This window comes from Streptomyces sp. NPDC087310 (assembly GCF_044744405.1).
Taxonomy (GTDB): domain Bacteria; phylum Actinomycetota; class Actinomycetes; order Streptomycetales; family Streptomycetaceae; genus Streptomyces.
The window spans coordinates 170,480-225,549 of the sequence record NZ_JBIUYF010000003.1 but is presented as its reverse complement, the minus strand read 5'-3'; the positions used below and the strand labels follow the sequence as shown (position 1 = coordinate 225,549).

The 55,070-nt window shown below is 70.4% G+C and carries 52 protein-coding genes, 2 tRNA genes and 3 pseudogenes (2 of these 57 running past the window's edge); 27 read left to right on the top strand and 30 right to left on the bottom strand.

From position 1 onward, the window contains the following. Positions 1-1,249, top strand: the 3' portion of a protein-coding gene (locus ACIO3P_RS11560; protein WP_329828295.1) for a long-chain fatty acid--CoA ligase. Its footprint begins 434 nt before the window's first position; only the last 1,249 of its 1,683 coding nucleotides appear in the window; its start codon lies beyond the left edge, outside the window; its stop codon occupies positions 1,247-1,249. Positions 1,250-1,295: 46 nt separating this feature from the next. Here the strand turns inward: ACIO3P_RS11560 and ACIO3P_RS11555 are convergent, their stop codons facing one another. Then, positions 1,296-5,498, bottom strand: a complete 4,203-nt coding sequence (locus tag ACIO3P_RS11555; RefSeq protein WP_401849032.1) for a PAS domain-containing protein — start codon at positions 5,496-5,498, stop codon at positions 1,296-1,298. A 230-nt stretch (positions 5,499-5,728) separates the two neighbouring features. Further along, positions 5,729-6,202 (bottom strand): SSI family serine proteinase inhibitor, encoded by a 474-nt coding sequence (locus tag ACIO3P_RS11550; protein WP_401849030.1) that lies wholly within the window; start codon positions 6,200-6,202, stop codon positions 5,729-5,731. Positions 6,203-6,413: 211 nt separating this feature from the next. On the opposite strand from ACIO3P_RS11550, the gene ACIO3P_RS11545 reads away from it, so the two are divergent. Both ACIO3P_RS11545 and ACIO3P_RS11540 read left to right on the top strand, forming a co-directional pair. Next, a tRNA-Ser gene (locus ACIO3P_RS11545) sits at positions 6,414-6,504 on the top strand. Positions 6,505-6,675: 171 nt separating this feature from the next. Continuing rightward, positions 6,676-6,748, top strand: a tRNA-Arg gene (locus ACIO3P_RS11540). 71 nt (positions 6,749-6,819) lie between these two features. On the opposite strand, the gene ACIO3P_RS11535 is transcribed toward ACIO3P_RS11540, so the two are convergent. Continuing rightward, entirely contained in the window at positions 6,820-7,608 is a 789-nt protein-coding gene (locus tag ACIO3P_RS11535) for a GntR family transcriptional regulator (protein WP_401849029.1), read from the bottom strand. Positions 7,609-7,725: 117 nt separating this feature from the next. On the opposite strand from ACIO3P_RS11535, the gene ACIO3P_RS11530 reads away from it, so the two are divergent. From ACIO3P_RS11530 to ACIO3P_RS11515, 4 genes are read left to right on the top strand one after another with little or no spacing between them, the layout of a single operon-like run. Further along, entirely contained in the window at positions 7,726-8,133 is a 408-nt protein-coding gene (locus tag ACIO3P_RS11530; protein ID WP_387342067.1) for an NUDIX hydrolase, read from the top strand. A gap of 46 nt (positions 8,134-8,179) precedes the next feature. After that, positions 8,180-8,605 carry an ATP-binding protein gene (locus ACIO3P_RS11525; RefSeq protein ID WP_401849027.1) on the top strand — a complete coding sequence of 142 codons (426 nt, stop codon included), beginning with the start codon at positions 8,180-8,182 and terminating at the stop codon, positions 8,603-8,605. Then, positions 8,602-8,940, top strand: a complete 339-nt coding sequence (locus ACIO3P_RS11520; RefSeq protein WP_401849026.1) for a hypothetical protein — start codon at positions 8,602-8,604, stop codon at positions 8,938-8,940. The genes ACIO3P_RS11525 and ACIO3P_RS11520 overlap by 4 nt, the downstream gene beginning before the upstream one ends. After that, the gene (locus ACIO3P_RS11515; RefSeq protein ID WP_401849024.1) at positions 8,937-9,326 is read left to right on the top strand and encodes a hypothetical protein; all 390 of its coding nucleotides are present in this window, start codon (positions 8,937-8,939) and stop codon (positions 9,324-9,326) included. The genes ACIO3P_RS11520 and ACIO3P_RS11515 overlap by 4 nt, the downstream gene beginning before the upstream one ends. Before the next feature lie 225 nt (positions 9,327-9,551). Here ACIO3P_RS11515 and ACIO3P_RS11510 read toward each other — a convergent pair whose 3' ends face one another. The 8 genes and pseudogenes from ACIO3P_RS11510 to ACIO3P_RS11475 form a co-directional block, all read right to left on the bottom strand. Continuing rightward, positions 9,552-10,199, bottom strand: a complete 648-nt coding sequence (locus tag ACIO3P_RS11510; protein ID WP_401849022.1) for an MAE_28990/MAE_18760 family HEPN-like nuclease — start codon at positions 10,197-10,199, stop codon at positions 9,552-9,554. Positions 10,200-10,201: 2 nt separating this feature from the next. Then, positions 10,202-11,314: a DUF262 domain-containing protein gene (locus ACIO3P_RS11505; RefSeq protein WP_401849019.1), complete on the bottom strand. Its 1,113-nt coding sequence runs from the start codon at positions 11,312-11,314 to the stop codon at positions 10,202-10,204. 209 nt (positions 11,315-11,523) lie between these two features. After that, positions 11,524-12,048: pseudogene (locus tag ACIO3P_RS11500) on the bottom strand (GNAT family N-acetyltransferase); the annotation flags it as partial. A gap of 205 nt (positions 12,049-12,253) precedes the next feature. Then, positions 12,254-12,523, bottom strand: a complete 270-nt coding sequence (locus ACIO3P_RS11495) for a hypothetical protein (protein WP_401849017.1) — start codon at positions 12,521-12,523, stop codon at positions 12,254-12,256. A gap of 329 nt (positions 12,524-12,852) precedes the next feature. After that, entirely contained in the window at positions 12,853-13,386 is a 534-nt protein-coding gene (locus ACIO3P_RS11490) for an NUDIX hydrolase (RefSeq protein WP_401849016.1), read from the bottom strand. 104 nt (positions 13,387-13,490) lie between these two features. After that, positions 13,491-13,931: a transposase gene (locus ACIO3P_RS11485; RefSeq protein ID WP_401849014.1), complete on the bottom strand. Its 441-nt coding sequence runs from the start codon at positions 13,929-13,931 to the stop codon at positions 13,491-13,493. Between the two features lie 110 nt (positions 13,932-14,041). Then, positions 14,042-14,524 (bottom strand): helix-turn-helix domain-containing protein, encoded by a 483-nt coding sequence (locus tag ACIO3P_RS11480; RefSeq protein WP_401849013.1) that lies wholly within the window; start codon positions 14,522-14,524, stop codon positions 14,042-14,044. 345 nt (positions 14,525-14,869) lie between these two features. Next, positions 14,870-15,862 carry an aldo/keto reductase gene (locus ACIO3P_RS11475; protein ID WP_401849012.1) on the bottom strand — a complete coding sequence of 331 codons (993 nt, stop codon included), beginning with the start codon at positions 15,860-15,862 and terminating at the stop codon, positions 14,870-14,872. Positions 15,863-15,984: 122 nt separating this feature from the next. Here ACIO3P_RS11475 and ACIO3P_RS11470 point away from each other — a divergent pair, with 122 nt between their 5' ends. Both ACIO3P_RS11470 and ACIO3P_RS11465 read left to right on the top strand, forming a co-directional pair. Next, entirely contained in the window at positions 15,985-16,614 is a 630-nt protein-coding gene (locus ACIO3P_RS11470; protein ID WP_401849011.1) for a TetR family transcriptional regulator, read from the top strand. Between the two features lie 369 nt (positions 16,615-16,983). Continuing rightward, positions 16,984-17,472 carry an NUDIX domain-containing protein gene (locus ACIO3P_RS11465; RefSeq protein ID WP_401849010.1) on the top strand — a complete coding sequence of 163 codons (489 nt, stop codon included), beginning with the start codon at positions 16,984-16,986 and terminating at the stop codon, positions 17,470-17,472. On the opposite strand, the gene ACIO3P_RS11460 is transcribed toward ACIO3P_RS11465, so the two are convergent. After that, positions 17,438-18,289, bottom strand: coding sequence for a helix-turn-helix domain-containing protein (locus ACIO3P_RS11460; protein ID WP_401849008.1), 852 nt, complete (start codon positions 18,287-18,289; stop codon positions 17,438-17,440). The genes ACIO3P_RS11465 and ACIO3P_RS11460 overlap by 35 nt on opposite strands. Before the next feature lie 12 nt (positions 18,290-18,301). After that, positions 18,302-19,054 carry a DUF6879 family protein gene (locus ACIO3P_RS11455; protein WP_401849006.1) on the bottom strand — a complete coding sequence of 251 codons (753 nt, stop codon included), beginning with the start codon at positions 19,052-19,054 and terminating at the stop codon, positions 18,302-18,304. Positions 19,055-19,583: 529 nt separating this feature from the next. Between ACIO3P_RS11455 and ACIO3P_RS11450 the strand changes: the two genes are divergently transcribed. Together ACIO3P_RS11450 and ACIO3P_RS11445 are read left to right on the top strand one after the other, a co-directional pair. Then, the gene (locus ACIO3P_RS11450) at positions 19,584-20,084 is read left to right on the top strand and encodes a hypothetical protein (protein ID WP_401849005.1); all 501 of its coding nucleotides are present in this window, start codon (positions 19,584-19,586) and stop codon (positions 20,082-20,084) included. Between the two features lie 72 nt (positions 20,085-20,156). Continuing rightward, positions 20,157-20,813 (top strand): class I SAM-dependent methyltransferase, encoded by a 657-nt coding sequence (locus ACIO3P_RS11445; RefSeq protein ID WP_401849003.1) that lies wholly within the window; start codon positions 20,157-20,159, stop codon positions 20,811-20,813. Between the two features lie 674 nt (positions 20,814-21,487). Here ACIO3P_RS11445 and ACIO3P_RS11440 read toward each other — a convergent pair. Next, the gene (locus ACIO3P_RS11440) at positions 21,488-21,976 is read right to left on the bottom strand and encodes a hypothetical protein (RefSeq protein ID WP_401793742.1); all 489 of its coding nucleotides are present in this window, start codon (positions 21,974-21,976) and stop codon (positions 21,488-21,490) included. Between the two features lie 371 nt (positions 21,977-22,347). Further along, positions 22,348-22,800 (bottom strand): hypothetical protein, encoded by a 453-nt coding sequence (locus tag ACIO3P_RS11435; protein WP_401849001.1) that lies wholly within the window; start codon positions 22,798-22,800, stop codon positions 22,348-22,350. A gap of 86 nt (positions 22,801-22,886) precedes the next feature. On the opposite strand from ACIO3P_RS11435, the gene ACIO3P_RS11430 reads away from it, so the two are divergent. The 8 genes from ACIO3P_RS11430 (at position 22,887) to ACIO3P_RS11395 (ending at position 33,512) form a co-directional block, all read left to right on the top strand. Then, positions 22,887-23,801 carry a DUF2797 domain-containing protein gene (locus ACIO3P_RS11430; protein WP_401848999.1) on the top strand — a complete coding sequence of 305 codons (915 nt, stop codon included), beginning with the start codon at positions 22,887-22,889 and terminating at the stop codon, positions 23,799-23,801. After that, positions 23,788-24,789: an amidohydrolase family protein gene (locus ACIO3P_RS11425; RefSeq protein ID WP_401848998.1), complete on the top strand. Its 1,002-nt coding sequence runs from the start codon at positions 23,788-23,790 to the stop codon at positions 24,787-24,789. The genes ACIO3P_RS11430 and ACIO3P_RS11425 overlap by 14 nt, the downstream gene beginning before the upstream one ends. 78 nt (positions 24,790-24,867) lie before the next feature. Continuing rightward, positions 24,868-25,623 (top strand): response regulator transcription factor, encoded by a 756-nt coding sequence (locus ACIO3P_RS11420; protein ID WP_329828310.1) that lies wholly within the window; start codon positions 24,868-24,870, stop codon positions 25,621-25,623. Continuing rightward, complete coding sequence (locus tag ACIO3P_RS11415; RefSeq protein WP_329828311.1) at positions 25,620-27,230, top strand: HAMP domain-containing sensor histidine kinase; 1,611 nt, start codon at positions 25,620-25,622, stop codon at positions 27,228-27,230. The genes ACIO3P_RS11420 and ACIO3P_RS11415 overlap by 4 nt, the downstream gene beginning before the upstream one ends. A gap of 75 nt (positions 27,231-27,305) precedes the next feature. Then, a complete protein-coding gene (locus ACIO3P_RS11410) occupies positions 27,306-28,709 on the top strand; it encodes a glycosyltransferase (RefSeq protein ID WP_401848996.1) in 1,404 nt (467 codons plus the stop codon). After that, positions 28,706-30,928 (top strand): glycosyltransferase family 39 protein, encoded by a 2,223-nt coding sequence (locus ACIO3P_RS11405; protein ID WP_401848995.1) that lies wholly within the window; start codon positions 28,706-28,708, stop codon positions 30,926-30,928. The genes ACIO3P_RS11410 and ACIO3P_RS11405 overlap by 4 nt, the downstream gene beginning before the upstream one ends. Positions 30,929-31,057: 129 nt before the next feature. Further along, positions 31,058-32,611 (top strand): MFS transporter, encoded by a 1,554-nt coding sequence (locus ACIO3P_RS11400; RefSeq protein ID WP_401848993.1) that lies wholly within the window; start codon positions 31,058-31,060, stop codon positions 32,609-32,611. A 25-nt stretch (positions 32,612-32,636) separates the two neighbouring features. Continuing rightward, positions 32,637-33,512, top strand: a complete 876-nt coding sequence (locus ACIO3P_RS11395) for a TetR/AcrR family transcriptional regulator (protein ID WP_401848991.1) — start codon at positions 32,637-32,639, stop codon at positions 33,510-33,512. 98 nt (positions 33,513-33,610) lie between these two features. Here ACIO3P_RS11395 and ACIO3P_RS11390 read toward each other — a convergent pair whose 3' ends face one another. From ACIO3P_RS11390 to ACIO3P_RS11375, 4 genes are all read right to left on the bottom strand, one after another. Further along, complete coding sequence (locus ACIO3P_RS11390) at positions 33,611-34,075, bottom strand: PPOX class F420-dependent oxidoreductase (RefSeq protein WP_114626809.1); 465 nt, start codon at positions 34,073-34,075, stop codon at positions 33,611-33,613. Between the two features lie 63 nt (positions 34,076-34,138). Continuing rightward, the gene (locus ACIO3P_RS11385; protein WP_401848990.1) at positions 34,139-34,966 is read right to left on the bottom strand and encodes a YceI family protein; all 828 of its coding nucleotides are present in this window, start codon (positions 34,964-34,966) and stop codon (positions 34,139-34,141) included. A gap of 108 nt (positions 34,967-35,074) precedes the next feature. Next, a complete protein-coding gene (locus ACIO3P_RS11380) occupies positions 35,075-37,612 on the bottom strand; it encodes an MFS transporter (protein WP_329828317.1) in 2,538 nt (845 codons plus the stop codon). Positions 37,613-37,625: 13 nt separating this feature from the next. Continuing rightward, a complete protein-coding gene (locus ACIO3P_RS11375; protein WP_401848989.1) occupies positions 37,626-38,162 on the bottom strand; it encodes a MarR family winged helix-turn-helix transcriptional regulator in 537 nt (178 codons plus the stop codon). Positions 38,163-38,473: 311 nt separating this feature from the next. Here ACIO3P_RS11375 and ACIO3P_RS11370 point away from each other — a divergent pair, with 311 nt between their 5' ends. Then, positions 38,474-38,683: a hypothetical protein gene (locus tag ACIO3P_RS11370; protein ID WP_329828319.1), complete on the top strand. Its 210-nt coding sequence runs from the start codon at positions 38,474-38,476 to the stop codon at positions 38,681-38,683. 248 nt (positions 38,684-38,931) lie between these two features. Here ACIO3P_RS11370 and ACIO3P_RS11365 read toward each other — a convergent pair whose 3' ends face one another. The 7 genes from ACIO3P_RS11365 to ACIO3P_RS11335 all read right to left on the bottom strand — a co-directional run bounded on the left by ACIO3P_RS11365 (position 38,932) and on the right by ACIO3P_RS11335 (position 45,278). After that, positions 38,932-39,813 (bottom strand): RNA polymerase sigma factor SigF, encoded by an 882-nt coding sequence (locus ACIO3P_RS11365; protein WP_329828320.1) that lies wholly within the window; start codon positions 39,811-39,813, stop codon positions 38,932-38,934. Positions 39,814-40,046: 233 nt separating this feature from the next. Continuing rightward, complete coding sequence (locus ACIO3P_RS11360) at positions 40,047-40,895, bottom strand: RNA polymerase sigma factor SigF (protein ID WP_329828321.1); 849 nt, start codon at positions 40,893-40,895, stop codon at positions 40,047-40,049. Positions 40,896-41,071: 176 nt separating this feature from the next. Beyond that, positions 41,072-41,365, bottom strand: a complete 294-nt coding sequence (locus ACIO3P_RS11355; protein ID WP_329828322.1) for a Dabb family protein — start codon at positions 41,363-41,365, stop codon at positions 41,072-41,074. Between the two features lie 43 nt (positions 41,366-41,408). Further along, complete coding sequence (locus ACIO3P_RS11350) at positions 41,409-41,573, bottom strand: hypothetical protein (RefSeq protein ID WP_329828324.1); 165 nt, start codon at positions 41,571-41,573, stop codon at positions 41,409-41,411. Positions 41,574-41,992: 419 nt separating this feature from the next. Continuing rightward, on the bottom strand, positions 41,993-43,195 hold the full coding sequence (locus tag ACIO3P_RS11345; protein ID WP_401848987.1) for a serine hydrolase domain-containing protein: 1,203 nt from the start codon (positions 43,193-43,195) through the stop codon (positions 41,993-41,995). Positions 43,196-43,381: 186 nt separating this feature from the next. After that, positions 43,382-44,026, bottom strand: a complete 645-nt coding sequence (locus ACIO3P_RS11340) for a response regulator (RefSeq protein ID WP_401793778.1) — start codon at positions 44,024-44,026, stop codon at positions 43,382-43,384. A gap of 4 nt (positions 44,027-44,030) precedes the next feature. Beyond that, positions 44,031-45,278 carry a sensor histidine kinase gene (locus ACIO3P_RS11335; RefSeq protein WP_401848985.1) on the bottom strand — a complete coding sequence of 416 codons (1,248 nt, stop codon included), beginning with the start codon at positions 45,276-45,278 and terminating at the stop codon, positions 44,031-44,033. A gap of 160 nt (positions 45,279-45,438) precedes the next feature. Between ACIO3P_RS11335 and ACIO3P_RS11330 the strand changes: the two genes are divergently transcribed. From ACIO3P_RS11330 to ACIO3P_RS11320, 3 genes are all read left to right on the top strand, one after another. Next, positions 45,439-46,284, top strand: coding sequence for an ABC transporter ATP-binding protein (locus tag ACIO3P_RS11330; protein WP_401848983.1), 846 nt, complete (start codon positions 45,439-45,441; stop codon positions 46,282-46,284). Further along, on the top strand, positions 46,281-48,917 hold the full coding sequence (locus ACIO3P_RS11325; protein WP_401848981.1) for an FtsX-like permease family protein: 2,637 nt from the start codon (positions 46,281-46,283) through the stop codon (positions 48,915-48,917). The genes ACIO3P_RS11330 and ACIO3P_RS11325 overlap by 4 nt, the downstream gene beginning before the upstream one ends. Positions 48,918-49,093: 176 nt before the next feature. After that, positions 49,094-49,738 carry a hypothetical protein gene (locus ACIO3P_RS11320; RefSeq protein WP_401848980.1) on the top strand — a complete coding sequence of 215 codons (645 nt, stop codon included), beginning with the start codon at positions 49,094-49,096 and terminating at the stop codon, positions 49,736-49,738. A 137-nt stretch (positions 49,739-49,875) separates the two neighbouring features. On the opposite strand, the gene ACIO3P_RS11315 is transcribed toward ACIO3P_RS11320, so the two are convergent. Both ACIO3P_RS11315 and ACIO3P_RS11310 read right to left on the bottom strand, forming a co-directional pair. Further along, complete coding sequence (locus tag ACIO3P_RS11315) at positions 49,876-50,013, bottom strand: hypothetical protein (RefSeq protein ID WP_329828331.1); 138 nt, start codon at positions 50,011-50,013, stop codon at positions 49,876-49,878. A gap of 84 nt (positions 50,014-50,097) precedes the next feature. Then, positions 50,098-50,181, bottom strand: a pseudogene (locus ACIO3P_RS11310) (hypothetical protein); the annotation flags it as partial. Between the two features lie 137 nt (positions 50,182-50,318). On the opposite strand from ACIO3P_RS11310, the pseudogene ACIO3P_RS11305 reads away from it, so the two are divergent. Then, positions 50,319-50,720: pseudogene (locus ACIO3P_RS11305) on the top strand (DJ-1/PfpI family protein); the annotation flags it as partial. A gap of 107 nt (positions 50,721-50,827) precedes the next feature. On the opposite strand, the gene ACIO3P_RS11300 reads toward ACIO3P_RS11305, so the two are convergent. After that, on the bottom strand, positions 50,828-51,442 hold the full coding sequence (locus ACIO3P_RS11300) for a helix-turn-helix domain-containing protein (protein WP_329828332.1): 615 nt from the start codon (positions 51,440-51,442) through the stop codon (positions 50,828-50,830). A 158-nt stretch (positions 51,443-51,600) separates the two neighbouring features. Between ACIO3P_RS11300 and ACIO3P_RS11295 the strand changes: the two genes are divergently transcribed. Then, positions 51,601-52,419 carry an SDR family oxidoreductase gene (locus tag ACIO3P_RS11295; protein WP_401848978.1) on the top strand — a complete coding sequence of 273 codons (819 nt, stop codon included), beginning with the start codon at positions 51,601-51,603 and terminating at the stop codon, positions 52,417-52,419. 140 nt (positions 52,420-52,559) lie between these two features. Then, positions 52,560-53,516: an SDR family NAD(P)-dependent oxidoreductase gene (locus ACIO3P_RS11290; RefSeq protein WP_401848977.1), complete on the top strand. Its 957-nt coding sequence runs from the start codon at positions 52,560-52,562 to the stop codon at positions 53,514-53,516. Between the two features lie 35 nt (positions 53,517-53,551). Here the strand turns inward: ACIO3P_RS11290 and ACIO3P_RS11285 are convergent, their stop codons facing one another. After that, positions 53,552-54,409 carry a LysR family transcriptional regulator gene (locus tag ACIO3P_RS11285; RefSeq protein WP_329828336.1) on the bottom strand — a complete coding sequence of 286 codons (858 nt, stop codon included), beginning with the start codon at positions 54,407-54,409 and terminating at the stop codon, positions 53,552-53,554. Between the two features lie 95 nt (positions 54,410-54,504). Here ACIO3P_RS11285 and ACIO3P_RS11280 point away from each other — a divergent pair, with 95 nt between their 5' ends. After that, positions 54,505-55,070, top strand: partial view of an SDR family oxidoreductase gene (locus ACIO3P_RS11280; protein WP_401848976.1) — the 5' portion only. 166 nt of this gene lie beyond the right edge of the window; only the first 566 of its 732 coding nucleotides appear in the window; its start codon is at positions 54,505-54,507; the stop codon falls past the right edge of the window.

Sequence of the window (55,070 nt, the reverse complement as noted above, 5' to 3'; positions counted from 1 at the left end):
CGACCGCACCGCGCTGGACGAGGCCGTGGCGGCGCGCACGGCGACCGGGGCGCCCGTACAGGTGCACGCGTACGAGGAGCTGATCGCCGGCCGTCCCACCGCCTTCGAGGCGTTCGACTGGCCCGAGCTGGACGAACGGTCCGCCGCGGCCATGTGCTACACCTCGGGCACCACCGGCGACCCCAAGGGCGTCGCCTTCTCCCACCGCTCCATCTACCTGCACTCGATGCAGGTCAACATGGCCGAGTCGATGGGGCTGACGGACAAGGACACCACGCTGATCGTGGTGCCCCAGTTCCATGTGAACGCCTGGGGACTGCCGCACGCGACGTTCATGACCGGCGTCAACATGCTGATGCCCGACCGTTTCCTCCAGCCCGCCCCGCTCGCCGAGATGATCGAGCGCGAACGGCCCACCCACGCCGCCGCCGTCCCCACCATCTGGCAGGGACTGCTCGCCGAGGTCGCCGACCGCCCCCGCGACCTGACCTCGATGGCCCGCGTCACCATCGGCGGCTCCGCCTGTCCGCCGGCCCTGATGGAGGCGTACGACAAGCTCGGCGTACGGCTCTGCCAGGCATGGGGCATGACGGAGACCTCACCCCTCGGCACGATGTCCAACCCGCCCGCGGGCCTCACCGCCGAGGAGGAGTGGCCGTACCGCATCACGCAGGGCCGCTTCCCGGCCGGTGTGGAGGCACGGATCGCCGGGCCAGGCGGCGGCTTCCTGCCCTGGGACGGTGAGTCGGCCGGTGAGCTGGAGGTCCGCGGACCGTGGGTCGCGGGGGCGTACTACGGGGGCGCGGGCGGCGAGCCGGTCACGCCGGCGGACAAGTTCAGCGAGGACGGCTGGCTGCGGACCGGCGACGTCGGCGTCATCAGCCCCGACGGCTATCTCACCCTCACCGACCGCGCGAAGGACGTCATCAAGTCGGGCGGCGAGTGGATCTCCAGCGTGGAGCTGGAGAACGCGCTGATGGCGCACCCGGACGTGGCGGAGGCGGCGGTCGTCGCCGTACCGGACGAGAAGTGGGGCGAGCGGCCGCTCGCGACGGTCGTCCTCAAGGAGGGCGCGAGCGCGGACTACGCGGAGCTGAAGGAGTTCCTCGCCGGGAGGATCGCGAAGTGGCAGGTGCCGGAGCGGTGGTCGGTGGTGGACGCGGTGCCGAAGACGAGCGTCGGCAAGTTCGACAAGAAGGTGATCCGCAAGCAGTACGCGGACGGCGAGCTGGACGTGACGAGCGTGTAGGCGGCTGTACGTACGCCGCCCGCGGCCTGTGACGACCGGGCGGAGATCAGTTGGTGCCGATCTTGGCGAGGAGGTCGACGATCCGGTCCTGCACCTCGGCGCTCGTGGAGCGCTCGGCGAGGAACAGCACGGTCTCGCCGGAGCTGAGCCGCGGCAGCTCCGCCTCGTCGATGCCGGCCGAGGTGTATATGACCAGCGGGGTCCGGTTCAACTGGCCGTTCGCGCGCAGCCAGTCGATGATCCCCGCGCGCCGACGCCGTACCTGCATCAGGTCCATGACCACCAGGTTCGGCCGCGTCTGGGCGGCGAGATTGACGGCGTCGTTGTCGTTCGCGGCCCGCGCGACCTGGAGGCCACGCCGCTCCAGCGTCTCCGTCAGCGCGAGCGCGATCTCCTCGTGCTCCTCGATCACCAGCACGCGCGAGGGGTGCTGCTCGCTGTCGCGCGGCGCCAGGGCCTTGAGGAGTACGGCGGGGTCGGCACCGTACGCTGCCTCCCTGGTCGCCTGGCCGAGGCCCGCCGTCACCAGCACGGGGACCTCGGCGGCGACCGCGGCCTGGCGCAGCGACTGGAGCGCCGTACGGGTGATGGGGCCGGTCAGCGGGTCGACGAACAGGGCGGCGGGGAACGCGGCGATCTGGGCGGCGACCTCCTCGCGCGAGTGCACGACGACGGGCCGGTAGCCGCGGTCGCTCAGCGCCTGCTGCGTCAGGACGTCCGGCGCGGGCCAGACCAGCAGCCGGCGCGGGTTGTCGAGGGGCTCCGGGGGCAGTTCGTCGTCGACGGGCTGCGGCTGGGGGCGGTTGGCGACCTCGACCGCGCCACCGGGTCCGTCCAGCGGCTCGGGGCCCTCGGCGCCCTCGTCGGGCGCCCCTATGGCGTACGAGCGGCCCGCGGCCGGGGCGGTCGGGAGGCGAAGGCCGCCGCCCTGGGTGTGGTTCTGGACCTGCGCCTGGGCCTGTGGCTGGGGTTGCGGCTGGGGGGAGGCGGCCGTCGTCAGGTCGGGGTGCTCGGTACCGGCGGGCGGGGTGCCCAGCTTGCGGCGCCGCCCGGAGGGTGAGGGCGCCGCCGACTGCCCCTGCGGTTGCTGGCCCTGCTGCTGTTGCCCCTGCTGGGGGAGTTGCTGGGGAAGTTGCTGAGTGAAGGGCACGCCCTGGCCGAGCGTGCGCACGCTGAACGCCCGGCCCTGGGTGGAGTCCGGCGGCACCGGCGCCTCCTCCGGCAGGGGCTGCGCGGGCGGCAGCGGCTGATGCGCGCCACGCCGGGGGTGCGGTACGGAGGACTCGGCGGACGGCTCCGAGGCGGCGACCGACGCGGTGGGCGACGTCGGGGGCGTGGGAGCGGGCGCCGGAGCGGGCTGGGCTGCGACGGGCGCCGGTTCGGGGGCCTCCGGCGCGGCTTCGGGCGCGGGCTCCTCGGGCCAGCCCGGCGGCGGGGACATGAACCCGAAGCCGGAAGTCGTCGGCATCCCCTGCCCGTTGGTCGCCCCGTCTGCCGTACGCCCCGCACTCTGCCGGGGGAAGGCGCTGACCGGAGCGGCCGGTACGGGGCTGCCCCAGCCGTTCGGATCGGGCGCCACGGCCGCCTCGGCGGGGGCGGCGGGCATGGCGGCGGGACCCGGCTGTGCGCGGCGCCGTCCCGCGGCGGGCAGGGGGTGCGGCTGGGGCGGCGTGTGGTCCTCGTCCGGAACCGTACGTACGGCGTCGTGGCGGCCCGGCGCCGCGGCGTCAGGGACGGGCGACGGAACCCTGCGGTCCGCTTCGGCGGGCGGCAGCGCGAACGCGCTGCGGGGGCCCTCCGCCTCGGCGGGGGGCGGGACGCGGCGGTCCTGCGCGGGCGCGAGCGCCCGGCGCGCACGGCGCCCGGCGGGCTGCTGCGGCGCGGGGCCGGCGGCGGGAGAAGCGGCGGCGGGAGAGGCGGCCTGAGGCGTGGCCTGAGGCGCCTGAGCGGCAGTCTCGGGGGCCGAAGGCCCGGACGGCAGCGCGGGAAGCGCCCGCTGCCCGGTGTTCCGGGCACGGCGCCCGGTGCCCGGCTCGACCGGTACGCCCTGCGGCGGCACGGCCTGGCCGAGCGCCGCACGCCCGGTCGGATGCGCCCCCTCGGAAGCGGTCACGACCGCCCCCTCCGAGGGAGCTGGCGCGCCGCTCGTCAGCGCGACGGCGGAACCGGGCCCGGTCGCGCTCGCGCTCGCGTGAGCCGCGTCCTCGGCGGGACTGGGCCGCCCGCGCCGCCGCCCCGTACCCCCTCCGGCACCCTCGACGCCGCCCCCACTCGTGCCACCCGCGACACCGACCCCATGGGTCCCCTCGGTCGCTTCGGCCCCATGGGTCCCCTCGGTCCCGCCGGCCCCGGACGCGATCGCGCGCGCCCTGCGCCGTCCCGTGGGCTCCTGCTCGCCCGTGTCCTCCGTCGCCGGGGACTCCAGGAACGCGTCCGTCGTCGCCCGGCGCGCGCGCCGCCTGCCGCCGCCCGAGGTCCCAGGGCCCTGGCCGGGCTCCGGATGCGGCGAAGGCGCCTGGTGCTGCGGCTCGTCCCCACCGGGGTTCGCGGTGGGCGGCGGAACCGCCCCCGAGCCCTCCCCCAGCGGCAGCTCCAGCACGAACGCGCTGCCGTTCATCCCGGGCACCTCGTGCGTCTGCAGAACGCCGCTGTGCGCCCGTACGATCCCGCGCACGATCGGCTCGTGCACCGGGTCGCCCCCGGCGAACGGCCCGCGCACCTCGATCCGTACGACGTCACCGCGCTGCGCGGCGGCCACCACGATGGTCGAGTCGACGTAACCGCCGCCCGGCATCGGCTTCGTACGGCCCGTCGAGTCGACCCCGGCCACATCCGCGACGAGATGCGCCAGCGCCGTCGCCAGCCGGACGCCGTCCACCTCGGCCTCGATCGGCGGGGCGTGCACCGCGAACTGCGCCCGGCCGGGACCGATCAGCTCCACCGCGCCCTCGACACCGGCCGCCACGACCCCGTCGAGCAGGGTCTTCGACTTGGTGAGCTGTTCCGTACCGGCGTCGAGCCGCTGATAGCCGAGGACGTTGTCGACGAGCGTCGTCATCCGGGCGTACCCGGCGGCGAGGTGGTGCAGGATCTGGTTGGCCTCGGGCCAGAGGTGGCCCGCCGGGTCGGCGGCGAGGGTGGTCAGTTCGCCCCGCAGCTCCTCCAGCGGCCCGCGCAGCGCCTCGCCGAGCACGGCGGTGAGCTGGGTGTGCCGGCCCGCGACATCGCCGTACCGCTCCGTCAGCCCCTCGATCTCGGCCGCGTACCGGTCACTGCGGTCGGCCAGCTCCGCCGCGTGCCGCTCCTCGGCGGCGGCCAGTTCGGCGGTGAGCCGGTCGGTCGTCTCCGTCAGTTCGGCGGTGAGCCGCTCGTCGGTCTCGGCCACCTCCGCGGTACGCCGCTCCTCGGCGGCGGCCAGCTCGGCGGCGTGCTGCTCGGTGAGTTCGTCGTACGGGCGCCGGTCGGTGAAGGTCATCACGGCGCCGACGAGCTGATCGCCGTCCCGCACCGGAGCGGTCGTCAGATCGACCGGCACCTTCTTGCCGCCCTTCGCCCACAGCACCTGCCCGCGCACCCGGTGCTTGCGGCCGGAACGGAGCGTGTCCGCGAGCGGGGACTCCTCGTACGCGAACGGCTCGCCGTCCGCGCGCGAGTGCAGGATCAGCGGGTGCAGCTCCTGGCCGCCGAGATCGCTGGCGCGGTGGCCGAGGATCTGCGCGGCGGCGGGGTTGACGAGCACGACCCGCCCGTCGGTGTCCGTACCGACGACGCCCTCGGAGGCGGCCCGCAGGATCATCTCCGTCTGCCGCTGCGAGCGCGCCAGCTCGGCCTCGGTGTCCATCGTCCCCGACAGGTCCCGTACGACGATCATGAGCAGCTCGTCGCCGGTGTAGCTGTGCGAGTCGTTGTACGCGTCCCGGCCGTCCTCCAGGCTCGCGCTGGTCACCTCGGCCGGGAACTCGCCGCCGTCCGTACGCCGCGCCATCATCCGCGTGGGCTTCGTACGGCCGCGGGCGTCGGCCGAGGCGGGGCGCCGCATCGAACCGGGGATCAGCTTCGAGTCGAACTCGGGCAGCAGATCGAGCAGCCCGCGGCCGACCAGCGCGGTGCCCGGGGTCTCGAACATCTCCAGGGCGATGGTGTTGGCGTTGACGACCGTGCCGTTGGCGTTGACGAGCACCAGGCCGTCGGGGAGTGCGTCGAGTATCGCCGCGAGGCGAGCAGCGCCTCGGGATGGCCTGCTGCTCACGACGACGCTTCCTCCCTGAACCACTGCACCTTGCGGACGGCCGCACCCATCTTGCCTCTCGGCTCCCGGCCTGTCACTGATGGGAGTCTAAGGGCTGGGACGGGGACAGCGGCGGCGGATGAGGGGTACCTCTCGCCGAGACCATGGCCGGGGCGTGTGCGCGCGGCCCATGCCACGGTCACGCCCCGCCCCTGTGGGGCCACCCGGGGCCGGGTGTCCCTCCCTCGTTTCTACGCGCCGTTCCCGGGAAGAACGGGCTCCAGCGCCCGCCAGCGGGAGATCTCGCAGCCGTTCTTCTTGTCGAAGGAGGCGTCGACGGAGCGGCCCCGCCAGGTCCCGTGGACCCGGGCGGTGGCGTCACCGCCGTACTGCATGGTGCACGCGGCATTCCGGCTCACCGGCGCGAACGGGTCCTGGCTCCCCCCGGCCAGCTCCGCCAGCCGGTCACAGGCGGCCCGCGCCCGCTGATGCGTCCCGCCGACGGGCCGGCAGGTCAGCCGGTACGTACCGTCCGACCCCGCGACCCCGGACTTCGCGACGGTCACGGTGAGCTGATCACCGGGCGCCGCCGCGCTCTGCGGCCACGCCTCCTCGGAGAGGGGCAGCGGTACGGGGGCGAGCGGGGCGCCGGTGGCGGCGACGGGCGTACCGGCAAGGACGGCGGACGCGGCGACACCGAGAACAAGGAGACGCAGACGCGGCATGGGGGCTCCTGACAGTGACCTGACCTGACGGACAACACCGGGTCCGACACCCGGCCCCCTGCTTAACGCGCGCCGGCCCCCGGCGTTGCGCACGGGTATGTGCTTTGCCCTGCGGCCCACCTGCCTAGTACCGTGAGGAGCGATTGGTGACACCCCACCTGGCTGTGTCATCATCTGCACGCACCGTTTCGCGCCCGCGCGATCCGGAGCTGGAGGCGTCGCCTAGTCCGGTCTATGGCGCCGCACTGCTAATGCGGTTTGGGTCTTAAAGCCCATCGAGGGTTCAAATCCCTCCGCCTCCGCGTGTCGATCACCGAAGCCCCGGCCCCACGGCCGGGGCTTCGGTCGTTCCCTCGGGATTTCGGCATCTGTGCAGCTCAGAGGGGGTGCGGGGAATGGATTTCACGTGACGCCGCAGGTCATGTAATGTTGTTCCCGCAACGCCGACCGGGAAGAAAAGCCCGGAACGCCAAGCACTCGTAGCTTAACGGATAGAGCATCTGACTACGGATCAGAAGGTTGCAGGTTCGAATCCTGCCGAGTGCACAGCAGTGCAGAGGCCCCCGGAGAAATCCGGGGGCCTCTCGCGTGGGGCGGGTCCCGATTACTTCTGCTTGTCAGGTCGCGGGCAGGCGGTAGTTGAGGACGTACGCGTCAGCGGCCATGACTGTGTCGCACACCTCCACGGCGCGGCCCTTGGTGTCGAACGCGGTACGGATCAGATGGATCACCGGCACGCCCGAGGCGAGCCGCAGCATCTTGACCTCCTGCGGGGAGGGCATGCGGGCCCGGATCTCTTCCTCGAAGTGGTCGAGGTGGTGGCCGAGTTCTTCGAGGCGGGCGTAGATGCCGCCGGGGCCGGGGTTGGGCTGGGCGATCGGGGTGTCGCGGACCAGGTCGAGCGGGAGGTAGGACACGGCGAACTCGACCGGCCGCCCGTCGAGCAGATACCGGCGCCGCCGCGCCAGCACCCGCCGGGGAGCACCCAGCCGAGCGGACACATCCGGGGTCGGCCGCTCCTCCTTGACCTCCAGGTTGTCCACCTCCGGGCGGCTGCCGGCCGCGTCGGCCTCCACGATGAACGCCGACTTCCCCTGCTCGCGATGGCGCCGCGCGAACCGGTCCGAGGCCAGCCGCCGCACCGGCGGACGCGCCCGGACGAAGACACCCTTGCCGTGCTCGGAGTTGACCAGTCCTTCGCTCTGGAGCATGGAGAGCGCGTTGCGGACGGTCATCCGGGAGACGCCGAAGTGCTCGACCAGTTCGGATTCCGAGGGAAGCTTGGCCCCCTCGGCGAAGCGCCCCTTGTCGATGGCTTCCCTCAGGTGATCGGCGATCTGCCGGAAGACGGCCCGGTCACTGGTCGGGTCCAGCGAGCCGAGCATGCCGGAAGGAAGAGCGGCCACGCGTACTCCTTTAGATATCTAGACAAGCACCTGAGGTGCGTTGCTACGGTGAAGAGCCTAGCCAGCCACCTGCGACGGGGAACACCGAACGTGACCACAGCCGAACGCCCCCATTCCGTGAGCGTCGCGGGAGTGATCGTGGACGACCACGGTCGCGCCCTGTTGATCAAGCGACGCGACAACGGGCACTGGGAGCCGCCGGGCGGTGTGGTCGAGGCCGGCGAAACCCTGCCCGACGCGTTGCAGCGGGAAGTCCTGGAAGAGACCGGCATCAAGATCGCCCTCCCGGCGACGCTGACCGGTGTCTACAAGAACATGACGGGCCTGATCGTCTCGCTCGTCTTCCGCTGCCAGGCGATCGAGGGACAGCCCACCACCGGCGACGAGACGAAAGCCCTGCGCTGGGTCACCCGCGACGAGGTGGCGGAGCTGGCCGACGAGGCGTACGCGATCCGCGTGCAGGACGCCCTTGACGCGGTGTCCCCGCCCGCCGTCCGTGCCCACGACGGCGTGAAACTCGTCTAGCACCACCCAATGGTCCATGGCCGCCTACCAGCGTAAAGGAACTTGTATGCACGAGTATACGAGCAGGGTGCGGGTCTGGGGGCTGACTTGCCCAGGTTTCCGGGAAGAGGTCAGCAGAGCGCGGCGATGGACCCGCGACATCCTCAGCGGCCACCCCCACGCCGACGACATCGCCCTCATCGTCAGCGAGCTGGGCACGAACGCCCTCCTCTACACGACCAGCGGCACCGAGACCGGCGTCTTCCACATCGCGCTCGCCCTCTCCGACCACGTGACCGCCGTCTCCGTCACCGACGCCGGAGGAAGCGACACCACCCCGAAGGCCACCTACGCCGACGACGACGCCCTACGCGGCCGGGGCCTGGACATGGTCAACACCCTCGCCCACCACGTCTCCATCCACGCCAACGCCCAGGGCCACACCGTCACCGCGGAACTCCTCACGCTCCACCCCGGAGCCCACCCGTGGTGACGACCACCCAGACGCGGCCCTCAACGGCACGCGCATCAAGGGCCGGCTACTGGTGCGAGGCCAGCGCCCACACACCCGGAGCCCGCACCATCTGGCTCAACTCCCACCCGGCCAACAGCCCCCGCACCGCCCTGCGCTGGCTCCGCAGCCGCGTCCAGGACATCACCGACCAACTCGACCAGCCATACGCGCAGGGCCACCACTGGCTCACCGACGAACCCGAACACGAACGAGCCCGCACCACCCTGGCCCACGGCGAGACCTACGTACTCACCCTCCACGACGACACCACCCGCTACGTACTCTCCGCCCGCCCCACAGGAAGTGCCCGATGACCGAACCGGTACCGATACGCACCCACGCCTTCCAGTGCACATGCTGGATACGCCGCCCAGCAACCACCGGGGCCCCGACCCTCATCGACTCCATCGACATCGAGACCGCCACGCAGGCCATCCGATGGATCAGAGTCGCCCTCCGCACCATCGCCCCATCCCTCGAACCCAACGCCCGCGAACAAGCTTGGGAGTGGCTGTCAGCCGACCACCGCAACGACCTCCACACCCTCACCAGCGGCCAGCCGTGCACCCTCACCCTCCACGACAGCCGCACCACCATCCAATGGACCGCCCGCCCCGTGACCTACCTCAAACTCGCCACCCGCCAGAGCCTCCCAGCCTGTGCAGAGCAGTACATGCAGCCCCAACAACAGCGCGAGTAACAACTTTCTCTACGGTTTCAAGGCGCCGCGCAAGCGCGTCGCCCCCGGCCCGGCCTGTGCTCCTGCCTCCGTCCCACTCCAGCCCGTCCGGCGCCCGTGCCGCGCACACAGCAATCAGCCGCCTGGCGACAGAGAAGGGGGACGTCGCGCTTGGGGCGGCCGACTCAACGGATTACAGGGTCACGATCACTTGCGCCAAAGCCGCTCCACCGACCTCAAGCGTCCTCACTTCCGCTTGTACCCTTCATTGGTCGCCGCATTAGAAATCTGAGTGCGCACATCTTTCAGGATGACCAATACGCGATCTCTGATATCAATCCAATCCGCAAGCGAGACATATTCCTCCCTCCCGTGGGCAATGTCGTTGCGATGGCGCAACAATCGTTTGTCGATAATGGATCTGTAGATCTCATGCCTACTCGCATCGCAACCAATGGAATGCATAATGTCGGCAAATGTGTCGAAATGTAGATTCGACCTCGTTCGAATCGTAGCCGAGGTGTATGGAATTTTAGCGGGTAGCGCATCGGCGCTCCTGAGTAGCTCGACAATCTCAGTATGTGTCGAGGAACTTTTTGAAGCCTCGCCGCGACCCAGTTTCGACCTAAGGGCCACCGCGGCTATCTCAGACCTCAATTGGCCGACCTTGAGGCCTTTCCTGCTCACATACTCAAGATATGCACGAGTGCCCTCTTTTACGTACCCTTCCCAATGTGCATAAACAAGCGCTATGCCGCCGCGGAGGATCCCTGGCAATTGGTGGGATCTGCACGAGGATGCAACTTGCTCCCAGAGTTGCATCTCATGTGTACGCCATTTCAAGTCCTCAGTCAGAACGGATTCAAGATTCTCGATCGTCCGAATCGAGGCCATTTCTAATCCACGCTGAAAATTCGATTGCCTACGGGTGGCATCATTGGTACGCGAGACGTGGCGCGAACTCCTGCCCCCGAATATTTTCTGAACTGATAATCTTTCCAGAGTTCAGAAACTTTACGCCTCAGGCGATCAGCCTGTTCATCGACTCGAAGATTCTTCCAATCATCGAGGTGACCCGCCACTCCGAGGGTAATAGCCTCGAACGCCGACACACTGAAAGCGCCAGACGGCTTTTCGCGACGGATGTCGTACCGCCGGAAGACGTCTGCCCCCAGTGACGAAAGAACGCCGAATACGCCCTCGAAGATCACTTGTTGCTGTGCTGTGTCGAAGTCGCCGGACATGGACATGTCCAATATTTGATCTGACAGAAATGTATCCATGTCGGAAAATCTGTTAAGCTCGGATGGTGTTGCATTCCTGAGGACGAAGAATCGCGTCGCAAGCTCTAGATCATACTGTTCAGAAATCTGCCTATTCGTCAAAGGCACGCAGTCAGCAAACGGCCCCTCGGTACGGAGCCGATCTAGCCAAACATAAAATTCGGCGTTAGTCATCAGTAGCTGAGCAGTTCGAACCTCCTGCGGTGAGGTCGGAACACCGCCACTATTCAACCTGTCGAACAATTCATACTTTACTCGTTCGTCAGATTCGCGCAGCAGAATCCGGAAATCCAGGCGAGCCCGCTTAAAATGGATCTTAAGCTCGGGAGAAAACCTGAGTTCCCCTCCTGAGTAGCTCATTTTCTCCAGCGAAGGCAAATACTTGGTCCGGGTGAGCTCGCTCGGCGGAAGGATCACGCCTGTCGCCTCGTCGCGCAATTCCCCCATAAAGGATAGGATCGTGGACAGTCGCTGCAGGCCATCAACAACCTCCCACACGCCATCCTCGCGCTGGGCGACGAAAATAGTGGGGAGCGGGATGTCGAGCAGAATGGACTCGATCAGTCGCGATTGCTTCTCAATAGGCCAGCGGAACAGGCGCTGGTACTCTGGCCTGATTTGAATTTCTTTGTCTCGGTAGAGATTTACCACCTCTCCGATCGACATTGTGTATCCATCAGATCGGATATTTTGACGGCTACTCTCGACTTCCTCAAGAATTCCCACAGGCTATCCTTTTCATTCACATTTCTTGCGATGCAGGAGCCAGACTATCCTCTCTTCTCAGACGATGATGGAGCAACCGTCAACGGAACGGTGGCGAGCTACGGCAACCATCACGACCGCGGCCAAGGTCCAGCTGCCGAACGGGACGAAAGAGTGCCAGATACATGCCAGATCGCGCGGGGAACCACGGGAACATCGGACACCAAGTCGGCCATGGCTGTGGCGAATGGAGCGAAGGTCTCCTGTACGGCGGCCGGCCAGTCGGCGACAGGGCGGACCGGGCCGCCGGGGTCGGGGCAGGGCCGGTCGGTGAAGTCCTTCAGATGGATACGGGTGCCGCGTGGGGAGCTGGTCTCGGGGCCGAGCGGGCGTACGACGCGGGCGTTGACCGCGTCGTGTGCGGCGGCGAGCTTCGCGGCCAGTTCGGCTGCTTCCTGGACGATGCTGTCGCGGTGCCCGTAGGCGAAGACCTTGACAGTGCCGCGTCCACGCCGGGTCAGCGTGGGGATGAGAGTCTGCTCGGGCTGGTGCACCACGTCGCCGCGGAGAACTGTCTCGGCTTTCTTCCCACCCCAGCGCCGGTCCTTGTCGTAGGGCAGGAAGTCCCCGGTGTCGGCCGCTCGCAGGGTGTCCTCGAAGACGTCGACGGTCAGGGCATCGGGATGGACGGGGCCGAGGGTCGGCACGATTGGCGCGGTCAGTACGGGCCGGAGCCAGTCCCAGCGGAAGAACATGTGCGGCACCCTAACGGCCGGACGGTCAGGGCTCAGGCCCCGACGCGAACGCGTCAGGGCCTGAACGGAACCGACCGGATCTGTCGGTCAGTGGGGGGTGTCGTCACCGGCGTCGCAGGAGCACCCCGCGCTCTCCACGATGTCGTCCAGGTCCAGGACGGCGGTCACCGAGGGCGGCGACGGGCGGGGCATGAGGCGTTCTCGGTCACCGCGACGTTGATGCGCAGCGGCAGGCCCGCCTCGCGTGCGGCGTCCATGCCGCGCCGGAACGTCCTCCATATCGCCGGCGCTGGGTGAGCGTGTCGAAGGACTCCGCGCTCGCCCCATACATGCTGACGACCAGCCGGTTGGGCGGGCAGTTCCGGAAGAGCTTGAGGAGGTCGGGCCGCCAGAGCAGTGAGCCGTTGGTGGAGATGGTGAGCATCATCCCGGCCTGCCAGGCGTATCGGTAGGCGCCCTGGAAGTGGGGGGCCATGGTGGGTTCGCCGCCGGTGATCCGGAGCCAGAGAGGGCGCCGGCCTCGCGTGACCCACACCGTGATCTCGGAGGCCACACCCAATTCGGCCGGATCAGCACCGGCGATCCGGACCCGGCCTGGGTCGCCTACTTCGGCGAGCCGAAGCTGATCGTGGACACCGGCGTCGCGTACGGCCGCCTGGGCGAAGCCGCCCTCGCTGAACCCCTCATCTCGGAGCGGGTCGCCGGCCGCATTCGGGAGTTTTGCGAGCAGTTGGAGCCCCTCCGCCGGGAACCGGCAGTGGTGGCCTTCGAGTCCCGGCTCCGGGACGCGCTGCCCCGGTCAGGTCAGCGGATCGCCTCGTCCATGAGCACGTAGAGCAGCCCGACGAGGGAGCCACTGCTGACGATCTCGCGCCGGTCGATCATGCCCCGCACGTCGGCCAGCGGGATCCACTCGATCCGGTCCGACTCGTTCTTCTCGGTCGGCGGACCCTCGTACGTCGCCCCGTCGGCCCGGAAGACGTGGTGCTGGGAATCGGTGATCCCGTTCGCAGGCTCGGCGTAGATCAGCGGTTTGATCGGGCCGGGCCGCCAGCCGGTCTCCTCCAAGACCTCGCGGGCTGCCGCTTCGGCCGGCGTCTCTCCTTCCTCGACCAGACCCATGGGCAGCTCCCATGCCCAGGCGTTCGTGATGAAGCGGTGCCGCCACATCATCAGGACCTCGCGCCGCCCGTTGACGACAGCGGCCACGGCCAGGTGGCGGAGCTTGACGACGTGGTGCTCCCAGCGGTTCCCGTCCGGCGTCTCGACGTCGGTGAGCCACAGGTTCACCCAACTGTTTTCGTAGATCGGACGTTCACCGTGGATCTTCCACTGCATCGCTGCGGCCCCTCTCGATCGGCCCTCAGCATCCCAGAACGAACCTCGAAGGCAGCAGAGTTCGGTCACTTGGTGGTCGGCTCCGGAAGTCCTTCGGGGGTTGATCAAGCTGCCGGCGCGACGGAGGATTCTTCTGGGTGATCAGCGGTGTGCCGGTCGAGTCTGGCCAGCAGATCGTCCAGGTCGGAGTGGGGGAACTTCCACTGGAACGGCTGTGCCGTCCCGACTTGGGCAAGGTCGGTGAAGTCATGGGGCGCCACGACCTTGCGCTGCACGACGGAGAAGAAGATCTCCACCTGGTTCAGCCAGGAGGCGTGCACCGGGGTGTGGACCAGCACCGTGTTCGGGAACGCCGCGGTCAGCCGGTCTGCGGCCTTCTTGCCGCGGTGGGAGGAGCCGTTGTCGACGACCCGGAACACGCGTTTTGCGCTCGTGTACGGTTCCTGGCTCATGACCTGAGCGACGAGAGCCATGAACGGGTCGATGCCGGTGCGTGCTTCGGTGCGGCCGAACACGCGGGCGTGGTGGACGTCGTAGGCGGCCAAGTAGGTCAGCGCTCCGCCGCGGCCGTAGGTGTTGGTTCACTCGCATCGCCCTCGCCTGCCCTGCTGCGAGGGTGGGGTGACAGCGGCAGCGGGCCTGGGTGGAGGTCTTCTCATCCGTGCTTATGACGTACGCGTCCGCACCGAGCGGCCTGCCGTTGAAGGTGCGGGCGTAGAGGTCCAGCACGCGCTCGGCCCTGGGGCGGAAGGCAGGGTCGGTGATGAAGATCCAGGATCGGTGCTGCCAGGGCTTGAGGGTGTCCTGGGTGAGCCGGCGACGCACGGTGGAGGCCGACACGAACGTGGCGATCTCTCGCGCCATGGCCTCGCGGGCCGGCTCCGGGCACGACCAACGCGACAGTGGCGCGCCGGCGTCGAAGGGGAAGCCGACAGGCCAGGGCCTTGACCTGGGCGACCTGCAAGGCGGTGAAGCGGGGCGGACGGCCGGAGCGCTTGCGGTCGGCTAGCCCAGTGAGTCCCAGCGCAGCGAATCGGTTCCGCCAGGTCCGCACGGTGTCCAGGTGTAATCCGGTCTCACGGGCGATGCGCGCGTTGGAGCGCCTACGCGCCGCGTGCAGGACCACCTGAGCCCGCATACGCAGCGGTGCTCGGTCTTTTGACCGTAGGCCATCCTCTTCAGCCGCTCGCGCTCGGCGGGGGTCGAGGCTGTCGCACGGGCCTGGGCAACAGACAAGACAGGCAGGCCAATCTGTAGAAGTGGTTTTTCGCCGCCCGCATTCTGGGAAGCCCTGCCTGTCGCACCCCGGCACCCCGCCGGATCGTCCGTCAGCGGTTGACCTTGAGGTTGATCAGGAGGAGCAGGGCGCGCCGTGGCTGGTGCGCACGTGGGCACAGACCCCGGTCACAGCCCCGCCCGGGAGGACATGCCGCCGCTGCTCGCCGCCGCATGCCCGGGACCGCCGAACTTGGTGTACGGGCTGTCAGTCCGTGCGGAAGCCAGCCATGATCGAGGCCGGGTAGCGGCTGCCTGCGGAACCCTGGGGAAGGATCTCCCGGATACGGGCCAGGTCGGCCTCGGTGAGTTCTACGTCGGTGGCGCCGACGTTCTCCTCCAGACGTGTGGCGCTGCGGGTGCCCGGGATCGGGATTACGTCCTCGCCCTGGGTGAGTAGCCAGGCCAGGGCAAGCTGGGCGGGGGTGATGCCCTTGGTGGCGGCGAGCTTTCGGAGCTGCTCGGCGGCGTTCAGGTTGTAGGCGTAGTTCTCGCCCTGCCAGCGCTCGTCCCAGCGGCGCATGTCGCCCTCGGGATACTCGTCAGCGGGCTTGACCACGCCGGAGAGGAAGCCGCGGCCGAGCGGCGAGTACGGTACCAGGCCGATCCCCAGCTCTCGCAGGACCGGCAGGATCTCGTCCTCTACTTCGCGTTCGAAGACCGAGTACTCGTACTGAAGGGCTGTGACCGGGGTGACGGTGTGGGCGCGGCGGATGTACTGCGGGCCGACGTTACTCAGGCCGAAGTACTGCACCTTGCCCTCGGCGATCAGGTCACCGACAGTGCCGGCGACCTCCTCGGCCGGTACGTCGGGGTCGGAGATGTGCTGGTAGAAGAGGTCGATGCGGTCGGTCTGGAGGTAGCGCAGGCTGTTCTCGGCGACCTTGCGGATGTTCTCCGGGCGGCTGTTGACGCCGCTCCCCAGCGTCTTGCTGGTCATGTCGAAGCCGAACTTGGTGGCCAGGATGACCTCGTCGCGGAAGTCCTTGACTGCGCTGCCGAGCAGCGTCTCGTTGCTGCCGGTGCCTTGGCCGTACAGCTCGGCGGTGTCGAAGAAGCCGACTCCGAGTTCGTGGGCGCGGCGGATGGTGGAGATGCCGTCCTCGTCGTTCGAGGGGCCGTAGGCCAGGGACATCCCCATCAGGCCCAGTCCGAGCGCGGAGACGCGCAGTCCCTGCTGTCCCAGGGTGCGGTGCTGCATGAGATCGCTCCTCGTGTCATGTCGGCAGCCCATAGCTGACCAAACCAAACTGTTCGGTGTGACTCTACGCTTGTCTGGAGTGCAACGCAAAACCGAACGGTTCGGTCGCTTATCCTGGGCTCATGCCTCGCTCCACCAATCCTGGCCGGACCTCGGACACCGCCATCGCGGGCGAGTCCGCCGACTCCACGCGCCAGCGGATCGTCGCCGCAGCCAAGGAGGAGTTCGCCCGGCACGGGATCGCCGGCGCCCGCGTGGACCGCATCGCCAAGCAGGCCAGGACGAGCAAGGAACGTGTCTACGCCTACTTCCGCAGCAAGGAAGCCCTTTACGCGTACGTCGCCGAACGCGAGACGACCGCACTCGTCGAGGCCACTCGGCTGGACCCGGCCGACCTGCCCGGTTATGCCGGCATCCTCTTCGACCACTTCACGGCACGTCCGGACCACTACCGCCTGATCGTGTGGGGCCGCCTGGAGCTGGCCGAGCCCGCAGACAACCCCACCAGCCCCCTCCAGGCCACGATCGCCGGCAAGCTCGACCAACTCCGCGACGCGCAGCGCATCGGGCTGCTCGACCCGGCCTGGGACCCCGTCGACGTCCTCGCCCTGATCAACCAGATCGCCATGACCTGGGCAGGCCAGCCCGAAATCGCCGCCGCTGCCGCAGACCAGGCCGTGGACCCCTCCATCGCCGCCCGCCGCGCCGCACTGGTGACCGCCGTCGAGCGCATGTTCCCTCGCGCGGACTGAGAACAACGCCCAAACCGTTTGGTCTGACGCACCTCCGGGTGTGTCCGTTGAAGATGACCTGGTGGACGAACGCGCGATCCGCTGGCGCGGGAGTGATGACATCGAGCCCGCGGCCGGCCAGGCGGTCGGTGATGGCCGTGGCCATCCGGACTGGCGGTAGCAGCCATCGTCAACGGCTGTGCCGGCCAGGAGTTCGGCGACACCCGACAGACGCCCCGTCCCGGGGTCAACCCCCGAAGGACTTCCGGAGCCGACCACTTAGCGTCGATCTGACCAATAGTGGAGGCGGTACCTGTCCTCCGCAATGCTCCGTGGCGAGGGTCCGTCGTGCGCTGCTTGTGCCTGCACGGCCACGGCGGCCGGGTGACCATGGCACGGACCGAGTACTACAACGCCCCAGAAGCACCTGAGCCGAACAGCTTGGTGGTCGCCGCGTCCGCCGTGGTTACCGACGACGAAGGGCGCATGCTCCTTCAGCGCCGACGGCACAACGATCTCTGGGCGCTTCCTGGTGGCGGCATGGAGATGGCCGACTCGCTCCCGGGAACGGCCGTCCATGAGGTGAAGGAGGAAACGGACCTGGACGTGGAGATCACCGGGCTTGTGGGCGTGAGCGGCCGTATCTCGGCTGACCCCGTAGGGGCAGATAGGGGTAGATCTGACGCTCGCTGTGCCTCCCGGCTCGCCGTTGGGCACGGTTCCGACGGAGACCTCAGCCCTGTTCGCGAGTTCCTCTTGCAGGAACCCTTGCCTTTCGCGTTCGGCGCGGATCGCGGCTACAAGGCGCGCCCAGGCTTCAGAGACAAGGTTTCGGACGTCGGGTTCAGCGTGAGCGCAACGTTCGTCGTACCGCACTGATGAGGTTCTGTGCGTCAACGCCGTACACGGCGGACTCCTGGAGTGTGGCCCAGACCCGCAGGTAGGTGGCCACGCTGTCGGCGTCGTCGAGCCAGAGCTCCGCATGCCAGTCCTCGGCGATCACGAGCCTGTCGTCCAGGATCCAGAAGCCGTTGGCCGTCGGGATCTTGAGGGAGGCGCCGAGCGGGATGATCCCCAGCTCCACGGTGTCCATGCCGATGGTGCCCGCGAGTCGGTCGAGTTGGGCGGCGAGGACGGGCGGAGGACAGATCAGGGCGTGGAGGGCCGCCTCCCACACCAAGGCGTGGAACTTCCTGCCTGCTTCGTACAGCCACTCCTGGCGCCTCATGCGGGCGCGGACCGCGGCATCTGTGTCGCGGACCGAACCTTGAAGGTCCGCGTATCGCAGGAAGATGTGCCACGCGTAGTCGGCCGTCTGGAGCATGCCAGGAACGACAGACTCCTCCCAGGCGTGGATGGCCTGGGACCGCCCGACCTCAAGGTTCCAACTGTCCTGCACGGGCCGGTGCCCGGCGGCCAGTTGTCGGCGCCAGGAGCGGATGTGGGACTCGAAGCCCTTCAGCCGGGCGTCCAGTTCATCGAAGACGTCCGGCCGGCCGACACCTCCGGCCCAGGCCCTCAGGTCTTCGCTGGTAGCGGTCTGCCGGCCGTTCTCCAGCTTGTAGATCTTGGAGTGTGGCCAGCCGAGTCGCTGAGCCAGTTGCGTACCGGTGAGCCGTCCTTCCGGGGCCGACAGCCGGAGTTCCCTCAAGCGCAGCCCGAGGGCCTCCCTGGCCTGCTGGAAGTCTGTGCTCACTGGTTCCGCTCGCTAGCAGTCGGCGCTGAGTTGCGCCGCGAACTCGTCGTACGGCAGGGAGCCGTGCACTGCGGCGTCGCGGACCTGGCAGTACCGCAGGACCTCGGCCGGCTCCGTGATGACCTCGACGTCGTGGAAGGCGTCCTCGTCGTCGAAGCGCAGCACGGCCACCAATCGACTGTCGAAGATCCAGACGTCTTCAGCGGGCAGCCGGAGCCGCTCCGCGTCCTCGCGCCACAGGTTCCGCACGTCCTCGCCCGTGGCCGCGTTGCACTTGGCGTAGTCGAGCAGGAACAACTGTCCCTCGGTCGGCGGGTCGTCGACGACGCGGACCCGCCCCACGTACGTGCCGCCGGACGTCTGCCGGCGGATGTTCGCACACCACTCGCTGTCGAGGTCGCAGGGGGCCGTACCGGTCGCAAGGAACTCCGCGTAGCCGGGGTCCTCCCGGTCCGATGCGTAGCTCCGCCGTGTCTCCAGGTGCCAAGCCGAGTGCGCGAACGTCTCGAAGAGCCGCCCGAACTCCTCCGGGTCGATCAGTCTGGGCACGCGGGTGACCTCCTTGGGCCCGTGATTGACGAGGAGTTCACGCGGCACGACCACTGCCACATCCCCGGGGCCGAAATGCTGGAGCTGGGCGATGTCCTCGGGGTCGGTGAGAGGTGTTCCTTGGACGAGGATCTCACCAGAGTCGAGATCCTCGTGAACGGCGGGGCAGCCACCGTTTTTGCTGTCGGTGCCGTTGAAGCGGAGTCGTCGTGCCACGGTCGCCTCCCATGGTGTGTGGCCTGGTCACCATCAGCATCACCGGGGCTGATGTGTCCGCACTACAGCGTGCACCCTCTCGTGTGAGACCAGACAGGAACATTCGGTCGGACTGGGAGAACATTCGAGAACATCGCATCGCGGCCAGTAACTCCGAGTCCTTACAGTCCTGTCCATGGTCACAGCACGTGACGATGTTGATCCCTTCACGGCCATGGAGGCCCTGCGGGCGGCCCTCGCTGTCGCTCTCCGCCCCGATGACGAGGACCTCCACGCGGAGTGCCGCCAGGCGGAGGACATTTCTCTGCCCTGGGGCACCGGCCTCCTGCCCGTGCCCCGCTGTACCTGCCCGTGCCACGGCTACAACCGCCAGGCCCCACCCAGGACGCCGGTCCGGCCAGGTCACGTATGAGCCCTCGCTGGAACGGGATCCGCAAGGCGTCCGCGCCGCGCGTCCAGGCATGGACAGGCCGGCAGACGGGGCGGGCTCGAATCGGTACGACACGACCTCTCTCCGAAGGAGTAGTCCATGACCGTCACGCTCGACCGACCCACGATCACCCGCACACGGGACCCGAAGGAACTCCTCAACGCCGTCCAGCCCCACATCAAGCACCTGACGATCAACGTCCTGGACAGTGACATGACCCTCTGGGATCGCGAGGTCGCCCTGCTGCTGCGTGACCACATGATGGTCCGCGACATGGCCGAACGCGTCCTCGGCAACGCCGTCATGTACACCATCGGTTGCATGGAGCACCCTGAGGTCCACCTGGGCGTCGGCAGGCTCGTCGACATCGGCGTTCACCAGCTCATCCTCGACACGCCGGTGTGGTGGGCCCTCTGCGACGTGTACAACGAGGGCCGCTACAAGCACCACGCCCCGTTCATCGAGCGCCGCCGCGACGGCCTGTGCCTGCGCACGGCGGACTTCCTGAAGTCCATCGGCTTCGGCGTCGACGAGGAGCTGTGGACGGTCGACGGCACGGACTGCTCGCCGTGCGACAACAAGGTCCCCGACAGCCACTGAACGGTCCTGCGCCGGCCCCTGTCCTCGGCCCACCGGAGGACAGGGGCACAGCCCTTTCGAAGAGGAATCGCCGTGCCCGCACAACACGACATCGTCGCCGAGACGGAGCTGTGGGACACCTACGCCGCTTCGGCCTTCAAGGACGACGCCGAGCCGAACTTCTGCTGGACCCAGTACGCCGGTCACGGACCTGGCCCAGAGCTGCTCGGCAACCCGCTGTCCGTCCTGGAGATCGGCTGCGGCACCGGCCGTGCGCTCGCCTGCCTCGCTCAACGCGGCATCGCTGCCACGGGCGTTGACCTGTCGCCTGTCATGGTCAAGAAGACCACCACAAAGTGGGCCGACGTCGGCGCGGAGTTTGTGTGCTCCGAGGTCCTGGAGTACCTGAGCGAGCACGAGGACGCGTACGACGCCGTCTACTCGATCTTCGGAGCCGCCTGGTTCACCGACCCGAGCCGCCTCTTCCCGCTTGTCCGCCAGCGGCTCAACCCCGGTGGCGTCTTCGTCTTCTCGCAGCCTCCGGCCATCCCCGGCGCTTACGGGCCACAGGGCATGTACAAGGGAGGTTTCGCCGGCAAAGCGATGTACACCTACCGCTACAGCTACCGCCCTGCTGTCTGGGAGCGCCTGCTCACCCGGGCCGGGTTCGTCACGGCCGACGTGGAAGTCCTCGACGCGCCTCATCCTGGACACATCGGAACGCTCCTGGCCCGCGCCGTTGCTCCATGACCGGGTCCCCGGACGCCGGCTCCTCCGTAGCCTTCTTGACCTCAGTCGTCGATGGCTTCTTGCCGGTTCGGAGCGTGAGGTGACGAAGTGCCGTACGGGTAGGGAAGTTGGCGCTCGCCGAGCGCACCTGGACGAGATCGTGGGACCATGTACGGCATGACGACGAACCGAAAGGTCCATGCCGCGTAGACGGCCGCGACATATCCGGGTCGGTGCTTCTCGACGCCCGATTCCCGCTGCGACGCCAGTTGTCGACGGCCTGTCTTCGCGGGCTCTGTCCGAGATCTTCCGTCTTGAGTGCAGCCGCAATTACCTGCGGCCCGGGGACGTCAGCGCGGCCGTGCGCCTGTGGAAGGAGTACGTTCGCCGTCCCGAGCGCCATCTTTGGCACGACGACGAGTGGGGCGGCGTGCACTGGTACTGCTGCGGCGATCCTCTTGAGGCCCGCGCTCTTCTCGACACGGTGATGCAGGCCCTTTCGCCTCGGAGCGCCGGAGAACTCCGTCGGATCGTCTGTCGGTTCGACGCCGTATGAGTCGAACGTGGGTTGACCTGTAAGTCGTCGGAACACTTGGTGGTACCGGGTACTTGGAGCCTACGTACTCGCGGGTTATGTCGATCACGTCTCCGACCGGCCCGATGGGCGCCTTCAACATGGCGGGCTGGCAGCCACTTCAGAATTCTGGTGGCGTGACGCTGAAGTTCTCGCCGCCATAAAGGGATTCGTAACGAATCTCGATCACCAGGCGCCGGGTGATGAGTTCCCAGAACCAGCCATGCTGGTCATCACTGAACTCGTCCAGAGACAACAGGACAACGGTCTGTCCGGCCAACACCACGGCGCCCGGGCGCAACGAGTATGCCTTGGGGCGCGTCGGGAATGAGCTCAATACGCGTTGCTGCGTGTTGTAGTCCCACTGTCCAATGGGCTCCCCGTCCAACCGCACCACCGAGCTCGTCACGATGGCCGGCCCAAGACCGGCATTGACGACCCTTAGTTCTGCTTCAGTGCTTTCGTACTCCTTCACACGGCGTATCTGGAGCAGAGGCTTCACCGACTGGCGGCTGTGTCGTCTGCTGTCCTTGGTCTGTGTGTAGCTGATCCAAAGAGAGCCGAGCGCTATGACCGTCGCTGCAACAGCGGTGACCGTGTCCGCGTCCATATGGCTCCCCCTTGCAACGCGGCGGGTGGTGTTTGAATCTTCCCCCGGTGACCACCGTTCCAGTCCGCAACCGGAGAGCAAGCTGGGCGCGGAGGCGCCCGTGTTCCTGTCGTGCCCGACCGTTCGAGAACCAACGGGGGAGGACTCTCAGGGGCGTTCACCCGAGGTGAGGGGCGAGGGTTGAGCGTACGGAGATATCGCTGCATCAACTGCGGCCGGAACGTCTCGTGGTTACTCCGCCCGACGAGACCCACTTCCGTACCGTGCCTGTGACGATCAACGTTCCCGCCGTCGGCGACTCGGGCCTGGCCATCAGCGTGGACCCCGCCGGCGCGGGGAAGCAGTCGCCGTTCCGGCAGCGGGACGTCGGGTCACCCCGGCGGGCACTCCTGGATGGGGATCGGGCCGTACGGGACCACCACCACCTGGTACGCGTCCTCGTAGATCACTCGGCCCGGGTCCGTGGAGTGCAGTTCGTGACAGGGGACGCCGTGGGCCGTGAGGAGTTCCAGGTAGCCGTCCACGCGTGCGATCAACTCCGCTGCCTCGGCGGACGACTTGAACCAGGCGACCGCCCCCGGGTGCAGTTCGGCGTCGTAGACCAGTGGGTCGACGGTTGACGGGTCGGGGTAGTTCGCGTCGTACCAGTCGTTGCCCGACCGCCAGAAGCGCCACTGCTCGTCGGTGAGGGCGCCGCTTCTGGCGAGGCCGTTGGCCAGGGCGAAGATGCCGGGGAAGTGGCAGCGTGGGCTGCGGGTCGGGCTCTGGAAGCGGATGAATGGGCCCGGCGGGGCGCCGTTCTTGGTTCCGGTGGTTGTCGTCATGCGGTCGCCTTCGCTGTCTGGCTGCGGCAGTGCCGATGCGGAAACCGGCATTCTGTCAGTCGGAGCGGACGCGAGGAGGTGTGCGGATGGCGTGGGAGTGTGACGGGCTGCGGTGGGTCGGCGGGGCGCCCGTGCTGCGGTGGCGGCGGGGTGGGGAGCGGCGTGAGAGTGGTCTGGTGTACGGGCGTGACCTGGGGTTTCGTGCTGTCGGGGCGCGTCGGTGTGCCGGAGCGCGGGGGAATGTGTGTCCCCTGGGGGCGCTGATCCCCGGGCGCAGTACGGGCGGCCGGTGCGCCGAGTGCGCGCGGCTGGAGCGGGCGCACTCCGTGGCCGCCGACACGCTGGCCGACGATCCGCGTACGTACCGCGTCTATCTGGCGTGGTTCGGGCCCGGCATGGTGAAGGTCGGGATCACCGCCGAGCAGCGCGGGTCCGCGCGGCTGCTGGAGCAGGGCGCCGTGGCGTTCTCCTGGCTGGGGCGGGGGCCGCTGATGGCCGCGCGGCGGACGGAGGAACTGGTGCGCCGGGGGCTCGGGGTGCCGGACCGGGTCCCGTACGCGGCGAAGCGGGCCGTACGGTACGCGCTGCCGGGGCCGGCCGAGCGGGCGGGCCAGGTCGGGCGGCTGTATGCGCGGGCGGTGGCGCTGGAGGGGTGGCCGCAGTCGCTGGAACGGGTGGAGTGCGCCGTTGTCGATCACGCCGGAGTGTTCGGGCTGGGGGATGGGGAAGCGGGTACGTCGGTCGTCGCCGGGGTAGTGGGCGAACTGGTCGACGGCGGGCGCGTCGCGGGCCGGCTGGTCGCCGCCGCCGGGCCCGATCTGCATCTCGCCCCCACAGGTGACGAGATGGAGAGGACGGAGGTGACGGAGGTGGTTGTGGTGGATACGCGGCTCATGAGTGGCTGGGAACTGGTGGCGAGCGCGGGTGCTGTCACTGTGCCTGTCGTGGATATTCGTGGTGACGGTGGTGACGGTGGTGATGTGCAGGATGGGCTTTTCTGATGGGGGCGATGGGGGCGAACTGGTCGACGAGGCGGGCGCCGTACGGCGGTTCCGGGAGCGGGTCGGTGTGCCCGCCCTGGTCGATGTCCACACCCACTTCATGCCCGAACGCGTCCTCACGAAGGTGTGGGCCTACTTCGACTCCGCCGGGCCCCTCGTCGGCCGGGAATGGCCCATCACCTACCGCCACGACGAGGCCGAACGCCTCGCCCTGCTCCGCGCGTTCGGCGTGCGCGCCTTCACCTCGATGGTCTACCCGCACAAGCCGGGCATGGCCCGCTGGCTGAACACCTGGGCCGCCGACTTCGCCGACCGTACGCCCGACTGTCTGCGGACCGCCACGCTCTTCCCGGAGGAGGGCGTCGAGGCGTACGTACGGGAAGCGGTCGAGGGCGGCGCGCGGATCTTCAAGGCGCACGTCCAGGTGGGGGCGTACGACCCGAACGACCCGCTCCTCGGACCCGCCTGGGGGCTGCTCGCCGAGGCCGGTGTCCCGGTGGTGATGCACTGCGGGTCCGGTCCCGTGCCAGGGAAGCACACCGGGCCCGAGCCGGTGGGGCGGCTGCTGGCGGCGCATCCGCGGCTGAGGCTGGTCGTCGCGCATCTGGGGATGCCGGAGTACACCGACTTCCTGGATCTCGCCGATCGGTACGGTGAGGTACGGCTCGACACCACGATGGCCTGTACGGACTTCAGCGAGCGGCTCGCGCCCTTCCCGGTCGCGGCGCGGGCGCGGCTCGCGGATCTCGGCGACCGGATCCTGCTGGGGACGGACTTCCCGAACCTGCCCTACCCGTACGTCCACCAGCTCGAAGCCCTGGAACGGCTCGGTCTCGGCGACGAGTGGCTGCGCGCGGTCTGTCACGGGAACGGGGTGCGGCTCTTCGGGCTGCGAGGGGCGCAGGGACCCGATGTCGGCCTCGGGTTCGATGTCGGACTCGGGCCCGACGTCGGCCTCGGACCCGACGTCGCGGGCACGGATGCCTGAGCGCGCGTCCGCGCATTCTCAGGGAATTCACAGGAAGCGGAAAGCCCTCTCTCAGAGCGCCTCCCCAAGGTGAGCACCATGACCCTCACCTCGCCCCGCGGGCGTACCGAAATGCTCAGGCCGGACGGGAGCCCCGTCCGCGTCCTCGTCGTCGACGACGAGACGTCGCTCACCGAGCTGCTCTCCATGGCCCTGCGGTACGAGGGCTGGGAGGTGCGCAGCGCCGGGGACGGGGCGGGCGCCGTGCGCGGCGCGCGTGAGTTCCGGCCCGACGCCGTGGTCCTGGACGTGATGCTGCCGGACATGGACGGCCTCGCCGTCCTCGGCCGGCTGCGCCGTGAGCTGCCGCAGGTGCCGGTGCTCTTCCTCACGGCGAAGGACTCCGTCGAGGACCGTATCGCCGGGCTGACCGCGGGCGGCGACGACTACGTGACCAAGCCGTTCAGCCTGGAGGAGGTCGTGGCCCGGTTGCGCGGGCTGATCCGGCGCTCCGGGGCGGCGGCGATACGGAGCGAGTCGCTGCTGGTCGTCGGGGATCTGACGCTCGACGAGGACAGCCACGACGTCACCCGCGACGGTCACTCCATCCACCTCACGGCGACCGAGTTCGAGCTGCTGCGCTACCTGATGCGCAACCCGCGCCGGGTGCTGAGCAAGGCGCAGATCCTCGACCGGGTGTGGTCGTACGACTTCGGCGGCCAGGCCAACGTCGTCGAGCTGTACATCTCCTACCTGCGCCGGAAGATCGACGCCGGTCGCCCGCCGATGATCCACACCCGGCGCGGCGCCGGCTATCTGATCAAGCCCGGCGAACCGGGTGACGCCCCCCGATGAGCGGTCCGGACAAGGCGAAGGGCCCGCGGGGCATGAAGGGGCGGCGCTGGTCGCTGCGGACCCGGCTCGTGGTGTCGGCGGTCGCGCTGATCGCCGTGGTCGCCTCGGTGATAGGGGCGGTCACGACGATCGCCTTCCGCTCCTATCTGTACGGCCAGTTGGACCAGCAGGTGCAGGCCGTCGCGGGACGCGCGGCGGGGGTCAAACCCGGGTCCGGCAACGGCAGTCCACCGCCCGGCGCGATGCCCGGTGTCGACATGGACCCGCTGGAGGTGGTCACCGGCGGTGGCGCGCCGCTCGGGACGGTCGGCGCGGTGGTGTCGGCCGACGGTACGGTCGGCCGCGGGCTGGTCAGCGACGAGCAGAAGAGCTCGACCTCGTGGCCTCCCGTGTCGAACAAGGACCTCACCTCGGCGCAGAGCGCCGGCCTCGCCACCGTCGCGCGGGACAGCAAGCCGCACACGGTCACGCTGCCCGGACTCGGTGACTACCGGGTCACGTACATCGAGGGCCCCAAGGGCGACTTCCTCGTCGGCGTCCCCCTCAAGGACGTCCAGGACAACCTCAACATCCTGGTCCTCGTGGAGGTCTGCGTCACCCTGGCGGGCCTCGTCGCCGCCGGGATCGCCGGTGGCGCTCTCGTCGGGGTCGCCCTGCGCCCGCTGCGGCGCGTCGCCACCACCGCCACCCAGGTCTCCGAACTGCCGCTGCACAGCGGTGAGGTGGCCCCGCTGGTACGGGTCCCCGCCGCCGAGGCCGATCCCCGTACCGAGGTCGGGCAGGTCGGCGCCGCGCTCAACCGGATGCTGGGGCACGTCGGTTCGGCGCTCGCCGCCCGGCAGGAGAGCGAGACGCGCGTACGGCAGTTCGTCGCCGACGCGGGCCACGAGCTGCGTACGCCGCTGGCCTCCATCCGCGGCTACGCCGAACTGACCCGGCGCGGCCGGGAGGAGACCGGCCCCGACACCCGGTACGCGCTCGGCCGGATCGAGGCCGAGGCGGAACGGATGACCGGGCTGGTCGAGGACCTGCTGCTGCTCGCGCGGCTCGACGCGGGACGCCCGCTCTCGTACGAGACCACCGACCTCTCCCCGCTGGTCGTGGACGCGCTGAGCGACGCGCACGCCGCCGGGCAGGACCACCACTGGCGCCTGGAGCTGCCGGGGCCGGAGGAACCGCCCGCCACCGTGCACGGCGACGGCTCCCGGCTCCATCAGGTCCTCGTCAACCTTCTCGCCAACGCCCGTACGCACACCCCGCCCGGCACCACCGTCGTCGCTCGTGTACGCAGATGTGGCGAGGGGCGGCCGGGGCGGCCGGGGCAGGGCTCCTTCGTCGTTCTCGAAGTGCAGGACGACGGGCCCGGGATCCCCGCCACGCTGCTTCCCCATGTCTTCGAACGCTTCGCGCGCGGCGACGCCTCACGCTCCCGCGCGGCCGGGTCCACCGGGCTCGGTCTCGCGATCGTCCAGGCGGTCGTCACCGCGCACGGCGGGACCGTGACGGTCGACAGCGTGCCCGGCAGGACCGTCTTCTCCGTACGGCTCCCGCATGTGCCGCCGCAGGGGTCGTCGTACGCGCAGCCGTACGCAGCCGTACGCGAGTGACTCCGTGTACGACTCACAGACAGGGCACAGGCTCACCACACGGCCGTGACAGCCCGCCTCGCGAGTGTTCTCACCATGCGAACCGACACTTCATGGGGCACCCTCCCGGCCCGGGAGCATCTCCCGGTCGAGGTGACCGAAGCCCCCGTACTCGACGTGACCATTCCCGTCTACAACGAGGAGCAGGACCTCGAACCATGTGTGCGGCGCCTGCACGACCACCTCGCCCGTACCTTCCCGTACAGCTTCCGCATCACGATCGCGGACAACGCGAGCACCGACCGGACCCCCGAGGTCTCGGCCCGGCTGGACGCGGAGCTGCCGGAGGTACGGGCGTACCGCCTGGAGCAGAAGGGGCGCGGGAGGGCGCTCCGTACCGTCTGGTCGCACTCCGACTCGCCCGTCCTCGCCTACATGGACGTGGACCTCTCCACCGACCTCAACGCGCTGCTGCCGCTGGTCGCCCCCCTGATCTCCGGGCACTCCGATCTGGCGATCGGGTCCCGGCTCTCCCGGTCCTCGCGGGTCGTGCGCGGGCCCAAGCGCGAGTTCATCTCGCGGGCCTACAACCTCATCCTCAAGTCCTCGCTGTCGGCCCGGTTCAGTGACGCCCAGTGCGGGTTCAAGGCGATACGGCGCGATGTCGCCCAGCGGCTGCTGCCGATGGTCGAGGACACCGGCTGGTTCTTCGACACGGAGATGCTGGTGCTCGCCGAGCGCGCCGGGCTGCGGATCCATGAGGTGCCGGTCGACTGGATCGACGACCCCGACAGCACGGTGAACATCATCAGCACCGCGACCGAGGACCTGAAGGGCGTCTGGCGCGTGGGGCGTGCGCTCGCGGTGGGCGCGCTGCCCCTGGACCGGCTGGCGCGGCCCTTCGGGGACGACCCGAGGGACCGCCGGCTGCCCGGGGTGCCCGGCGGTCTCGCCCGGCAACTGGTCGGCTTCTGTGTCGTGGGCGCCCTGTCCACGCTCTTCTACCTCCTCCTCTACTCCCTCTTCCGCGCCATGGCGGGTCCGCAACTCGCCAATGCCGCCGCGCTGCTGGTCTCGGCGATCGCCAACACCGCCGCCAACCGGAGGCTCACCTTCGGGGTACGCGGCCGGGACGGCGCCGTCCGCCACCAGGCGCAGGGCCTGGTCGTCTTCGCCATCGGTCTCGCGCTGACCAGCGGTTCGCTGGCGGCCCTGGACGCGGCCACCGGCAACCCCGCGCACTCCACCGAGCTGGCCGTGCTGATCGCCGCCAACCTCGCCGCGACGGTGCTGCGCTTCCTGCTCCTGCGCGCCTGGGTCTTCCCGGACCGGCGCGCCGACGACCAGCTCCGTATCGACGACCAGCTCCGTACCGACGACCAGCTCCGTACCGACGACCAGCTCCGTACCGACGATCACCTTCGTGCCGACGGCCCTGCTGACGGCTCCATCGACAGCCACGCCGACTCCGCCGCCCTCTACTCAAGGAACGCCCGATGACCACGACCCTTCAGCCCGACGGGCTCGCGCCGGCGGCGGACGGCCCCGTCCACCGCGCCGGCGCCGGCCGCGCCGCCCGCATCTGGCGGGGCAGGCAGGAGGACCCGGCCTGGGTGCGCCCGGCCCTGTTCGCCCTCCTGCTGGCCACCGCGCTCCTCCAGCTCTGGAACCTGAGCGCCTCCGGGTACGCCAACTCCTTCTACTCCGCGGCGGTCCAGGCGGGCAGCGAGAGCTGGAAGGCGTTCTTCTTCGGCTCCTCCGACGCCGCGAACTCGATCACCGTCGACAAGCCGCCGGCCGCGCTCTGGCCGATGGCCCTGTCCGTACGGCTCTTCGGTCTCGGCTCGTGGCAGATCCTGGTGCCCGAGGTGCTGATGGGCGTCGGGACGATCGCGGTGCTGTACGCCGCCGTACGCCGCCGCTTCAGCCCGGTCGCCGGGCTCACCGCGGGCGTCGTGCTGGCGCTGACGCCGGTCGCCGCGCTGATGTTCCGCTTCAACAACCCGGACGCGCTGCTCGCGCTGCTGATGACCGTCACGGTCTACTGCGTGCTGCGCGCGCTGGAGGCCGGCCGGACGAAGTGGCTGGTGTGGGCGGGTGTCGCGGTCGGCTTCGCCTTCCTGACGAAGACGCTCCAGGCGTTCCTGATCCTGCCGCCGCTGGCGCTGGTGTACGGGGTCTGCGCGCCCACGTCCGTACGGCGCAGGCTCGGCCAGCTCGCCCTGGCTGCGGGCGCGATGGTGGTGGCCGGCGGCTGGTGGGTCGCGATCGTGGAGCTGTGGCCCGCGTCCTCCCGCCCGTACATCGGCGGCTCGCAGAACAACTCCTTCCTTGAACTGACCTTCGGCTACAACGGCCTCGGCCGCATCAGCGGCAACGAGACCGGCAGCGTCGGCGGTGGAGGAGGCGGCGCCGGTGGCGGCATGTGGGGCGAGACCGGCCTCGGCCGGATGTTCAACTCCGAGGTCGGCGGCCAGATCTCCTGGCTGCTGCCCGCCGCGCTGATCCTGCTCGTCGCCGGACTCGTCATCACCCGCAGGAGCCCGCGTACGGACACGGCGCGTTCGGCGTTCCTCGTGTGGGGCAGCGCGCTGCTGATGACGATGGGCGTCTTCAGCTTCATGGCCGGCATCTTCCACCAGTACTACACGGTCGCCCTGGCCCCGTACATCGCCGCCGTCATCGGCATGGGCGTCTCGGTGCTGTGGGAGGAGCGGACGCACATCCTGGCGTCGGTGACGCTGGCGGTGACGGCCGCGGGGACCGCGGTCTGGGCGTTCGTCCTGCTCGGCAGGGCCTCGGACTACCTGCCGTGGCTGCGCTGGGCGGTGCTGGTCGGCGGTCTGGTGGCCGCGTTGGGGCTGCTGTGCGCGGCGAAGCTGGGGCGGCGGTTCGCGCTCGCCGCGGCCGGTCTCGCGGTCGCGGCCTCGCTGGCGGGACCGTTCGCGTACACCCTGAACACGGTCAACAGCGCGCACACCGGCTCGATCGTCACGGCGGGCCCGGCCTCGATGGGCGGCTTCGGCGGGGGCGGCGGTCGCGGTGGCCCCGGGGGCGGTCCCGGCGGTGCCGACGGCGGCGGCATGGGGATGCCCGGCCAGCAGGGCACGGGCCAGGGCGCGGGTCAGGGCGCGGGCACCGGTACGGGTACGGGCAACGGCGGCGGCATGGGCCAGCCCCCGACCGGTGGCGGCGGCCAGGGGATGGGCCAGCCCCCCACCCAGAACGGCCAGACGGGCCAGCAGCAGAACGGCCAGAACAACCAGAACAACCAGACCGGCCAGAACGGCCGGCAGCAGGCAGGCGGCATGCCCGGTGGCGCCATGGGCGGCGAGCGCGGCGGCATGGGAGGCGGCGGCATGGGCGGCCTCCTCAACGGCCAGAACGTCTCCACCAAGGTCGAGGCGGCCCTCAAGAAGAACGCCTCCGACTACACCTGGGTCGCCGCGGCCATCGGCTCCCAGAACGCCGCCAGCTACCAGCTCGCCACGGAGAAGCCCGTCATGGCGATCGGCGGCTTCAACGGCAGCGACCCGTCCCCGACCCTCGCCCAGTTCAAGAAGTACGTGGCCGACGGGAAGATCCACTACTTCCTCTCGGGCAGCGGCGGCGGCCCCGGCGGCAACGGCAGCTCCTCCATCACCACGTGGGTGGAGGACACCTTCAAGAAGGTCACCGTGGACGGCACGACGCTCTACGACCTGACGCAGAAGGCGTGACCGCGTGACCCCGGGGATCACCCGCTGGAGGGACGGCCGAAGAACTCTCTGTACAGCGTAAGAGAGTCCCTTGTACGGTGTATGGCGACGCGAGTCCCATACACCGTACAAGGCGTTCTAGGAGTCCCCATGCCGGCGACGACCGCCGAGAACCAGACCACCCCCGCCCGTCATCCCCAGCGCTGGCTGATCCTCGGTGTCATCTGCCTCGCCCAGATCACCGTGCTGCTGGACAACACCATCCTCAGCGTCGCGATCCCCTCCCTCACCCGCGAGCTGGGCGCCTCCACCTCCGACATCCAGTGGATGGTCAACGCCTACTCCCTCGTCCAGTCGGGCCTGCTGCTCACCGCGGGCAACGCCGCCGACCGCTACGGCCGCAAGAAGCTCCTGATCGCGGGGCTCGCGCTGTTCGGGATCGGCTCCCTGGCCGCCGGACTCTCGCAGAGCAGCGCGCAGTTGATCGCCGCCCGCGCCGGGATGGGCGTCGGCGGCGCGCTGCTGATCACCACCACGCTCGCCGTCGTCGTCCAGATCTTCGACGACACCGAGCGCGTCAAGGCGATCGGCCTCTGGTCGACGGTCAACTCCCTCGGGTTCGCGGCCGGTCCGCTGCTCGGCGGGGTCATGCTCGAACACTTCTGGTGGGGCGCGATCTTCCTGATCAACATCCCCGTCGCCGTACTCGGCCTGGTCGCGGTCGTCGCGCTCGTACCCGAGTCGAGGACCAAGGAGGGCGACCGCCCCGACCTGCTCGGCGCGCTGCTCTCCACCATCGGGATGACCGCCGTCGTGTACGCGATCATCTCGGGCCCCGACCACGGCTGGGCGTCCGGGCAGGTGCTGCTCGCCGCCGCCGTCGGGGTGGTCGTCCTCGGCGCGTTCGTCCGCTGGGAGCTGCGCGTCCCGTATCCGATGCTGGACATGCGCTTCTTCCGTAACCAGCGCTTCATCGGCGCGGTCGGCGGCGCCGTCCTGGTCGCCTTCGGGATGACCGGCTCGCTCTTCCTGCTGACCCAGCACCTCCAGTTCGTCCTGGGGTACGGGCCGCTCGACGCCGGTCTGCGGACGGCGCCGCTCGCGCTCACCGTCATCGTCCTCAACCTCCTCGGCGTCGCGGCGCGGCTGCTGCCGAGGATCGGCACCCCGGGGCTCATCGCCACCGGAATGTCGCTGGTGGCCGCCGGACTCGCCTCGATCGCGCTGCTCGGCGCCCACGGGTACGGCGGGATGCTGCTGGGCCTGGTCGTGATGGGCGCGGGCGTGGCGCTCTCCATGCCGGCCATGGCCAACGCCATCATGAGCGCGATCCCGCCGGAGAAGGCCGGGGTCGGCGCGGGCATCAACGGCACGCTGGCCGAGTTCGGCAACGGCCTCGGCGTCGCCGTCCTGGGCGCGGTCCTCAACGCCCGCTTCGCCGCCCTCGTACCGGCGGCCGTGGGCGCCGCGTCGCTGCCGGCGGCGCTCGCGGCGGCGGACGGCGCGGCGGAGCGGCTGCGGATCTCGGACGCGTTCGCCAGGGGGCTGGAGACCAGCCAGCTCGTCGGCGCCGTGGCCGTCCTCGCGGGCGGGCTGCTGGCGGCGCTGCTGCTGCGCAGGGCGGAGCGCACGGACCGGGGGAGGGACGGGCGTACGGACGCTCCGTCAGGGGCTCCGTCGGGCGCCCCGCCCGAGGCGGCCTAGCATGAGGAAACGAGGAGGCTCACCCATGGTGTCGGAAGCCGACAGCGCCCAGCGCCCCGTCCGTACCAGCGTGTGGCTGGAGGGGAAGCCGGCGGGCCGTGGCCGCAGGAACGCGAGTACGGGCACGGGTACCGGCGCGCACACGGGCACGGGTACCAGCACGGGTACCGGCGCGCGTACGGGCACGGACCACCCCCACGGCCTCGACCGCGACCACATCACCGCCGTCTCCGTGCGGCTGCTCGACGCGGAGGGCCCGGCGAAGTTCTCCATGCGCCGGCTCGCCGCCGAGCTGGGGGTGACCGCGATGTCCCTCTACTGGTACGTGGACACCAAGGACGACCTCCTCGAACTCGCCCTGGACGCGGTCTTCGGCGACGTCCGCGTCCCCGACCTGACGGACGAGGACGCCGACTGGCGCGACCAGCTCCGCGAACTCGCCGCCAGCTACCGGGCGGTGCTGGTCCGCCACCACTGGGTCTCGCCGCTCGTCGGCAAGTTCCTGAACATCGGCCCGCGTTCGATGGAGTTCTCCGCGGCGGTCCAGGCGGTCCTGGGCCGTACGGGACTGGCGCGCCAGGACCAGATGGGCGGGCTGGCCGCGGTCTTCCAGTTCGTGTACGGATTCGGCACCATCGAGGGCCACTTCGTCCAGCGCTGCGCGGACGCCGGGCTGTCGCAGGACGCGTACTTCCGGCAGGCGATGGGGGCCATCGAGGACCAGCCGGGGTACGAGGGGTCGTTCGACAACGCGGGCGAGATGATGGCGGCGCGCGGCGGCGACACGGTCGAGGAGATGCGCCATCGGGACTTCACCTTCGCGCTGGATCTCCTGGTGGCGGGCATCGAGGCGATGCGGGACCGCGCCGCCGCCCGGGACCGGGACGGGCGCGGGGACTGACGTACGACTGACGTACGGCCCCCCAGGACCCAGGCCCCCGGACCCAGGACCCCGACCCCCGGAACCGTACGGCCCCGGAAATGCACCGACCCGGAGACCTACGGCGCCAGGTGCGCCGGGAAGCCGCCCGTCGCGAGCGGGCTCCAGCGCTCCGGGGTGACGCGGATGATCGACTTGCCCTGCTTCACCATCGCCGCGCGGTACTCGTCCCAGTCCGGGTGCTCCCCCGCGATGTTCCGGTAGTACTCCACCAGCGGCTCGACCGACTCGGGGGAGTCGATGACCTCGGCCGTACCGTCGACCTGCACCCACGGGCCGTTCCAGTCGTCCGACAGGACGATCACGCTCACGCGCTCGTCGCGCTTGGCGTTGCGCGTCTTCGCGCGCTCGGGGTACGTGGAGACGACGATCCGCCCCGAGTCGTCCACCCCGCAGGAGAGCGGGGAGCCCTGGGGACGGCCGTCGGCGCGGGTGGTCAGCAGGATCGCGCGGTGCCGGGGCCGTACGAACTCCAGCAGTCCGGCGAGATCCACGGTCGTGTTCGTTGCGATGTTCGGTGCCATGGTCCGCACCCTATGACGCCGACGGCCCCGGAGGCGGACCTCCGGGGCCGCGTTCCGGTGCCCTCATACGCCCGGCAGGTTCTCCCCCCGCACCGCCTGGACCTCCAGCTCGATGCGGAGCGTGGTCCCGATCGCGGCGATCCCCGCCTGTACGACCTGGTTGTAGTTCATGGCGAAGTCCGCGCGGTGCAGCTCCGTCGTCGCGTGGAACGCCGCCCGTACGCCGCCCCACGGATCGGGGCCCGTACCCAGGTAGCTCAGGTCCAGGTCCAGGTCGCGTACGACGCCGTGCAGCGCCAGCCGGCCGTGCACCTTCCAGCGGTCCGGGCCCGCCGGGGTCAGTCCCGTACTGCTGTACGTGATCTGCGGGAAGCGCTCCACGTCGAGGAAGTCCGGTGACTTGAGGTGCTTGTCGCGCAGCCCGTTGCCGGTGTCGATGGTCGCCGCGTTGATGACCGCCTCGACGCGCGCCTGCTCGGGGCCGCCGCCGGTGTCGAGGATCTCGATCCGGCCGCCGAAGTCGGTGAACCGCCCGCGCACGCTGGAGATCCCGAGGTGCTGGGCCACCGCGCCCACCGACGAGTGCGCCGGGTCGATGCTCCATGTCCCGGGCGGCGGCAGTTCGACACCGCCCTGCCTGGCCAGTGTCACCGTGCCGAGGTCCGCCCGCCCGGTCCTGGTGACCAGCGCAGTGGAGGCGACCGGCGCGTAGCCGACGGCCGTGACGACCACGGTGTACGGGCCCGGCACGAGCGGCGAGTCGTCCCGTACGGCCCCTTCCTCGTCCGCCCCGGCCCGCAGCACCTGCGTGCCCGTCATGTCGGTCATGGTCACGATCGCGTGCTGGACCGCCCAGCCGTCGCGCGTCCGTACCTGTCCCCGAAGTCCCATCCCTGTTCTCTCCTCGATCATGCCGATCCCGATGCCACCCTCAACAGGGCCCCGGCGTACGGGTGTCGGGCAGGGTAGCGCCCGACACCCGTACGCCGGGGGGAGTAACTACGCTCCGGGGTGCGCGAGTTCGATGTCGTGGCCGTCGATGCCACGCCCCGCGACCGTCAACGCACCGGCCACCGGAGGGTATCCGGTCGCGATCACCGTGTACTCGCCCGAGTCCAGGTCGGCGAAGGCGTACGCCCCGTCGTCCCCGGTCGTCGCCGTGGCGACCACGTTCCCGGCCGCGTCGACCAGCGTCACCCGCGCGTCCTGCGCGGGCCGCCGGTCGGCGCCCGCCCGTACCGTGCCCTGGATCAGGGCGCCGGCCTGGAGCGCGACATCGATACGGGTGACGCCCTGGCCGCCGATCTCCACGGGCAGCGCCTGCGGACGGAAGCCCGCCGCGTTCACCGCGACCGTCACCGCGCCGGGGATCAGCTCGCCGAACGCGAACTCGCCCCGCTCGGTGGACTTCCCCGTGGCCAGCACGTCGCCGCGCACATCGGTGACGATGACCATCGCGCCCTCGACGGCCGCGCCGCCGTCCGCGGCGCGCACGGACCCGGTGAGGCCGCTCGTACCGGAGAGCAGGATGTCGTACGCGAGCGGCTCGTCCCCGACGACCACCGTGGACGCCTGCGGCTGGAAGCCGTCGGCGGAGGCGATCAGGACGTACGAGCCGGCGCCCGGCGCGTCCAGGGAGTAGCCGCCGTCGGCCTGCGCGACCGCACGGGCCAACTGGCGCCCGGCCAGGGAGATCAGGGTGACGGCGGCGCGGGGCACCGGGGCGCCCTCGGAGCCGAGCACCGCGCCGCGGACGGCGGAGCCGGGGATTCCGGCCGACGCGGTGATCAGCGGCGCCGTGACGGTCGGCGTGGTCGGCGCCACGGGTATCGCCGCCGCCGCGGTGGCTCCGGCGCTCGCCGCGACCGGCTCGGGCGCGATCCCGGCGGTGGCCGTCACGCTCTCCGCGCTCTCGGTGCTGTTGGCGCTCTCGGCGCTCTCGGTGCTGTCGTCACCGGACCGGGTCTTCAAAGCGACCTCCTTGATGAACAGCGTCAGGATGAACGCGACCAGCGCCGCCGGAGCCGCGTACAGGAAGACGTTCGCGACACCGTGGCCGTACGCCGCCTCGATGACCGGACGCAGCGGCGCGGGCAGCGCGGCGAGGTCCGGGATGCCGCCGCCGCCCGTACCGGCATGGCCCAGGGCCGCGCCCTGCGGACCGAGGTCGGCCAGGCCCTCCTTCACGTAGTGCGTGATCCGGTTGCCGAGCACCGCGCCCAGCACCGAGACGCCGACCGCACCGCCCAGCGAGCGGAAGAAGGTGACGGTGGAGCTGGCGGAGCCGAGGTCCTGCGGGGCGACCTGGTTCTGGGTGGCGAGGACCAGGTTCTGCATCATCATGCCGACGCCGAGCCCCATCACCGCCATGTAGACGGCCACGTGCCAGTACGCGGTGTCGTACCGGATCGTGCCGAGCAGCGCCAGCCCAGCCGTGGTGAGCGCGCCCCCGCTGACCAGCCAGATCTTCCAGCGGCCCGTCTTGGTGATGACCTGGCCGGAGATCGTGGACGAGAGGAAGAGCCCGGCGATCATCGGGATGGTCATGACGCCGGACATCGTCGGTGACTTGCCCCGGGCGAGCTGGAAGTACTGGCTGAAGAAGATGGTGCCCGCGAACATCGCGACCCCGACGAAGAGCGAGGCGAGCGAGGCGAGGGTGATGGTGCGGTTACGGAACAGCCGCAGCGGGATGATCGGTTCCTTGGCCTTCGACTCGACGAGCACGAAGAGCAGGCCGAGCACCACCGAGCCGCCGACCATGGCGTACGTCTGCCACGAGATCCAGTCGTACTTGTCGCCCGCGAAGGTCACCCAGAGGAGCAGCAGGGAGACGGCCGCGCTGATGAAGAAGGCGCCGCCCCAGTCGACCTTGACCTCGCGCTTGACGACGGGGAGCTTCAGGGTCTTCTGCAGGACGATCAGCGCGATGACCGCGAACGGCACGCCGACGTAGAAGCACCAGCGCCAGCCCAGCCACGAGGTGTCGGTGATGACACCGCCGAGGAGCGGGCCGCCGACGGTCGCGACGGCGAAGGTCGCGCCGAGGTAGCCGCTGTACCGGCCGCGCTCGCGCGGGGCGATCATCGCGGCCATGACGATCTGGGCGAGGGCGGAGAGCCCGCCGACCCCGATGCCCTGGAAGACCCGGCAGGTGATCAGCATCGCGGCGTTCTGCGAGAGGCCGGCCACCACGGAGCCCAGGACATAGATGACCAGGGCTATCTGGACCAGCAGCTTCTTGCTGAAGATGTCGGAGAGCTTGCCCCACAGCGGGGTGGACGCGGTCATCGCCAGCAGCGAGGCGGTCACCACCCAGGTGTAGGCGCTCTGGCCGCCGCCGAGGTCGGAGATGATCTCCGGGAGGGCGTTGGAGACGATCGTCGACGAGAGGATCGCGACGAACATCCCCAGCAGCAGCCCGGAGAGCGCCTCCATGATCTGACGGTGTGTCATCGGCGCACCGCTCGCGGGAGCGGGGTCGCCGCCGCGCTTGGCGTGGCCGCCCCGCACACCCGTTGGTGTGGTCGTAGCCATGTGATTCCTTGTCTTACGTCTCTTGCCGCATGGGTGTACGGGCGTGTGTGTCTTCTGTGTCGTACGGGCCGTCGGGCCGGCCGTCGGGCCGGCTGTCGTACCGGCCTTCGTGGCGGTCGCGGCAGTCGCCGAAGCTGCTGCGCAACCTGCCGAGCAGCGCGTTGAGCTGTCCGACCTCGTCGTCCGTCCAGTCGTCGAGCGTCCGGGCGAACATCTCGGTCACCCGCCGGTCCAGCTCGCCGAGCAGTTCCCGCCCCAGGGGCGTGAGCCGCAGGATCCGCGAGCGCTTGTCGGCGGGGTCGGGCAACCGCTCGATCCAGCCACGTTCCGCGGCGTGCGCGACATGTCTGCTGGTCACCGACATGTCGACGGCCAGCAGCTCGGCGAGCCTGCTCATGCGCATCTCGCCGTGCCGTTCCAGCAGGGTCAGTACGGCGGCGGAGCCCCCCGGGCACTCGGCGGGCAGGATCCGCGCGAGGCTGCGTTTGACGGCCCCGACGGCACTGATCTGCCGGGAAAGTTCCGCGTACTGACTGTGTGCGGCCGCCATGGCCCCTCCCGACATCTTGTTGCTTAGGGCAACCATAAGACCATAGGATCAGTTGGTTGCTGAAGGCAAACTAAATCGGGCTCTTCGCGGTAAAGGAACCCAAAAGGCTTCGCATGGGGAGGGTCATGGAGGAGGCCATGGAGAAGGCCATGGGGAGGACCATGGGCGCGGTCGCGGGGGCGGCGCGGAGAGGATCCGGGAAGATCACGGCTTCCGGCGGGGGAGATCAGGGATACGGAACGGCCTCGGTCGGCCATCCGTCCCGGGCCCGGGGTTGGGCGGGGCCCACGGGTTCGCTAGGGTCCTGCCGTATGGCACACAACCCCCAAGCCCCGCAGGGACCCGAGGGAACTCCTGACCCGGCGGGCAGCACCCAGATGTTCCGCGCGTTTGTCGACGACGGGGAGCCGCAGCGCCGGCAGGCTCCTCCGCAGCAGAGCGGGCCGAAGGCCGGAGTGATCATCGGTGTGGTCGCGGCCGTCGTGGTCCTGGCCGTGGTGGCCTGGCTGGCCTTCGCCTGACACCGAGGTCTCTTCTGACACCGAGGTCTCTCCCGACACCAGGGCCTCTCCTGACACCGAGGTCTCTCCTGATATCGAGGCCCTTCCCGATACCGGGGCCTCTGGCGCCGAGGGTCGTGCGGGATTCCGCGGACCCGGCGGGCTCGTCATGTCGGAACCCCGCCCGCGTCGTCGTCCGGCGTCTTCTCCGGAAAGCTCGGCTCTCCCGACTTTCCCGAAGACCGGACGGTGGGCGGGGTCCACGTGCCTCAGTCCGAGATCAGCCCTTCCCGCAACTGCGCGAGCGTACGGGTCAGCAGCCGCGAGACATGCATCTGCGAGATGCCGACCTCCTCGCCGATCTGCGACTGGGTCATGTTCGCGAAGAACCGCAGCATGATGATCTGCCGCTCACGGGGCGGGAGTTTGGCGAGCAGCGGCTTCAGCGACTCACGGTACTCGACGCCTTCCAGCGCCATGTCCTCGTAACCGAGCCGGTCCGCGAGCGAGCCCTCCCCGCCGTCGTCCTCCGGCGAGGGCGAGTCCAGCGAGGACGCCGTGTACGCGTTGCCGACCGCCAGGCCGTCGACCACGTCCTCCTCGGACACGCCCAGTACGGCGGCGAGTTCGGGCACGGTCGGGGAGCGGTCCAGCTTCTGCGCCAGCTCGTCGCTGGCCTTGGTCAGCGCGAGACGCAGCTCCTGGAGCCGCCGCGGCACCCGTACCGACCAGGACGTGTCCCGGAAGAACCGCTTGATCTCGCCGACGACGGTCGGCATCGCGAACGTCGGGAATTCCACGCCCCGTTCGCAGTCGAACCGGTCGATCGCCTTGATCAGGCCGATCGTGCCGACCTGGACGATGTCCTCCATCGGCTCGTTGCGGCTGCGGAAGCGGGCCGCCGCGTACCGCACCAGCGGCAGGTTCAGTTCGATGAGGGTGTCGCGTACGTAGGTGCGCTCCGGGCTGTCCTGGTCGAGCACGGCGAGCCGCAGGAACAGGGAGCGGGACAGAGTACGGGTGTCGATGGCTTCCGGCTGGGACACCCGTGGCTGGACCACGTGGTTCTGGTCCACATGGTCGAGAGCATCAGGCGCGGGAGCGCTCTTCGTGAGCGTGAGCACCTTCGAGCTGCCCTGTTCTACGGACATGCCACCCCCTTGAGGTCGCGGACGGTCGCGTCGGCCGCTCCCGTCGGAGGAACGCAGCCTCCACCTGAATACCGGTGAGGAGGCCGCGGCAAACGCGGTTCCAGCAGAATGTCACATGTCGGCAACACGCTGTAGTGACATGTCGACATCGAGGTGCTGGATACGTCCAAGAAGAAGGCGGTATGGGGTATTTCGCACCAGGCGAGGAACGTCCGGGGTTCTACCCCTGGGGGTTACGCCTCGATCCGATTTGCGGATCGCAACCTGGCGAAGCTGCGCGCGAGAAGCCGTGACACATGCATCTGGGATACGCCCAGCTCCTGACTGATCTGTGACTGCGTCAGGTTGTTGTAGTACCGGAGCATCAGGATCCGCTGCTCGCGTTCGGGCAGTTGCACCAGCAGATGCCGGACCAGGTCGCGGTGCTCCACACCGGCCAGCGCGGGGTCCTCGTAGCCGAGCCGGTCCAGCAGCCCGGGGAGCCCGTCGCCCTCCTGTGCGGCCTCCAGGGAGGTCGCGTGGTACGACCGGCCGGCCTCGATGCAGGCGAGCACCTCCTCCTCGGAGATCTTCAGCCGCTCGGCGATCTCGGCGGTCGTGGGGGAGCGGCCGTGGGCGGTCGTCAGGTCCTCGGTGGCGCCGGTGACCTGGACCCACAGCTCGTGGAGCCGGCGCGGCACATGGACCGTCCGGACATTGTCCCGAAAGTAGCGTTTGATCTCGCCGACGACGGTCGGCATCGCGAACGTGGGGAACTGGACGCCGCGTTCCGGATCGAATCGATCGATGGCGTTGATCAGCCCGATCGTGCCGACCTGGACGACGTCCTCCATCGGCTCGTTACGGCTGCGGAAGCGGGCGGCGGCGTAGCGCACGAGCGGCAGGTTCGCCTCGATGAGGGCCCCGCGCACCCGGGCGTGCTCCCTGGTGCCCGGCTCCAGTCCTTTCAGCTCGCCGAAGAGGACCTGGGTGAGCGCCCGGGTGTCCGCGCCGCGGCTCTGCGCCGAGGTCCGCTGCTCGGGCTCGGTCCGGCGTTCGGTTTCGATCTGGGGCGGCACTTGAGGCGTAGTACTGGCCGGCACGGTGACGCCACCCCTTTGCGGTCGACTACGTCAACTCATCCGTCAAAAGCGGTCATAGCATCACAAGACATGTCCACTGTGTGCAAGCACCCGAAAAAACCGTGTTGACGGTGAGATGGGGTAATAAACCCAAAAACCCCACACCGAGGAGGTGTGGGGTGAGGGGAGCGAACGGCTCAGAACTCGTAGTCGGCGATCACCCAGGTGGCGAATTCGCGCCACTGTGCGACGACCGCCTGGTGGGCCGGGTGGTCGAGGTAGCGCTGGAGCGCATCACGGTCGGGGACCGCCGAGTTGACGGCGAAGTCGTAGGCGATCGGGCGGTCGGTGATGTTCCAGGCGCACTCCCAGAACTCCACCTCCGGGACCTGCCCGCCCAGCTCCGTGAGGGCCTGGGCGGCGGCGGTCACCCGCGGCTCGTCGCGCGAGACGCCCTCGTCGAGCTTGAAGAGGACCAGGTGGCGGATCAAGGGGCACTCCTTGGGGCGAAATGGCGCGATGTCCGGGGCTCGTCTAGTTGATGAGCGCCGACATGAAGTCCCCGACGCCCTGCGCGGCGCTCGAAATGCCCTCGAACCCTACCTGGACGAGGTCCGCGGCCCGGTCGGGGGAGGTGATGATCGTGTACAGCACGAACACGGTGAGTCCGTACAGCACGATCTTCTTCGCTTGCCCCATCGGCCGCTTCCTTCCCGGTCTCCCCACGTGCGGTCGCGAGAGTCTAACCGTATGAACGGCAATGCCCTGAGGCTGCTTTTCCCTTGATGCGGCATTTATGGACCAAGGACCCGGAAGTCCGGGCCCTTCGCCTGGTAGCGCGTGCCACGGAGGGCCGCACGATGGAGGGGCGCCCCGCGGATCCGGCAAGAGTCCGCGGGCGACGAACCGGCCTCCCTCTGCGGGGTCCGTGCCGCGCACTCCCCCCTGACGCGGTGCGGACCCACGGGGCCGGTTCCCCAGGGGGAGCGGCTTCATCCCCCCCGATGCCGCTCCCCCTGCCAGGCCCCTCCGGGCCCGGGCACGGGCCCGTGCTCGGGCCCGCTCCCCCGCCCTCGCTCTCGCTCTCCGTCCCAGCAGCCTCAGCGGCTTCAGCAGCCTCAGCGGCAGAGCGCGCCGTCGACGGCGTTCTCCATCTGCTCCAGGTCGGCCAGCTCGGACGGCAGGACGGTCACCGCGAAGTTGACGGCCCGGCCCTTCTCCGTGACGCCGCCGCGGGTCTCGTACCCCGGGATGTCCCCGCCGTGCCCCCAGTAGACGCCGCCGCAGGACAGCGGCTTGCTCATCAGGCCGAGCCCGTAGCGGGCGCCGGGCGACGGGTCCCCGGTGGCCGGGACGGTGGTGCGCATCGCGTCGAGCTGCGCCGGCTTCAGCAGCCTGCCGTCGAGCAGCGCGGTGAAGAACCGGTTCAGGTCGCGGTTGGTGGAGACCATCGCCCCCGCCGCCCAGGCCCCGCTGGGGTCGGACACCGAGACGTCGCGCAGCGGCCCGCCGGGCTGGTCCGCGTGGTAGCCTTTGGGGTGCTTCTCGCGGATCCTCATCTCCCCGGCCTGCGGGAAGTACGTGTGCTGGAGTCCGATCCGCCGGACGACCCGCTGGGTGATCTCCTCGCCGAGCGGCCGGCCGGTGACCTTCTGCACGATCAGCCCGGCGACGACGTAGTTGGTGTTGCTGTACCCCCACTGCTCGCCGGGCTGGAAGGCGGCCTTCCCCTTCAGGGCCAGGTCGATCAGGTCGCGCGGCTCCATGTAGCGGTGCTGGAAGTCGGCGTAGTCGCCCGCGATGCCCTCGGTGTACTCCGGCAGCCCGCTGGTGTGCTGGAGGAGCTGGCGTACGGTGACCCGGCGCCCGTCGACCCCGTCACCGCGGAGCAGGCCCGGCAGATACGTCTCGACCGGCTCGTCGAGGCCGATCTTTCCCTCGCCGACCAGTTGCAGCACCACCACCGAGGTGAACGTCTTGGTGTTGCTGGCGATCCGTATCTGCCCGTCGGCCGGGACCGGGGTCCGGGTCGCGAGGTCGCCGACCCCGGCGGCGTACGTCCGCGTACGGCCGTCCCGTTCCTGTGTGGCGGCCAGGGCGCCGGGGCGTGCGCCGTCGCGCACCAGGTCGTCCACCAGGCCCCGCATCACGTCCGCGCCCTGCCGGTCCCGCTTCTCCTGGTGGGCGCCGCGGCCCGTGTCGGCCGCCGCGTACGCGGTCGGCAGCCCCAGGCCGGCCAGCAGCGTGAGGGCGACCAGCGCGGTGACCTTACGGGAACCGCGGCGGCGGACGGGAACGGCGGTGGGGACGTGCTCGGACATGCGGAAACTCCTCCGGGACGGGCGGCCGGGTCGGTGGTGACCGGGTCGGCCCTCAGCATGTCCGCGCACCCGGTACGGCCGTAATCCCGCTCGCTGGCGTATGGAGGGTGGTGCTGACTACACCCCCGGCCCGCGCCTCGGGCCGCCCACCGCGCTCTCAGGCCCCGCCGGCCGCCGTCAGGTCCGCTACGCCCTCAGATAGGCGAGCACGGCCAGCACCCGCCGGTGGCCGGCGTCCGTCGTGGGCAGCCCCAGCTTGGTGAAGATGTTGCCGATGTGTTTGTGCACCGCGCCCGCCGAGACGGTCAGCAGACCGGCGATCGTCGCGTTCGAGTGGCCCTCCGCCATCAGCCCCAGCACCTCCCGCTCGCGCGGGGTCAGGCTGTGCAGCGGGTCGTCGGCCCGGCGGCGTACCAGCAACTGGGCGACGACCTCCGGGTCCATCGCCGTACCGCCGTCGGCCACCCGCTGGAGCGCTTCGAGGAAGTCGCCGACCTTCCCCACCCGCTCCTTGAGCAGATAGCCCACCCCGCCGCTGCCGTCGGCCAGCAGCTCGGTGGCGTAACTGTCCTCCACGTGCGCCGACAGGACGAGCACCGCGAGCCCCGGCTGCCGGCGCCGCGCCTCCACGGCGGCGCGCAGCCCCTCGTCGCGGTAGGTCGGCGGCATCCGTACGTCCACGAGCGCGACGTCGGGCCGGTCGGCGGCGACGGCGGCCAGCAGGTCGGTGCCGTTGTCGACGGCGGAGCTGACCTCGATGCCCTCGGCGCGCAGCAGGTGGGTGAGGCCCGCCCGCAGCAGGGCGTCGTCCTCGGCGATCACGATGCGCACGGGCTCACACTCCTAGGGGGATGACGGCGCGCAGCACGGTGGGGCCGCCGCGCGGGCTGGTGAGCCTGGTCGTACCGTCGAACGCGGCGACGCGGCGCTCGATCCCGACGAGCCCGGTGCCGAGGGCGTCGTCGGCGCCGCCGCGGCCGTCGTCCGTGACCTCGACCGTGAGCAGGTCGCCCTCGGCGTGGAGCGATACGGCGATCCGCATTGCCCCGCTGTGCTTGACGGCGTTGGTGAGCGCCTCGGCCACCACGAAGTAGGCGGCGGCCTCGACGGCGGCGGGCGCGCGCGGCAGCTCCCCCGCGTCGAGGGTGCAGTCGATCGCGCAGTGCGCGACCAGCGCCGCCACCGCGCCGGAGAGCCCGCGGTCGGTCAGTACGGGCGGATAGATGGAGCGGACCACCTCGCGCAGTTCGCCGAGCGCCTCGGTGGCCGCGTTCTGGGCGGTGAGCACCATGGGCAGGGCGGACGCCGGGTCGCGGTGCAGGGCGCGTTCGACCATGCCGAGGTGCATGACGACGGCGACGAGACGGTTCTGCGTCCCGTCGTGGAGGTTGCGTTCGATGCGCCGCAGTTCGGTGCCGTGCGCTTCGAGCGCGGCGGCCCGGGTGGCGGTGACCTCGGCCAGGCGCTCCACGAGCGAGGTCTTCGGGGGCGCGAGCCGTGCGGCGCTGATCCGCGCGTACCAGCGGGCCAGCGGCGGGACGAGGAGCACGCCGAGCGCGCCGTACCCGGCGGCGGTGGCCAGCGCGAGTCCGGCGCCGCCCCAGGACGTGACGGGGGCGTCCAGCGTGGTCACGGCGCCGGGGATGACCGGCCAGAGCGTGGCGATCACCACGTTCTGCACCACGCCGGCGGGCGCCCCGACGCCCACCAGACCGGTCAGCGTGCCGAGCGTGGCCTGAAGGGTCAGCCAGCCGGTGTCGCGGCGGGTGCCGGGGCTGGTCAGTACGGCGGCGAAGTCGGCGTGGTCGTCGGCGGGCTCCCGCGCGGGCGAGGGGATCGGCGTACCGAGGAAGGCGGCGGTGCGGCGCCGTTCGAACGCGGCGAGCCGGCGGACGGCCCTGGCGGTACGGGGCAGCAGCGGCAGCGTGACGACCGGCGCCACGCTCAGGACGAGCGCGATGAGGGCGAACCAGGAGGCGATGCCGGAACCGACGCCGATCGCGAGGAACTTCACCTGCCGGGGTGTCTCCCGCGCCCAGGTCCGAAGCCGGAGCCGCTGTCGGCCCGGGGCGGGGTCGCTCACGTCGGAAATGCTCCCTGGCACGCGCGTGGTGGAGTGGGCTCTACCTTCGATCATGGCACGCGCGGGATGGTTCGTGTCAATGGCTCCGACCTACCGTCAGGACGTCGACGCGGTCTGGCGGTCGACTCCACTGTCGAACGCACGGACGAAGGGTCGGGTCATGGCGCTGAAGGGGTGGCTCAAGGAGTCGGGAGGGGCGCGTCCGCCGGTGGCGCCGTCGCACTTCGCCGTACGGCTGGAGGCGGCGACGGCGGTGTACGGGGCGGGCGGTACGGGCGGTTCGGGGCGCGCGGGCGGCTCCGGCGGGTCGAATGGCGGGTCGGACGGCGCGGGCACCGTCACCGCGCTGCGCGAGGTGACGGCCGGGATCAACCGCGGCGCGTTCACCGCCGTCATGGGCCCCTCCGGCTCCGGCAAGAGCACGTTCCTGCACCTGGCGGCCGGCCTGGAACGGCCCGCGTCAGGCCGGGTGCTGCTCGGCGACACCGACCTCTCCACGCTGAAGGAGACCGCGCTGACCGAGCTGCGGCGCGACCGGATCGGCTTCGTCTTCCAGGCGTACAACCTGATCCCCGCCCTCGGCGTCACCGACAACATCACCCTGCCGCTGCGCTTCGCGGGACGCAGGACCGACCCCGCCTGGCTGGCCGAGATCGTCTCCGCGGTCGGGCTCGACGGCCTGCTGGACCGGCGGCCGAACGAACTCTCCGGCGGACAGCAGCAGCGCGTGGCCATCGCCCGCGCGCTGGTGACCCGCCCCGACGTCGTCTTCGCCGACGAGCCGACCGGCGCGCTCGACACCAACACCGGCGCGCAGGTGCTGCGGCTGCTGCGCGGGCTGGTCGACACGCTCGGCCAGACGGTGGTGATGGTCACCCACGACCCGGTCGCCGCCTCGTACGCGCACCATGTCGTCTTCCTCGCTGACGGCCGGATCGTCGGCGAACTCGACGCGCCCACAGCGGAGTCGGTGGCGGCGCGGATGACCCACCTGGGGGAGCGGTGAAGAACGTCAGGAGTTCCACGCTCTCCTTCGCCTGGCGGTCGATCCGCGCCCGCCGCACCGAGTTCGTCGCGTCGTTCCTCGCGGTGCTCGGCGGCGCGATCCTCGTCACGGCCTGCGGGGTGCTGCTCCAGTCGGGCCTGTTCGCCGGGATCGCCCCGCAGCGGTACGCGGCGGCCCCGGTCGTGGCCGGTGCCGCCCAGTCGGTCACGGCGGACGTGCCGGAAGGCCCGGACCTCGTGGAGACGCTGCCCGAGCGGGCCCTGCTGCCCGCGAAGCTGGTGGAGACGGTCGCGGCGGTTCCGGGCGTCCGCCGGGCGATCGGCGAACTCAGCTTCCCCGTCACGCTGATGACCGCAGGACAGGGCGGCGACGGTACGACGCTCGGCCACGGCTGGGGCTCGGCTGCGCTCACCCCGTACACGCTGCGCGCCGGCGCGCCCCCGCGCGGCCCCGGCGAGGTGGTGCTGGACGCGGGGACCGCCGGGCGCGCGGGCGCCGGCGTCGGGTCGACGGTACGGATCGCCACGGCGGACGGCGCCGTACCGTACCGGGTCGCCGGGGTGGCGGCGCCGCCGGGCGCCGACGCGCTGCCGCGCCAGTCGGCCCTGTTCTTCACCGACGAGCGGGCGCGTGAACTGTCGGGACACCCGCGGGAGGTCGTGGCGATCGGGGTCCTCGCGGATCCGGGCGTACGGACCGACGCGCCGGCCGGACTGGCCGGACTGTTCGACGGGGCCACCGGCGACACGCTCACGCACCGCGTCGAACAGGCCCTGGCCGCGCAGGGATACGGCGCCGAGCGGGCGGTGGTGCGGTCGGGCGTGGAGCGCGGCGAGGTCGAGTTCCTGGGGGCCGCGCAGTCGCGCTCCGTACTGACCCTGGTGTCGGGATCGTTCGGCGGCTTCGTCCTGATGATCGTCCTTCTCGTCGTGGCGGGCACGCTCTCGCTGGTGGTGCACCAGCGGCGGCGCGAGGTCGCCCTGCTGCGCGCGGTGGCGGCCACCCCGCGGCAGATCCACCGGATGCTCGCGACCGAGGTGCTGCTGGTGTCGGGCGCGGCGGCGCTGCTCGGTATCGCGCCGGGGTATCTCGCCGCGCAGGCGCTGCGCGACGGGTTCGCCCGGATCGGCGTGATCGAGGAGGGCTTCGCCCTCTCGATCGGCCCGGTGCCCGCGGCGGCCGCCGTACTGCTGTGCCTGGGTACGGCGCGGCTCGCGGTGTGGGCGGCGGCCCGTAAGCAGGTACGGATCGGTCCGGTGGCGGCGCTGCGGGAGTCCGTGGTGGAGCGCCCGGACATCGGGCGCGGCCGGATCATCGGCGGGTACGTCGTGCTGGGGATGGCGGTCGTGTCGCTGGGCGCGGTGGTGGCCGTACCGCAGAAGCTGGCCGGCGTGCCCGCGGTGCTCTGCTCGATGCTCGCCCTGACCGGTATCGCGCTGCTCGGCCCGCGTCTGACGGCCGCGCTCGCCCGGATCGCCGGCACGGGGCTGCTGCGGCGCTTCGGCGTGGCCGGCTACCTCGCGGCGGCCAACAGCGCGGCGGGCTCGCGGCGGCTGGCGGCGGCGGTGACGCCGCTGGCGCTGACGATCGGCTTCGCGAGCAGCCAGTTCTACAGCCAGACCACGCTGTCGGAGGCGACGCAGTACCAGGCGCGGGCGGCGACGGTCGCGCCGTACGTGGTGACGGGCGCGGGCGGCGTCGCCCCGGACGTCGCGGCGGCGGTACGGCGGGTACCGGGCGTGACGGCGGTGACCCCGCTGGTCTCGACCGAGGTGGTGGCGGTCGAACGGACCCTGTTCGACGAGTCGTTGTCCCGCTCGACGGCGTACGGCATCGACGGCCCGGGCGTCCGGGGCACGCTGGACCTGCCGGTCGCCTCGGGGACCCTGGACGACCTGCGCGGCGACACCGTCGCGCTGAGCGACACGGAGGCGCGCTGGCTGGGCAAGGCCGTCGGCGACCGGGTGGCGCTCGTCCTCGGCGACGGCACGCGGGTGAAGCCCCGGGTGGTCGCCGTGTACCGCGCCAACCTGGGCTTCGGCGATGTCCTGCTGCCGTCCGCCACCGTCCTCCCGCACACGACGGACCGGCTCGCGGACGCGGTCCTCGTCGCCACGGCGTCCGGCACGGACGGGCCCGCGCTGACCGACGCCCTGCTCCCCCTGTCGAAGGACCGTCCGGGCCTGGCGGTGAGCGACCGTACGTCCCTCCAGGCGGCCCAGGACGCGCAGACCCGCTCCCAGGACTGGCTGAACCGCCTGCTGCTCGCGGTGATCCTCGGATACGTGGCCCTCTCGTCGGCGACGACGCTGGTCACGACCACGACGGCCCGGACCCGCGAACTCGCCCTGCTCCGCCTCTCGGGCGGCACCCGCGCCCAGATCGCCCGCATGCTGACGGCGGAGACCACGCTCCTGGCGGCGACGGCGGTCCTCCTGGGCACGGCCACGGCGGCCGTCCCCCTGGCCGCCCTCTCCCTGCGCCTCACCACGAACCCCGTCCCGGCGGGCCCGCCCTGGGTCTTCGCGGCGATCGTGACGATCACGGTCCTGACGGCGCTCCTGGCCATCCGCATCCCGGCGGGCCGCGTCCTGCGGGCCCACCCCCTGGAGGCGATGCGCACCCCGAGCTGACGGCTGTGGGTGACGGCTGGGGGTGGCGGCGTCCGTACGGGCCAAAAGTTGGCGTGTTCACGGCGATATGGGCGGGGTGCCAGCGCCCATACTGCTGTCCGGCACATGACAGCGGCGCGGCGCGCCCAGCCGTCGCGCCCACGAATTCCGAGGAGACTCGTATGAGGCTATTACGGATGACCGGACGTCTGAGATCGCTGGCCCACGCCCTGGTCGCAGGCGCGTTCATCGTCGCCGGCCTGTCCGGTACGGCGGCGTACGCGACGGAAGCGGCCCCGCTCAGCGCCGCCGCCCCGCAGCTCGGCATCCAGTTCAACGCCGACGGCGACGCGGGCCAGTGCGGCGGGAGGACCGGGGAGCAGTGGGCCGCCTCGCCGGAGTGGACGCAGGCCATCCGCTTCGACACCGACAGCCGTGCCGGCGGCTGCCAGTTGGCGTTCGGCGTCTACGACCCGGACAGCACCCTCGCGGGCGCCTCCATCAGCTACGCACTCCAGCCCAGCACCGGCGGTGACGCCGGTCAGTGCGGGAACTACCAGAGCGCCTACCCGATGCCGATCCTGCCGATCCCGGTGTTCGGACAGGCCGTCAGGCTCGACACCGACGGCCGGCCGGGCTGGTGCAACCTCACCTTCACCGTGACGGGCAACATCGTCCTCGACGTCCAGTTCTACGCCGACGGCGACGCGGGCCAGTGCCCGAACGCCCTGCCGGCGGGCCAGTACCGCTCGGCCTTCGTCGGCACCCCGGTCACGGTGGCGATCGACGCCGACGGCCGCTCCGGCGGCTGCCAGTTCCTGCTGCGGCTGCGGCACTTCTAGGGCCCCGGAGGGGCGCCGCACAGCGGAGGCGGCGCGGAACCGGGTGTACGGAGATTCGGGGGGACGTGAACACGGCCTTCGCCTGATCCTGTGCTCCGACCCAAGAGGCACTTGACCAGTACGAAGGCCGTGGCGGGTCATCCCCCGGCGGCGCCGTCCCATCCGGTGGTGGTCAACCAGTCGCCGAAGGTGGCGAGTTCGGGGTGTAGAGCGCGCACCACCCGGGACCCCATGGCCCCGGTGCCTCCCACCACGAGTGCGGTCGTCGACGTCATCGCGCCACCTCCAGTACGAGCTTGCCCGCGGGTGCGGTTGGTCTCGCCCAGCCGGTGCGCCTCGGCGGCCTCCTCCAGTGCGAACGTACATTCGACTTCGACGCGGACCGCGCCGGAGTCGACCAGACCGGCGAGGGCCGTCAGAGCCGCGGCGTCCGGTTCGACCAGCAGCGGGCTGGTACGTACACCCGCCTGCCCGGCCGCGGCGGCCAGGCCGTCCGAGACACCGCCGGGGACGGAGATGACCGGACGCGGCCCGGGTCTTCAACGAGGCCCTCGACCCGGCCGGGGAACGGCTCCACTCCGTGACGACCTGCTCGCCCGGCGGCCGCCCGGTCCGTACGAACGACGGCTTCCGGATCGTCGTCGACCACGACGAATCGCTCCTGGAGCGCGCGGACACCGTGGTGATCGCCACCCAGGAGCCCGACGAACATCTGCTCACCACCGGCGAACTGCCCGCCGAAGTCGCCGCGGCCTTCGCCCGGTTCGGGCCCGAGACCCGCATCGTCAGCCTGTGCACCTCGGCGTTCCTGCTGGCGGCGGCCGGCCTGCTGGACGGGCTGCGGGCCACCACCCATTGGGCGCTGTGCGGCCGGTTCGCCCAGTTGTTCCCCGAGGTCGAGGTCGATCAGGACGTGCTGTTCGTCGACAACGGACGCATCCTGACGGCCGCCGGCGCGGCGGCCGGTATCGACCTGTTCCTCCATCTGGTCCGCAGGGACCACGGCGCGACCGTGGCCGGCTCAGCCCACTGGCCTACCGCCGCGCCCACTGCGCCCCCGAACCGGCGGGGAACGCGTGGGGCGAACCGTCACTCTGACCGTTCGCCCGTGCCCGTGTCCGTGCCCGTGTCCGTGCTGGGGCTGGGGCCGGGTCCGGCCTGCCGCAGGCAGCGTTCCAGGCGTCGCAGGAACCCGTCGAACGACTCTTCCACAGGCCAGGTCTCGTAAGCGGTGAGCGTGGCGGCCACCGCGAGGTTCAGCCGGAGGACGGGGGTCAGTTCGTCGGCGCCGGTGGTGCGGGAGTCCACCCAGCGCCTCAGGTCGCTGAAGAACTGCTCGCCGAAGCGCTGGGCCGACTGCGCGAAGGCGGGTGACTGCGCCTTGAGGTGGCGCTGCACCGGCATGCGGTCGCGCAGGCTCTCGCAGAACCCCGTCAGGATCGCGGTGAGCGAGTCCCAGAGCGGTTCGTCCGCGGGACGCCCGTCCATCAGGGTCTGCCAGTTGAGCCGCTCCTCGGGATCCTGGTCCAGGACCGCGGCGTCCTTGCCGGCGAAGTAGTTGAAGAAGGTGGCGCGCGAGACGTTCGCCGCCTCCGCGATCTGCTCGACCGTCGTGGCCTCGTACCCCTGCTCGTCGAAGAGCCGCAGCGCGGCGCTCTGGATGGCGCGCCAGGTGGCCAGTTTTTTGCGCTCGCGCAAGTTCATGTGGTTCCTCCCATGTGTCCATCCTACGTGCGATTTCTGGACGGATGCATTTCTGGATGAGGCTATTTTTGTACGGGTCTAACTTTCTGGGGTACGGTGAAGCTGTCGCCCGGGGCAGCCCCGGGCGACCGTCCAGGGCCATCCCCCAAGGAGGAGTCATGAGCAAGGTCTGGTTCATCACCGGTACGTCCCGCGGCATCGGCCGTGCCTTCGCCGAGTCCGCGCTGGAGCGCGGGGACAAGGTCGCCGCGACCGCGAGGAACGCGGCGACGCTGGCGGACCTGGTCACCGAGTACGGCGACGACGCGGTGCTGCCCCTGGCACTCGACGTCACCGACAAGGCCGCCGTCGCCGCCACGGTGGCCGCGGCGCACGAGAAGTTCGGCCGCCTCGATGTCGTGGTCAACAACGCCGGCTACGGACTGTTCGGCATGGTCGAAGAGGTCACCGAGCAGCAGGTGCGCGACCAGATGGAGACGAACTTCTTCGGCGCGTTCTGGGTGACCCAGGCGGTGCTGCCGATCCTGCGCGCGCAGGGCAGCGGCCACATCGTGCAGATCTCGTCCGTCGGCGGCATCGCCGCCTTCCCGTCGCTCGGCGCGTACCAGGCGTCCAAGTGGGCGCTGGAGGGCTTCAGCGACTCCCTCTCCCAGGAGGTCGCCGGCGCGGGGATCAAGGTCACCATCGTCGAGCCGGGCGGCTTCAGCACCGACTGGGCCGGTTCCTCGGCCACGCACGCCGAGCTGAACCCCGCCTACGACGCGGTCCGCGAGGCCATGGCGGCCCGCATGAGCGAGGCCCGCCACAGCGAAAAGGCCAACGCCGGCGCCGCCCTGCTGCGGATCGTCGACGCGGAGAACCCGCCGCTGCGCGTGCTGTTCGGGACCGAGCCCATCGAGATCATCGAGCCGCTCTACGCCGAGCGGCTCAAGACCTGGGCCGACTGGGAGCACGTCTCCCGGCTCGCGCAGGGCTGACCGGCCCGTCAGCCCCGACGGCGCACCTCACCACCGTCGAATTCATCCGACAGTGACCACGCATGACCCGCGCATGACGTGGTCCTCGGCACCGCACAGATCACCGCACCCATCACCGCACCCATCAGGAGACACAGCTCATGTCCGCACCTAGCACTCCCCACACCTTCAGTGCGACCACCACTGCCGCCGAAGTCATCGACGGCGTCGACCTGCACGGCCGGCGCGCCGTGGTCACCGGAGCCAGTTCCGGGATCGGCGTGGAGACCGTCCGCGCACTCGCCGCCGCGGGCGCCGATGTCACCCTGGCCGTCCGGAACACCGACGCGGGCGCGCGGGTGGCGGCCCGCCTGGAGGCGGAACTTCCCTCCGGCTCGGGAAAGTTGTCGGTCGGCCGGCTCGATCTGTCCGACCGGTCGACGGTGGCCGCGTTCGTGGCGGCCTGGGACGGCCCTCTGGACATCCTCGTCAACAACGCCGGAGTGATGGCGCCACGCCAGATCGCCCGCACCACTGACGGCCGGGAATGGCAGTTCAGCGTCAACCACCTGGGCCACTTCGCCCTCACCACCGGCCTCCACCCGGCGCTCGCGGCGGCGGACGGCGCCCGGGTCGTCGCGGTCAGCTCCATCGGGCACCTCTTCTCCCCGGTCGTCTTCGACGACCTCGACTACCGCTACCGCCCCTACGACCCGTGGACCTCCTACGGCCAGTCCAAGACGGCTGTCATCCACTTCGCCGTGGCCGCCGCCGAACGCTGGGCCGACGACGGGATCGCCGTCAACGCCCTGATGCCGGGCAACATCAGCGACACCCTCCTGTCCCGCAACGCCGACATGGAGGCGGTGGCCGGGATGCTGGCCGCCGGCGAACTCGCCCTGCCGCCGGGCAAGACCGTCCAGCAGGGTGCCGCGACCTCCGTCCTGATGGCCGCCTCCCCGTCCGTGGCCGGCGTCACCGGCCGCTACTACGAGGACTGCGCCGAGGCCGAACCCGTCACCGAGCGCGCCGGAGCCGCCATCGGTGTCGCCCCCTACGCCCTCGACCGCGACAACGCCGCACGTCTCTGGGCCGTATCCGCGTCCCTGACCCGGTGAGACTCCCGGACGGCAGGATCATCCGCGTCAGTGAGTCAGCCGGACCAGAGCCGTGTCGCGGTCCGGATGAGGTCGGCGACGGCTCTGGACCGGCTGTGCGGTGGCCAGGCGATCAGGGTGGTGACCGTTGGCGCGTCCAGTACGGGCACGGCGGCGAGGTCATCGTGCAGTTGGGTTCGGCACGACTCCGGTGAGACCGCGCACGCCCGGCCGAGCGCGACGAGCTGCAACAACTGCGCGTGGTCGCGGACCTGAGGGCCGGGGCCGGGCGCGTAGGTGCCGTCGGGGTCGGGCCAGCGTGGCAGGGGCAGGCCCGGCAACCCCGTGATGTCGGCCATGTGCACATGGTCCCGGGCGGTGAGCGGATGCCCGGCCGGCAGGACCACGACCTGGCGCTCCGTCCTCAGCTCCTCGGTGTGGAACCCGGCCGTCGAGTCGAACGGCCGGTGCAGCAGCGCCACATCGGCCCGGCCCTCGCGCAGGAGTCCCCCCTGCTCGGCCGGGCCGCACAGGATGACGTCGACGGGGACCGCGCCCGGTTCGGCGGCGTACACGTCGAGCAGCTCCGCCAGCAGTTCGCTGGAGGCGCTGGCTTTCGTGACCAGGACCAGGCCGGGACTGCCGGTCGGCGAAAGGGCGGCGCGGCGGGTCCGGCGCTCGGCGGCTTCGACCGCCTCCAGGGCCGCCCGGCCCTCGACCAGCAGGACCGAGCCGGCCTCGGTCAGCGTGACGGTGCGGCTGGTCCGATGCAGCAGCGCTGCCCCGAGGCGGCGTTCGAGCTGCCGGATCGCCCGTGACAGCGGCGGTTGCGCGATCCCGAGGCGCTGCGCGGCGCGCCCGAAGTGCAGCTCCTCGGCGACGGCGACGAAATACCGCAGCTCCCGGGTCTCCATGCTGCCACGCTACCCCGGGTCAATACCCGAACGGTATCGGTGTCCACCCGATCGGTCTTGGACCTCCGCCGGGCGCCGGGGGAAGCATGGTTCCCATGAGCGAACGAACGATTGCGCTGGTCACCGGCGCGAACAAGGGAATCGGCTACGAGATCGCGAAGGGCCTGGGCGCCCTGGGCTGGAGTGTCGGTGTCGGTGCCCGCGACGATCAGCGCCGTACCGCCGCGGTGGAACGACTGCGCGCGGCCGGCGTCGACGCGTTCGGCGTACCGCTGGACCTGACCGACGACGCGAGCGTGACCGCCGCCGCACACCTGATCGAGGAACAGGCCGGGCGCCTCGACGTCCTCGTCAACAACGCCGGCATCACCGGCGGCATGCCACAGGAACCCACCCAGGTCGACCCCGCCACCATCCGGACGGTCGTGGAGACCAACGTGATCGGCGTCATCCGCGTCACCAACGCGATGCTGCCGCTGCTCCGCCGCTCCGCCTCGCCCCGGATCGTGAACATGTCGAGCAGCGTCGGCTCCCTCACCCGGCAGTCGGGAACCGACGCCGAGCGGACGGTGGGCCCGGTGCTCGCGGCGTACTCGCCGTCGAAGACGTTCCTGAACGCCGTCACGCTCCAGTACGTCCGGGAGCTGAGCGGCACGAACAT

What these genes read in the sequence shown, in the direction of transcription:
- ACIO3P_RS11550 (WP_401849030.1), bottom strand. Translation starts at nt 6,202, where the DNA reads ATGCCGCGTCTGCGTCTCCTTGTTCTCGGTGTCGCCGCGTCCGCCGTC.
- ACIO3P_RS11525 (WP_401849027.1), top strand. Translation starts at nt 8,180, where the DNA reads ATGCACGAGTATACGAGCAGGGTGCGGGTCTGGGGGCTGACTTGCCCA.
- ACIO3P_RS11515 (WP_401849024.1), top strand. Translation starts at nt 8,937, where the DNA reads ATGACCGAACCGGTACCGATACGCACCCACGCCTTCCAGTGCACATGC.
- ACIO3P_RS11510 (WP_401849022.1), bottom strand. Translation starts at nt 10,199, where the DNA reads ATGGCCTCGATTCGGACGATCGAGAATCTTGAATCCGTTCTGACTGAG.
- ACIO3P_RS11495 (WP_401849017.1), bottom strand. Translation starts at nt 12,523, where the DNA reads ATGGCCCCCCACTTCCAGGGCGCCTACCGATACGCCTGGCAGGCCGGG.
- ACIO3P_RS11490 (WP_401849016.1), bottom strand. Translation starts at nt 13,386, where the DNA reads ATGCAGTGGAAGATCCACGGTGAACGTCCGATCTACGAAAACAGTTGG.
- ACIO3P_RS11480 (WP_401849013.1), bottom strand. Translation starts at nt 14,524, where the DNA reads ATGCGGGCTCAGGTGGTCCTGCACGCGGCGCGTAGGCGCTCCAACGCG.
- ACIO3P_RS11475 (WP_401849012.1), bottom strand. Translation starts at nt 15,862, where the DNA reads ATGCAGCACCGCACCCTGGGACAGCAGGGACTGCGCGTCTCCGCGCTC.
- ACIO3P_RS11470 (WP_401849011.1), top strand. Translation starts at nt 15,985, where the DNA reads ATGCCTCGCTCCACCAATCCTGGCCGGACCTCGGACACCGCCATCGCG.
- ACIO3P_RS11465 (WP_401849010.1), top strand. Translation starts at nt 16,984, where the DNA reads ATGGCACGGACCGAGTACTACAACGCCCCAGAAGCACCTGAGCCGAAC.
- ACIO3P_RS11450 (WP_401849005.1), top strand. Translation starts at nt 19,584, where the DNA reads ATGACCGTCACGCTCGACCGACCCACGATCACCCGCACACGGGACCCG.
- ACIO3P_RS11440 (WP_401793742.1), bottom strand. Translation starts at nt 21,976, where the DNA reads ATGGACGCGGACACGGTCACCGCTGTTGCAGCGACGGTCATAGCGCTC.
- ACIO3P_RS11435 (WP_401849001.1), bottom strand. Translation starts at nt 22,800, where the DNA reads ATGACGACAACCACCGGAACCAAGAACGGCGCCCCGCCGGGCCCATTC.
- ACIO3P_RS11430 (WP_401848999.1), top strand. Translation starts at nt 22,887, where the DNA reads ATGGCGTGGGAGTGTGACGGGCTGCGGTGGGTCGGCGGGGCGCCCGTG.
- ACIO3P_RS11425 (WP_401848998.1), top strand. Translation starts at nt 23,788, where the DNA reads ATGGGCTTTTCTGATGGGGGCGATGGGGGCGAACTGGTCGACGAGGCG.
- ACIO3P_RS11420 (WP_329828310.1), top strand. Translation starts at nt 24,868, where the DNA reads ATGACCCTCACCTCGCCCCGCGGGCGTACCGAAATGCTCAGGCCGGAC.
- ACIO3P_RS11415 (WP_329828311.1), top strand. Translation starts at nt 25,620, where the DNA reads ATGAGCGGTCCGGACAAGGCGAAGGGCCCGCGGGGCATGAAGGGGCGG.
- ACIO3P_RS11410 (WP_401848996.1), top strand. Translation starts at nt 27,306, where the DNA reads ATGCGAACCGACACTTCATGGGGCACCCTCCCGGCCCGGGAGCATCTC.
- ACIO3P_RS11405 (WP_401848995.1), top strand. Translation starts at nt 28,706, where the DNA reads ATGACCACGACCCTTCAGCCCGACGGGCTCGCGCCGGCGGCGGACGGC.
- ACIO3P_RS11400 (WP_401848993.1), top strand. Translation starts at nt 31,058, where the DNA reads ATGCCGGCGACGACCGCCGAGAACCAGACCACCCCCGCCCGTCATCCC.
- ACIO3P_RS11395 (WP_401848991.1), top strand. Translation starts at nt 32,637, where the DNA reads ATGGTGTCGGAAGCCGACAGCGCCCAGCGCCCCGTCCGTACCAGCGTG.
- ACIO3P_RS11390 (WP_114626809.1), bottom strand. Translation starts at nt 34,075, where the DNA reads ATGGCACCGAACATCGCAACGAACACGACCGTGGATCTCGCCGGACTG.
- ACIO3P_RS11385 (WP_401848990.1), bottom strand. Translation starts at nt 34,966, where the DNA reads ATGGGACTTCGGGGACAGGTACGGACGCGCGACGGCTGGGCGGTCCAG.
- ACIO3P_RS11380 (WP_329828317.1), bottom strand. Translation starts at nt 37,612, where the DNA reads ATGGCTACGACCACACCAACGGGTGTGCGGGGCGGCCACGCCAAGCGC.
- ACIO3P_RS11375 (WP_401848989.1), bottom strand. Translation starts at nt 38,162, where the DNA reads ATGGCGGCCGCACACAGTCAGTACGCGGAACTTTCCCGGCAGATCAGT.
- ACIO3P_RS11370 (WP_329828319.1), top strand. Translation starts at nt 38,474, where the DNA reads ATGGCACACAACCCCCAAGCCCCGCAGGGACCCGAGGGAACTCCTGAC.
- ACIO3P_RS11365 (WP_329828320.1), bottom strand. Translation starts at nt 39,813, where the DNA reads ATGTCCGTAGAACAGGGCAGCTCGAAGGTGCTCACGCTCACGAAGAGC.
- ACIO3P_RS11350 (WP_329828324.1), bottom strand. Translation starts at nt 41,573, where the DNA reads ATGGGGCAAGCGAAGAAGATCGTGCTGTACGGACTCACCGTGTTCGTG.
- ACIO3P_RS11345 (WP_401848987.1), bottom strand. Translation starts at nt 43,195, where the DNA reads ATGTCCGAGCACGTCCCCACCGCCGTTCCCGTCCGCCGCCGCGGTTCC.
- ACIO3P_RS11330 (WP_401848983.1), top strand. Translation starts at nt 45,439, where the DNA reads ATGGCGCTGAAGGGGTGGCTCAAGGAGTCGGGAGGGGCGCGTCCGCCG.
- ACIO3P_RS11320 (WP_401848980.1), top strand. Translation starts at nt 49,094, where the DNA reads ATGACCGGACGTCTGAGATCGCTGGCCCACGCCCTGGTCGCAGGCGCG.
- ACIO3P_RS11315 (WP_329828331.1), bottom strand. Translation starts at nt 50,013, where the DNA reads ATGACGTCGACGACCGCACTCGTGGTGGGAGGCACCGGGGCCATGGGG.
- ACIO3P_RS11300 (WP_329828332.1), bottom strand. Translation starts at nt 51,442, where the DNA reads ATGAACTTGCGCGAGCGCAAAAAACTGGCCACCTGGCGCGCCATCCAG.
- ACIO3P_RS11295 (WP_401848978.1), top strand. Translation starts at nt 51,601, where the DNA reads ATGAGCAAGGTCTGGTTCATCACCGGTACGTCCCGCGGCATCGGCCGT.
- ACIO3P_RS11290 (WP_401848977.1), top strand. Translation starts at nt 52,560, where the DNA reads ATGTCCGCACCTAGCACTCCCCACACCTTCAGTGCGACCACCACTGCC.
- ACIO3P_RS11285 (WP_329828336.1), bottom strand. Translation starts at nt 54,409, where the DNA reads ATGGAGACCCGGGAGCTGCGGTATTTCGTCGCCGTCGCCGAGGAGCTG.